The following is a 53,331-nucleotide window of genomic DNA, read 5'->3' on the forward strand; positions in this document are numbered from 1 at the left end:
GAATCGATCGAAGAAGGCTTGCTTTTGAAGCGAGTCTTTTTTCGTATCGCCAGGAAAAAGTTGTTAATTGACAATTAAAAAGCGAATGTTGTATAGTTTTAGGCAGCTTTAGAGGGCGTAAAAATGATGTGTGGGGTGAAAAGATGCACGTTAAAGAAAAAGATTATCAGTTTTTAAAGCCGATTGGTGCTTGGTTTACAATGTTAATACCAATTGTGATTGGTTATTATACAAATAATTTTGATATTCAATCCTTAGGGGTCTTAGGAGCTTTTTCTTTTCATATTTTTCAAATTGATAAAAGTGTTATTTATAATTTAGAAATGGTGGCATTACATGGGATTGCGCTCGTGATAGCTTTTTATGCGGGGATCAATAGTTCCTATAATGTTTGGATTATTCCGTTTGTAATTTTAATCTTTGCGTTTATATTACACTTAGTTACGAGTATTTATGATATACCACGGCCAAAATACTTTTTCGTGATGGTTTTTTATATTATTGGGACGAATTTTAAAACCGATAGTTGGATAGAAGCGCTGAACTTAAGTAAATACCTCTTAGTCGGTATTTTTAGCGCGTTATTGATGGCTTTCTTAGTTTGTTTGGTTCGTGGGTTCCCTAATTATAAAAAGGGTCAGAACCGGTTTAAATTGCGTTTAGCGGAATGTTATCGTTGTACTATTCAAGATGAACCACGGACAATTTTACGGGCGATTCACTTTTCGGAAATTTTATTCATTTCAGCATATTTATCAATTTTATTAAAATCAGAACATGGTTATTGGATTTTGATTTCTTCCGCAGCTGTTTTATCTGGTGAAAATGTTATGCGTATTAAAGAGCGTTCGTTTGATCGGATTCTCGGAAGTGTTGTGGGTGCTATTTTAGGTTCAATTCTTTTACGGGTGCCAATGAGTATCTTAGGTAAGACAATTGTCTTAAGTGTGTTGTTTGCTTTAGTAATTTATTTTTCTAAAAAGAATTATATGATTGCGAACTTTTTTGCGACACCACAAGCTTATATGTTAACGAGTTTAACAGCGAAGTTTCAATATCATGATTTAGGCCGGTATCGTTTAGTTGATACGGTCGTTGGGTCTTTAATTGCTTTAATTTTAGTGGCAATTATGGAATATGGTTTAGCGGTTGCTGAACGGAAAAAGCAGTAAAATTATTTAAAGGGGTATATTATGCAAGTTATACAATCAGTTAGTAATCCAAAAGTTAAAAATTGGAAAAAATTAAATACGAAAAAAGGTCGTAAAACACAAGAAAAATATTTATTAGATGGTTGGCATTTAGTTAAAGAAGCGTTAAAAGCTAATGTTGAAGTTTTGGAAATTATGTTTACACCTGATTATCAAGATTATGAAGAATTATATCAATTACAAAATGTTGAATTATATGAAATTACAGAACAAATTGCTAAAAATTTAAGTGCAACACCAAGTCCACAAGGGATTTTTGCGACTATTAAAACAACGCCTGCAACTACACAAATTCCCACAGAATTAACCGGTGCCTGGTTGTTATTAGATGGTGTACAAGATCCTGGCAATATTGGTACGATGGTACGCACAGCTGATGCGGCTGGTTTTACGGGCGTTGTCTTTGGGACTGGTTCAGCCGATATTTATCAAGCAAAAGTATTACGTTCAATGCAAGGGAGTCACTTTCATTTAGAAGTTCGTTCAGGTGAATTAATGCCTTGGATTGCGCAATTCAAAAAACAAGGTGATCCAGTTTATGGTTCAGAGTTGAATCCAGAAGCTGTTTCATATCAAGCAGTCCCACAAGCAGAACAATTTGCCTTGATTATGGGTAATGAAGGCAATGGAATGCAAGCACAACATTTAGCTGAAACAACGAAGAATTTATATATTCCAATTCAAGGTGAAGCAGAATCATTAAATGTGGCTGTGGCAGCGGGAATTTTAATGTTTACTTTGAAAAAGTAAAGAAAAGTTTAAATTCATTTAAAAAAGACTTTTTTTAAGCCGAAAAGGTTACAAATGCGTTTAAAAGGAGTATGATTAGACCAAGTTAAAAAACGGACGGTCAAAAAAAGCGAGGGAACTAAATCAATGAGAAGAAACCAATGGTCAAATGATTCAGAATATATGAGTTATGTTGGTGAATTACTTGCAACACAAGAAGTACAAAAATTAGATAATTATATTCAACATCATTATGCAACACGTTTAGAACATTGCATCACAGTTTCTTATGTTAGTTATCGAATTGCGAAAAGATTTCATTTAAACGCACGTTCTGTAGCACGTGCTGGTCTTTTACATGATTTATTTTATTATGATTGGCGAACAACGAAATTCGACCGCGGTACACACGCTTGGATTCATCCACGAATTTCAGTTCGAAATGCTGAAAAAATTACTAAATTAAGTAAATTAGAAAAAGATATTATTATCAAACATATGTGGGGTGCAACATTATGCCCACCAAAATATGCAGAAGGTTATATTGTAACTTTAGTTGATAAATATGCAGCCGTAACAGAATATTGTGGCCACTTAAAAGAAAAATTTACTACATTTTGGAATAAAACATTTAAAACAGCACGTTAAAGACTTAAAGATCAGGATAATAACTGATCTTTTTTCTTTTGGATGGAAAAGTTAGTAATGGTTTGAAAAAAAGATAATTAGTGTAAAATTAAAGTGTTACATTTGAAATTATATTTAAACTAATTTCAAATCGATGTAAGGGGAAATTGAGATATTCGAGGTGAAGAAAAATGCCAGATAGTCGTTCATTTTGTATGTGTCCTAAGTTTGAAAAAACATTTAGTATCTTAGGTAAAAAATGGAATGGTCTTATTATTGATGTATTATTAACTGAAGGCCAACAACGCTTCAAAGAGTTAGCTGCTAAAGTTGACAAATGTAGTGATCGTGTTTTAGTTGAACGTTTAAAAGAACTTGAAGTTGAAGGTCTTGTTCAAAAAGTGGCCGTACCTGATAGTTGTCGTGTTGAATATGCTTTAACAGAACAAGGTGCTGATTTAGCAGATATTATGACAGCCATTCATGATTGGTCTGAAAAATGGTACGCTGAGTGCCATAACTAAGAATTTTTAAACAGCAATTATTCAATTATATATTTCATTAAGTTTTGTAAAAAGGCATTTAACGAGGTTTGTTGAGTGTCTTTTTTGCTGGGAACCACTTTTGCACTCTGGGTCAAAATATGTTAAAATATGAAATAATAATTAAAAACGCAGACGGAAAAAAGTAGATTATTAAAAGTTACAGGGAGGAACGACGAGATTGAGAACGTTCTAACTAGAGATAATTGAAATTCACTTCTTGAGTTGTCGCTGGGATTTATGATTATCATAATGAATAGTGGACCGGTCAGTATGATCGTTAACAAACTTAGAGTGTTATTTAGTGTACATCACTAAATAAAATTAGGGTGGTACCGCGATGCCTCGTCCCTTTTTAAGGGATGGGGCATTTTTTGCGTTTTAATAAAGAAAGGAAGGATTCTATGAGTCTTAAAGAACAACTTACAGAATTAAAAGAACAAGGTTTAACTCAAATTGCCGAAGTTCAAGATCTGAAAGCACTTAATGATATCCGTGTTAACTTTTTAGGTAAGAAAGGTCCAATTACCGAAGTTTTACGTGGTATGCGTAACGTAGAACCAGCAGAACGTCCAATTATTGGGAGTTTCGCTAATGTTATTCGTGATGAATTAACAGCTGCGATTGCCGCAAAGAAAGAAGAATTAGAAAAAGCAGCTTTAGCACAACAATTAGCTGCGGAAACAATTGATATTACATTACCGGGGGTACCAGTTAAATCTGGACAACCACATATCATTGCGCAAGTTATTGATCAAATTGAAAAATTATTCTTAAGCATGGGATTCCAAGTTGTTGATGGACCTGAAGTTGAAGAAGATCACTATAACTTTGAAATGTTAAACTTGCCAAAAGATCACCCAGCTCGTGATATGCAAGATACATTTTACATTACAAAACAATTATTAATGAGAACACAAACATCTCCAGTTCAAGCACGGACAATGGAAAAACATGATTTTTCAAAAGGTCCTTTGAAGATGATTTCTCCAGGGAAAGTTTATCGTCGTGATAGCGATGATGCAACTCACTCCCACCAATTCCACCAAGTTGAAGGTTTAGTTATTGATAAACATATTACAATGGCTGACTTGAAAGGTACTTTGGAATTAGTAGCGAAGACGGTCTTTGGTGAAGAACGTGAAATTCGTTTACGCCCAAGTTACTTCCCATTTACAGAACCATCATGTGAAGTTGATGTTTCTTGTTTCAAATGTAGTGGGAAAGGTTGTTCCGTATGTAAACAAACAGGTTGGATTGAAGTTTTAGGTGCTGGTATGGTGCATCCAAACGTCTTACGTCTTGTAGGCGTAGATCCAGAAGTTTACGGAGGATTTGCCTTTGGTTTAGGACCTGATCGTTTTGCGATGTTGAAATATGGTGTCGATGATATCCGTAATTTCTACTTGAACGATTTACGTGTCTTACAACAATTTTCTCAGAAAGGATAATTAAAATATGAAAGTTTCAACAAAATGGTTAAATGAATATGTTTCAGTAAATGACATTGAACCACAAGTCCTTGCTGAAAAAATCGAAAGAACAGCTGTCGAAATCGATGCAGCTGGCCGTCGTGAAGATGGCATGAAAAAAATCGTTGTTGGTCATACTTTAAGTGTAGTGGATCATCCTGATTCAGATCACTTGCATATTTGCCAAGTTGATGTTGGTGAAGCAGAACCATTCCAAATTGTGTGTGGTGCTCCTAACGTGGCGGCAGATCAAAAAGTTATTGTGGCGTTACCTAACTCCCGCATTGCTGACAACATTAAAATTAAAAAAGGTAAAATGCGTGGTGTCGTATCACAAGGTATGATCTGCGGTTTACAAGAAATCGGATTCCCAGATAGCGTAGTTCCAAAAGAATTCGCTGATGGTATTTATGTTTTACCGGAAGATGCAGTTGCTGGCGAACCAGTCTTTGGCTACTTAGGAATGGATGAATTAGTTTTAGAATTAGATTTAACTCCAAATCGTGCTGATTTAATGAGTATGCGTGGCGTTGCTCATGAAATTGCTGCCATCTATGGTCGTGAAGTTAAATTAACACATCCTGAATTAAAAGATATGAGTGATGAAAAAATTGCTGATTTCGTTGATGTTACAGCTGACGAAACATTAGCACCAACATATTTAATGCGTGCTATTAAAGATGTTAAAATTGCCCCAAGTCCAATGTGGTTACAAAACCGCTTATGGAATGCAGGTATTCGTCCAGTAAACAATGTGGTTGACGTTACAAACTATATCTTATTAGATTATGGTCAACCATTACATGCCTTTGACTACGCAAAATTAGCAGGTAAAGAAATTTTCGTTCGTTTAGCTCAAGAAGGTGAAAAATTAATTACACTTGATGGTGAAGAACGTGAATTAGAACCAACAGATATGGTTATTGCAGACGCTAATGGTCCAATCGCTTTAGCTGGTGTGATGGGCGGACAAAGTACAGAAGTTGATGATCAAACAACAACTATCTTATTAGAAGCTGCTGTTTTCAATTCCAGTTTAGTTCGTAAAACTGCTCGCCGTGAAGTCTTACACAGTGAATCTTCAGCTCGTTTTGAAAGAGGTATTAATATTGCAACTGTTAAAGAAGCAATCGATGCCGCTGCTGCTTTAATTGCTGAATTAAGTGGTGGTCAAGTTGTGGCTGAAATGGCACAAGCTACTTTCAAAGAACCAGAAGATACAATTGTTAAAGTAACTTTAAAACGCATTAATGATGTTTTAGGAACAGATTTTGATGCAGCTACTGTTGAAAAAATCTTTATTGACTTAGGCTTTGGTGTGGTACAAACAGATGGTGAATTCACTGTGACAGTTCCACCTCGTCGTTGGGATATCAAGATTGCCGCTGATTTATTAGAAGAAGTGGCTCGTCTCTATGGTTATGATAATTTACCAACAACATTACCAGTTGCTGAAATGACACCAGGACACTATACAGACTTACAAATGATGGTACGTTCTGCCCGTGAATTATTAGAAGCTGCTGGTTTATCACAAGCTATTTCATATTCTTTAGTTAGTGCAGAAAAAGCACAACGTTTCTTGATGGAACCAACCGAAACAACTGAATTAGTCTTCCCAATGACTTCTGAAAGAACAACATTACGTTCAAACTTAATCAGTGGTTTATTAGATGATTTAGCTTATAATACAGCGCGCAAAGTTGAAAACATTGCGATGTATGAACAAGGTAAAGTCTTTTACAAAAAAGCTGGCGAAGATCGTCCACGTGAAGTAGAACATGTGGCTGGTGCGATGACTGGTTTATTTAAAGCTGAAAACTGGCATGATGCAAAACAACCAGTTGATTTCTATATTGCTAAAGGTGTTGTAGAACATTTATTAAGCAAATTAGGTTTAGAAAAGGGCATTTCATTTAAAGCTAGTCAAGCTTATCCAGAAATGCACCCGGGTCGTACAGCTGATATCTTCTTAGGTGAAGAATATATTGGTTTCATTGGTGAAATTCATCCAAACATTGCGCAAGAATATCGTTTACAAAGAACATATGTCTTTGAACTTGATTTAGAAAAGATGGTTGCAGTTAAACCTAAACAAGAACAATATGTTCCTGTTTCTAAATTCCCAGAAGTTAAACGTGATATTGCGTTATTAGTTGCTGAAGATGTAACTAATGCTGATCTTGTTGATTGTATTAAAGCTAATGGTGGTGCTTACTTAGCTGACGTTGAAATCTTTGACGTTTATGCTGGTGATAAGATTGCTGATGGCTTCAAATCATTAGCTTACAAGTTAGTCTTTAGAAATGCGCAAGCAACACTTGTTGATGAAGATATCAATAAAGCAGTTGAAAAAGTTATTAAAAACTTACAAGAAAAATTTGCCGCAGAAGTTCGTTAAGAATTAAAAAGCATAAAAACCTCAGAAATTAATGTTTCTGAGGTTTTTTTATTGGAGTTAAATAAATTATTAAACTACAATCAGATGCAAGCTTTTAGTTTTTTTAGTATAATGACATGAGGTATTGAATAAATAAGAGGAGGACTCATTTTTTGGAAAAAGAAAATAAGTCAGGGCAAAAGAAAATTCTTACAATTATTATCGGAATTATTGTTTTAGCTGGTGTAATTTTAGGAGTTGGGTATGGCTTTTTAAAAGTACAACAAAAACCATTGAATCCTAATTCAAAAAAAGAAATTGAAATTAATGTTCCATATAATAGTTCAAGTCAAGAAATTGGCAATTTACTCGTTGATAAAAAAATTATTAAAAATGAATTTGCTTTTAAAGTATATTTAAAAACACATCATATTAATGAGTTAAAAGCAGGTTATTATATGTTTTCACCAGCGATGGATTTAGTTACAATTACACAAAAACTAACTAAAGGTGGCTCACCACATTCTTTAATTGGTAAGAAGATTGTTGTGTATGAAGGATCGTCTATTCTTCAGGTTGCGAAAGAAATTGAAGTTAAAACGAAATATACATCACAAGAATTCTTAAATGCTGTGCAAGATGAACATTTAATTAATGAATTAGCACAAAAATATCCGCAATTATTAGGTTCTGCGATGCAAGCGACAAATGTGCGTTATCGTTTAGAAGGGTATTTATTCCCGGCAACATATCATTTCTATCGTAAAGAAACATTACAAGAATTGATTAAAGAAATGGTTGCGAAAACTAATACTGAATTAAAACCTTATTATGCTGAAATTGCTAAACAAGGCTGGAAAGTGCAAGATTTAATGGCGTTAGCTTCTATTGTGCAATATGAAGGTGGATCTCATAAAGATGATGCACGTAAAATTGCCGGCGTTTTCTTAAATAGAGTGGAAATTGGGATGCCATTACAATCAGATGTTACTGTCCATTATGCGCTTAATAAACCGCAAGATCAGTTAAGTTATGCCGATTTAAAAGTCGATTCACCATATAACTTATATATTCATCGTGGATATGGTCCAGGACCAATTGATAATCCAGGCTTAAAAGCAATTAAAGCGGTGTTGAACCCAATGGATCGTGATAAGAAATATATTTATTTCATCGCTAATATTAAGACGGGTAAAGTATATTACTCAAAAACATTTGCTCAACATCAAGAATTAACTCAAAAATTATCAAAATATAACGATTAATTAAACAAAAACAAGCAATTTTTTAAAAGAGTTGCTTGTTTTTTTAGGTTAAATAAATTTAAAAAAGGTGTAAGGCTATTGATATTAAGGGCTATTGTTGCTAGAATAAATTAGATATCATATTGTGAAAAATTCAGAATATATAAGGAGCAATTTTTAATGTCAGAAAATAACGCAAAACGTCGTCCAATTATTATTGGAGTTACAGGTGGATCTGGTAGTGGTAAAACAACAGTTAGCCGCGCAATGTTTGAAGCTTTAGATGGCCATTCATTATTAATGGTAGAAGAGGATTCCTACTACAAGAACCAAGATCATTTACCAATGGAAGAACGAGTTAAAGCTAACTACGATCATCCAGATGCTTTTGATACAGATTTATTAATTGAACAATTACAAGATTTATTAGAATGGAAAACAATCGAAAAACCAGTTTATGATTATGTAGAACATACACGTAGTCAACAAGTTGTTTTAGAAGAACCAAGAGAAGTTATCATTGTTGAAGGGATCTTAGTTTTAAATGACCCACGTGTGCGTGATTTAATGGATATTAAGATTTTCGTTGATACAGATGATGATATTCGTTTGCTTCGTCGTATCCAACGTGATATGGAAGAACGTGGTCGCTCATTGGAATCTGTTATTACACAATACACATCAACAGTTAAACCAATGTATCACCAATTTATCGAACCAACAAAACGCTATGCTGATATTATTGTTCCAGAAGGCGGCGAAAACCAAGTTGCGATTGATATTTTAGTAACTAAAGTTCGTGACATTATCCGTAATAACCAAGAATTTACAAACGAAGATTAATCTGATAAAAACAGTCTTGAGTTAAGAGCTCAGGCTGTTTTTAAACATTTAAATTATGCTATAATTACTTTTGTGATTATATATATAAGGAGACTTAAACATGGATCAAGAACAAACATTTCCAATGACATTAGAAGGTAAAGCTAACCTTGAAGCTGAATTAGAAGAATTACGTACAACGAAGAGAACAGAAGTTATTGAACGTATCAAAATTGCGCGTTCTTTTGGTGATTTATCTGAAAACTCTGAATATGAATCAGCTAAAAATGAACAAGCTTTCGTTGAAGGTCGAATTAAAGAAATCGAAAACATTTTACACCACGTAGAAATTATTGATAGTGATAGTGTTGCTAGTGATGAAATCGCTGTTGGTCGGACAGTAACATTTGTTGAATTACCTGACGAAGAACCAGAAACATATACAATCGTTGGTGCAACAGAAGCTGATCCATTCTCTGGTAAAATTTCTAACGATTCTCCAATTGCAGTTGGTTTATTAGGCCACAAATTAGGTGAAGAAGTTACAATTGATACACCAGGTGGATCAATGCAAGTTAAAATTACAGAAGTTAAATAATTAATTTTGAACTAGTCTGATACAGGCTAGTTTTTTTATTGCATATAAAAAACCGCTACACAAAAGCTGTGTAGCGGTTTTTGTTTGCTTTTACATTTTAAAAAGAAGATAAGCACTTCCGATACTCGTTAATAAACTAACCACACAAATGATTAGGCTGACACCAGGGAGTCCGATTTTAAAGCGGAAATTCCGGATGCTGAGATAGAGAAGTAATAATGTTGTGATGAGTAAAAGTAAGTAAAACGTTTTTAAATTAGCGAAAAAAAGTAGGGTAAAACTTGCGATAATTAATAAAATATTCCGTAAGTTTTTATACCATAATAAATCGCCGAATAAAGTTGTTTTATACGAGAAATTGCGATTTTTAGGCATTTTATTATATTTTAAGATGATCAATAATAACCAGATGCCATAAAGGGCAATTCCGATAATACTCAACATAGACTAATCCTCACTTTTTAGTTTTTAGCAAATAATGATGTTAATTTTTCCATAAAGTCAGCAACAAAGCGATCTTTATCAACTTGAACAGCTGCTTTTGTATGCAAGGCAGGGACATTGACACGTGTTTCGTCACCGATTGTCCGACCAGCAAATGGAGCTTGTGTATCAACTTTCATGTTAAGTTCAATTGTTTCTACTAAACGAGGTTGAACTGCAGCTGCAACAGCTAATGGATCGTGTAAAGCACAACCACCAAGGTGAGGGCTTGTTACTTTGTAAGCGTCGATATAGTAATCTGTTAAATCAGCATATGCTTTACCAGCAACTGTATCTAAGTTACGCCATTGTTGTGTTTCTGTAGTTGTTAATAAAGTTCTTGTTGTAACATCTAAACCGATCATTGTTAAGTTAAGGTTGCTACGGAAAACTTCATTAGCAGCTTCTGGATCTTGGCTAATATTAGCTTCTGTGACAGGTGAAACGTTACCAGGAACTGTTAAAGCACCACCCATAAGTGTTACATTACCGATTAATTCAACGATTTCTGGGTCTTTTTTAATCGCAGCAGCTAAGTTTGTTAACGGACCTGTTGGCACGATAATTAAATCTTGACCATATTCGTGAGCAGCTTCAATGAAGAAATCAACACCAGATGTTGCTTCTGCTTTACGGTTAGCTTTTTTAATTTCAACTTCACCGACACCATTTTGACCGTGGATTTGTGCACTAATTGGAAGTACAGCAAAACTATCAGTTGTAGATGAATGAGGTAAACCTGGGAAAACAGGAACTTCAGGATGTCCTAACATTTCTAAAAGGTTTAAACTATTTTGGACACCGTCTTCCATTAAAACGTTCCCGTAAGAACCAACGATACCAATTAAATCACATTCAGGTGTTGCAAGTGCGTAAGCGATTGCTAAAGCGTCATCAATACCTGTGTCAAGGTCCAAGATCATTTTGTACTTGGCCATGAAATCAACTCCTTAATAATTAAATATTTTAATGTATAAGATTTACAACCCTATTCTACCACCATTTTCTAAAAAATGTAACGGCTTTCTTGAAAATAACTAGTGATTTCCATTGCTTAGCTTGACCTGCATCATGTAAAATTGTTTTTAAATAGAAGATTATCGGAGTGAACGAAATGGAATGGACAGAATTAGTCGTTGTAACAACGAATGAAGCAGTAGAAGCTGTTTCTAATATTTTAATGGAACATGGGGCACAAGGTGTTCAGATTAAAGATGAAACAGCAGATGTTGAAATTTTAACTTATTTCCCTGCTGATTTTGCCGTACAAGCTGAAGTCCCAGCAATGCAACAAGAAATTCAAAATTTAACCCAATTTGGTTTAGCTATTGGAAAAGGGCAAATTTTATTAAAAGAAAATCAAGCAGATACATGGACGGATGTTTGGGAAAAATATTATCAACCAATTCGGATTAGTCGTTATTTGACGATTGTCCCAAGTTGGGAAGAATATCAACCAGCACAACCTGATGAAAAAGTGCTTTATTTAAATCCGCAACGTTCTTTTGGAACGGGGCAGCATTTAACAACACAATTAAGTTTACACGCTTTAGAAATGACTTTACGTGGTGGAGAAAGCATGCTTGATGTCGGAACTGGTTCAGGAGTGTTAAGTATTGCAGCTGCTAAATTAGGTGCAAAGACGATTGCAGCTTATGATATTGATGCAAAAGCAATTCAAGCAGCCCAAGAAAATGTTGTTTTAAACCAAGTTCAAGATCAAATCACTTTAGGGGTTAACGATTTATTAAATGGTATTACTGCCCAAGTAGATGTGATTGTGGCTAATATTTTACCGGAATTTTTAGTGCCATTAATTCCCCAAACAACTACTCGTTTAAATCAAGGTGGGAAATTGATTTTATCAGGTATTATTAATGAGAAAAAAGATCAAATTGTTTCCGTATTAAATGAAAATAATTATCAAGTTTTAGAATTATTACGTGCAGGTGACTGGTATGGGATTGTCGCTGAATTAGCACAGGAGGATTAAACAATGCAACGATATTTTAGTGATGAGCAGACTTTGCAATTAAAGCAAACAATTACTTTACCAGCTGATTTATATAAACACGCGATTACGGTGATGCGCATGCGGGAAGGTTCAGAATTTGAATTAGTGACGCAAGATCAACAAGTTAATATTATGACTTTAACAGCTGTAACGAAAAAATCTGCCCAAGCCCAAGTAACAGAAATTTTCACGCATCAAGTCGAACTACCAGTCGAAGTGACAATTGCTTGTGGTTTACCTAAAAGCGATAAAAAAACAGATTTGATTGTTGAAAAAGGTACGGAATTAGGTGCCACTCATTTTATCTTTTTTACAAGTGATTATTCGCAAGGTAAATGGGATGAGAAAAAACAAATTAAAAAATTAGAACGACTCAATAAAAAAGCTTTAAGTGCAGCGGAACAATCGCATCGCGTAGTTGTTCCCGATGTTAAATATGTAAAAAAATTAGCGGATTTAGATGTATCAGCGTATCAAGCCCGTGTGGTAGCTTATGAAGAATCAGCCAAAGCCGGTGAAGTTAGCAATTTAGTGCAAGTGTTAAGTCATTTACAAGGAAAACAAACGCCACCACAACAAATGATTGCTTTGTTTGGTCCAGAAGGTGGGATTTCACCACAAGAAATCAGTACCTTAGAAGCGAATGATTTTACTTTATGTGGTTTAGGACCAAGAATTATGCGGGCTGAAACAGCACCATTAGCTTTCTTAGCGACAACGATGTATGCTTTAGAATTAGCACAACAAACACCAAAAGATTAAATTCAAGAAGTTTAAAAAACTGATAAATAACGTGTAACTACTAGGGTAAAAGGGTTATTATTTATTGACTAAATCCCAGAAAATGCGTTAAAATAAGGATATTAAACTTAAAGAGTGAGGGAATTCATGCAAAGTAGTAAATCAATTATTATCTTAAGAACATTATGGTATATCGCCTTTGCCGCAACATTTTCTTTTATCCTACCAATTGTTTGTACAATGATTGGTTTAGATGAAATCAAGACAATGGCAATCGTTTTAGTATCCGCTAATGCTATTTATGCGGTTGTATCAGGATTAGTCGCTGGAAAATTAGATCATTCAGGTTTATATCTATTAATTTTCCCAATTTTGTATGCACTTGGGGCGCATTTCTTCTTTGAAAAATATGCCTTATTCTTAGTAGTAGCATATCTTATTTTCACATACTTAGCTTACGGAATAGCGAAAAAATAACAATTTAAAGATAATACTTTTATAGAACAAAAAGATTGAAGCACGTTTGCATATGATAATTTACATCAGCATACGTGCTTTTATTATATACATATTACAACTAGTCGAGGAGAATTGCTTATGAATAAAAAAACAATCTGGAGTGCCGAAGATGTCATTAATATGGTAAGTGAATATATGAACGAAGAACATGTGGCACTTGTTCAAAAAGCTTACGATTTTGCTTATTACGTTCATAAAGAACAATTCCGTCAATCTGGTGAAGCTTATATTATTCATCCGATTCAAGTTGCCGGAATTTTAGCTGATTTAAAAATGGATCCTGCTACCGTCTGTGCTGGATTTTTACATGATGTAGTGGAAGATACCCCCGTGACATTAGGTGATATCGGCGAATTATTCGGCGAAGATGTTATGGTAATCGTGGATGGTGTAACTAAATTAAGTAAAATCCGTTATAAATCACATCAAGAACAATTAGCTGAAAACCACCGTAAATTATTATTAGCCATGTCCCAAGATTTACGCGTTATTATTGTTAAATTAGCCGATCGGGTGCACAATATGCGTACTTTAGGACATTTACGTCCGGATAAACAACGCCGGATTGCGAATGAAACTTTAGAAATTTATGCTCCTTTAGCTGATCGTTTAGGGATTAGTACGATTAAATGGGAATTAGAAGATACTTCTTTACGCTATTTAAACCCACAACAATATTACCGGATTGTTCATTTAATGAATTCAAAACGGACAGAACGGGTGCAATATATCGAAGAAGCTATTTCTGAAATTCAAAAATCAATTTCTGTTTTAAATTTAAAATGTGAAATTTATGGTCGACCTAAACATATTTATTCCATTTATCGGAAAATGCATGATCAACATAAACAATTCAATCAAATTTATGATTTGTTAGCGGTCCGGGTGATTGTTGATTCCATTAAAGATTGTTATGCCGTTTTAGGTGCGATTCATACGCGTTGGACACCAATGCCAGGTCGATTTAAAGATTATATTGCCATGCCAAAAGCTAACATGTATCAATCACTGCATACTACAGTGGTCGGTCCACAAGGGCAACCTTTCGAAGTTCAAATTCGAACTGAAGAAATGCATCGTGTTGCTGAATTCGGGATTGCCGCACACTGGGCTTATAAAGAAGGTGTGACAACTGGAGTAACGATTTCTGATACTGGTGAAAAATTAAACTTATTCAAAGAAATTATTGAATTACAAGATGAATCAACTGATGCCTCTGACTTTATGGATAGTGTTAAAGGTGATTTGTTTAGTGATCGTGTGTATGTCTTTACACCAAAAGGCGATGTTTTTGAATTGCCACAAGGCTCAGGTCCGTTAGATATGGCTTATTCTATTCATACGAAAATTGGTCATCATACAACAGGCGCAAAAGTTAATGGCAAAATTGTACCTTTAAACTATGAAATTGAAAATGGTGATATTGTTGAAATTTTAACAGCACCAAATTCTACCGGTCCAAGTCGTGATTGGTTAAAATTAGTCCGCACGAAAAAAGCGCGTAACAAGATTAAACGTTTCTTCAAACAACAAGATCGCGTGGAAAATATCGCTAAAGGGCATGATATGTTGTATAAAGCTTTAGTTGAAGGTGGTTATCCTGCTAAAGACTTGATGAAGCCCGATAAAATGGCGCCAATTTTTGAAAAATATAGTTTCAATGATAATGACGATTTATATGCGGCGCTTGGTTTTGGTGAAGTAACACCATTGAATATTATGAATATTTTAACGCAAGATATTCGAATTCAAGAACAAAAAGATCGTAATCTGCAAGTTGAAAAAGAACTCCTTGAAAGCGAAACAGGTTATGTGAAAGAAGTCGACAAAGAAAAGAAAGCCAAACAAAATGAAGGTGTCTTAATCGAAGGCATTGACAATATGTTAGTTCGTCTCAGTCATTGTTGTAATCCAATTCCGGGCGATGAAATTGTCGGTTATATTACAAAAGGACGTGGTGTTTCGATTCACCGTGTTGATTGTCCGAATGTGAAAAATGATACCGATCAACGTCTAGTGAAAGTTTCTTGGAACTTAATTCCAGATGAAAGAGTCTTTTATGATGCTGATTTACAAATTGAAGGTTACAATCGACCAGGTTTATTAAATGATGTTTTACAAGCAATTAATAATGCAACAAAACATTTGAATTACGTGAATGGTCGTATCGGTCATGAAAAAGTGGCTGTTTTCGATACTAAAGTCGGGATTCGTGATACACAACATTTACAATATGTAATTGATAGTATTAAACGTGTGCCTGATGTTTATGTAGTTAAACGAATGATCCATTAGGGAGGAGTTGTTAAGATGCGCGTTGTCTTACAAAAAGTTAAACAAGCAAGTGTCACAATTGAAGAAAAAGTTGTTGGAGAAATTCAAAAAGGATATCTGTTATTAGTTGGATTTACAGAAGGCGATACAAGTGAAGATATTGATTATCTCGTGCGAAAAATTAGCGGCTTACGTGTTTTTGAAGATCAAGCTGGTAAGATGAATTTAAGTTTAGCTCAAGTTGAGGGAGAAATTTTATCAATTTCTCAATTTACTTTGTATGCTGATACGCGAAAAGGGAATCGTCCAAGTTTCGTGAAAGCTCAAAATCCAGCACAAGCAACTTTAAATTACGATGAATTTAATCAAAAACTCGCAGCTCAAGGTTTTACGGTTGAAACGGGTGAATTCGGTGCGCATATGGAAGTAGCGTTAGTGAATGATGGTCCGGTGACAATTGTTTTTGATACTAACGATAAATAAGAAATGAGGAACGGCAGATGGAACTCATTTCTTTAGAACCAGCAGCACGACAATTTTGTCAAAGTCGCTTGCGAACTTTTATTCCGACGACGATTGGGATCCAAGCCGCACGGGAAAGTCTTGCTTTAGCGCAACGAGAACCAGTCTTTCGCCATTCTGTGCAAATTATGACGGAAACATTATTCGATGAAATTAATCAAGTTGAAATTCCGGTAAAAATCTTATATCCAAGTGATTGTAAAGAGGGTGAAAAATTACCCGTGTTATTTTATATTCATGGTGGTCAGTTTTTAACTGGTGATTTTCAAATTTATGATAAATTCATCCGTGAATTGTGTGAAAGATCACGTGTGGCGTTAGTTTTTCCTGAGTATAGTTTAGCACCGGAATATCAAGCACCGGTGCAGCAACAACAAATCAAACAAGTTTTTGATCAGTTACCCAATTTAGCGAACAAATATCAATTTGATTTAAAAAGAATTGTTTTGTCAGCTGATGATGTTGGGGGTGCTTTTGCTTTAACTTTAGTTCAGCAATTAACATCAAAACAACAAACCTCAATTTATAAGATGGTTTTATTTTGTCCCGTAGTGAATGCGAATTTTGATACGGATTCGTATTATATGTTTGCAGGAGGATACGGCTTAACGCGCGAACAAATGAAGTTCGCTTGGAGTCAATATCAAGGCAGCTTGCACGCACGTAACAACCCAGAACTTTCACCGTTATTAATGTCAGCAGACCATTTTAAACAATTACCGGAAACGTTAATTATTACGGCTGAAGCTGATGTGGTGCGCAATGAAGGTGAAGCGTTAGCACGGAAAATGCGTGATAATGGTGTTGATGTGGCGCAAATTCGTTTTCAAGGAACCGTTCATGATTTTGTCATCTTAAATAGTTTAGATAAAACGAACGCTTGTCGTTTAGCGATGAATGTGGCGGTTGATTGGATTAAAATTAATCTACAACCTAAAAAATCAATTTAAAATATGAATTAACTCGTATAAAAAAGATGAAAAACTATCTTTTTATACGAGTTTTTTGTTTGCGGCAAGTTATGAAAAAGTCTAGCATCAAACTGCGAAAAACTATATAATATTAATCAACGAAAGAAGATTTTTTTAGAAGAATTTCTTTATAATAAGATAAAAATGAGTTATTGAACTCATTTAGGAGGATTGTTTGTTGAAAAAAGAAAAAGTACGAATTCTAGATTTAATAATGATTACATTGAGTTGTGCCTTATTTGGATTTGGGATTGTAAAGTTTAATATGGCGAATAATTTAGCATCAAGTGGTGTTGCTGGTTTAGCCTTAATTGTTCGTTATTGGTTACATATTGATCCAGCGTACACAACAATGGTTTTGAATGTACCTTTATTAATTATCGGATATCGCTATTTAGGTAAAAAATCATTATTTTATACTATCTGGGGAACTGTGATGGTCTCAGTTTGGATTTGGCTTTGGCAACGAATTCCTATTAATATCGAAATTCATCATGATCTCTTTATTGCCGGACTTTCAACAGGTTTAGTTGGTGGTTTAGGTGCCGGAATGTTATATCGTTTTGATGGAACATCTGGTGGGACTGATATTATTGCGCGGATTCTCGAAAAGAAAAAAGGAATTCCGATGGGTAAATCATTATTGATGATGGATGTTGTGGTTTTAGCTTTATCATTATCATATATGGATTTACGTCAAATGTTATATACATTATTAGCTTCATATGTGTTCGCAAATATGGTTAACATTATTCAAGATGCCGGTTATTCAGCGAAAGGTGTCATTATTATTAGTGATGAACATGAAGCGATTGCTGATGCGATTATGCATGATTTAGTCCGTGGTGTGAGTTATTTACATGCTGAAGGGGCTTTCTCACACAAGGATAAGAAAGTTATTTACTGTATTATGGATCCAAGCGAAATTACAACTTTAAAACGTTTAATTGATCAATATGATAAAAATGCTTTTGTTTCCATTTCGGATGTGAATGAAGTACTCGGTTCAGGTTTCACATATGATACGAAAAAGAAAAAGAAAAAAATATTCAAAAAAGCTTAACCTGCTCAAAGGAGTTTTGAAAAGTTATGCATGATTTTCCGTATAAAAAACGTTTTGTGAAAGATTTGGAAGATAAATATTTAGAAAGTATTACTATTCGTGATACTTGTCATGATGTGGCTGACTTATTTAATTATTTACGTCATTTTAATTATCAATATCAAATTTCACCGGAATTATCACAATTACAAGAAACAGATATTAAAGCTTATTTAAATATGTTGCAAGTTGAACGCAAAATAAAAAATACAACGTATAATAAAGTGTTAACACATTTAAATACGTATTTTAATTTTTTATTTATTAATAATTTATCGACTAGTTTACCAACTTTAAAACTAAAAGGTCTGAAAAGAACGACCAGTTCACAAATTCCGTTTGATTGGACGGAGAATTGTCAGCAATATTTAGCTGATGAACAATTATCTTATTATACGCGGATGGTTTTATTGTTAACGAGTCATTTTTATACGATATCTGAATTTTTACAACCAGATTTTTATCGTGTGTTAGAACGAGAAACATGGACTGAACAGGAAGCTCAGTTTTTAAAAGAATATCAAAAGGCCTTAGCACCTTTGCAAAATTTACAAGCCAGTTCTGATTTATTTTTGAAGAAAAGAATTAATTTAGCAGAACCTAATTTAACATTAGCCGGCTTGCATAAATTTTTAAAGAAAGATCAAGCACAGTGTGACTTAAAATTAATTCCACGTGACTTGTATCAAAATAGTGTCCGTTATTATTTACAGACACATCAAACGTTAACTGATCAAGCTTTAATGCAAAAGTTACGTTTAGATGAAAAGTCTTTAAATTATTATCGGCAAAGTAACAACAGTTATAGTAAGTAGTTACTATAACTGTTGTGTTATGATTAGTTAAAAGGAGATAAGTGTATGAAATTAGAACAACTCCCAACCGAATTCGAAGCGGCAGCACCGATTTTAGAACGGATTAATGCTGCGGGCTATGAAGCATATTTTGTCGGAGGTAGTGTTCGTGATACGATTTTAGGATTACCGATTCATGATGTTGATATTGCGACTAGTGCTTACCCGGCAGAAATTAAAGCCATTTTCAAAAAAACTGTCGATACAGGGATTGAACATGGGACAGTGATGGTCATTGAACATGGTGAAGGTTATGAAATTACGACATTTCGGACTGAATCAACTTACCAAGATTTCCGGCGACCAGATCATGTCGAATTTGTCCGTTCTTTAAAAGAAGATCTCAAACGACGTGATTTAACAATTAATGCCTTGGCCATGGATACAAGTGGTCAAATCGTTGATCTCTTTGATGGATTAGCTGATTTAGAGCAACAAATCATTCGTGCTGTTGGTGATCCGAATGAACGTTATTATGAAGATGCTTTACGTATGATGCGGACAGTTCGTTTTGCGAGTCAATTAGATTTTGAAATTGAAGAAAAAACGCAACAAGCTATCCAAGAAAATGCGTATTTATTAGAAAAGATTTCTGTCGAAAGAATTCATGTCGAATGGATTAAATTATTACTTGGAAAAGCGGTTAAAAAAGGGCTGGCTAGCTTTTTAGCAACTGATTTAGCTAATTATTGTCCGGGATTTCAAGATCAACAAACTAAATTACAACAATTATTAGCCGTAGAAGATTTACATTTATCAAACGAAGTTGCTGCGTGGTCCGTGTTGGTTTATCTTTTTGAATTAGATCAAACACAAACGCGTAAATTCTTGAAGAGTTGGAAAGTATCCAATGAAATTATTAATCAAACATTACAAGTGCAAAAGGCCTTACAAGCGCTTTTAGCTGGCACTTTAGATGCGAAAATCTGTTATCAAACGGGTGAAAACTTATTAGTGATTGCGAACGAAATTGCTAACTTATGGCAACAAGGGCAAGCTGAAACAGAAATTAAAGCACAATACCAAGCTTTACCAATTAAGAATATGAAAGAACTTCAAATTAATGGTGGGCTTTTAATGAAAGAATTAAATGTGAAACCAAGTGCGAAAATGGGTGAAGTCTTACATCGTTTAGAAGAAGAAGTTATCTATGGTCAAATCGCTAATGAACAAGCGCTTTTGTTACAAAAAGCAGCAGAATATTATATGAATTAGATTTTCAACTGGAAATTTGATTTGAGAAAGTAAGGTAAGTTAATGGAAACTTTACGTATTGAAAATTTAACGAAAACCTATGGTGAAAAAACTTTATTTAAGAACTTGAATTTCTTAATTAATGAACGTGATCGCATTGGGTTAATTGGAACGAATGGTTCAGGTAAAACAACACTTTTAAATGCTTTAAGTGGCTTAGATCCAGCTGATTCCGGCGAATTAATTAGTTCCAATGATTATCGAATTAGTTATTTGCAGCAACATCCCCAATTAGATGATGAAAAAACAATTATGGAAGCCGTTTTTGAAGGGGCAGGTCCCGTTTTTCAAACAATTCGTAATTATGAAGAAGCAGTCGCAGCTTATAGCGCTAATCCAGCCGATCCTAAGCTCGAAAAAAGATATATCGCTGCTGAAAATCAAATGAATCAAGAGGATGCTTGGACAGCTGATAGTGATGTTAAAACAATTTTAACGCAATTAAAAATTCAAGATTTATCGCAAAAAATTAAAAATTTATCTGGTGGACAGAAAAAACGTGTTGGTTTAGCACAAGTTTTAGTCCAAGAACCCGATTTATTGATTTTAGATGAACCTACGAACCATTTAGATTATGATTCAATCGCTTGGTTAGAAGATTATTTAAAACAATATCGTGGGGCCTTATTAGTTGTAACTCATGATCGTTATTTCTTAGATCAAATTGCAACTCGGATTATGGAATTGTCATTTGGTGATTTATATACTTATCAAGGAAATTATCAAGATTTTGTCCAACAAAAAGCTGAACGTGTCGAACGCGAATTAGTCGCAGAACATAAGCAACAACAGCTATATAAAAAAGAATTAGCCTGGATGAGAACGGGTGCTAAAGCCCGCACAACGAAACAACAAGCACGGATTAATAAATTTAACGATTTAGAAAGTAATTTAAATAAGGTGCAAGTTGATGAAGACGTTGATATTAATTTAGGTCAACAACGTTTAGGGAAAAAAGTTTTAGAAGTCCGAGACGGTTCATTAGCATTAGAACAACATCAAATTATTCGTGATTTTAATTTATTAGTTCAAGCTCATGATCGTATTGGGATTACTGGTGTGAATGGTGCTGGTAAGTCGAGCTTTTTGAATATGTTAGCGGATGAATTGCCTCTTGATCAAGGTGAATTAATTACTGGTGAAACGGTTAAAATTGCTTATTATCGGCAACAAATGGAAGAAATTCCGGATGATAAACGTTTAATTAACTACTTAAATGAAGTGGGCGAAAATGTTGTTAATCGTGATGGTGAAAGAATTAGTACGACACAATTATTAGAACAATTCTTGTTCCCAAGATTTATGCATGGAACTTTAATTCGTAAGTTATCAGGTGGCGAAAAACGGCGATTATACTTATTGAAATTATTAATGGAACGTCCTAATGTTTTATTATTAGATGAACCAACAAATGATTTAGATATTAGTACGTTAACTGTTTTAGAAGATTATCTTGAAACTTTTAACGGGACAGTTATTACGGTCTCACACGATCGCTATTTCTTAGATAAAGTCGCTGATAAATTATTGATTTTCCAAGGTGATGCCAAAATCGAAAATTATCACGGAGTCTTTACTGAGTATTTACAAAAAGCACAAAATAAACAACATTCCCAAAAAACTAAAGTGAAAGCTGTCGAAAAGCAAACTGCAGCTGAACCAAAAGCAAAAACTAAATTAACTTATGCTGAAAAAATGGAATTTGCTGATTTAGAAGCTAAAATTGAAAAATGGGAAACTAAAAAAGATGATTTACAAGCTCAAATGAATCAAGTGGCAGGTGAAGATTATTTACAACTTGCTTCCTTGCAACAAGAAATCGATGATTTGAATGAAGTTATCGAAGAAAATATGTTGCGTTGGATGGAATTAAGTCAGTATGAACAATAAACAATAAATACTAGGAGATGATCACATGGCAGTAATGGATGGACCGTATTTAGAATTGTTACAACATATTTTAGAAAATGGACAAACTAAAGAAGATCGGACAGGAACTGGGACAAAGAGTGTTTTTGGTTATCAAATGCGCTTTGATTTAAGTCAAGGTTTCCCTCTTTTAACAACTAAACGAGTACCTTTAGGGTTGATTAAAAGTGAGTTACTCTGGTTTTTAAATGGAGATACTAATATCCAATATTTATTACAAAATAATAATCATATTTGGGATGAATGGGCTTTTAAAAACTGGGTAGCTAGTGCTGAATATCAAGGTCCTGATATGACTGATTTTGGTTTACGAGCTGATGCTGATCCTGAATTTAAAAAAGTTTATTTAGCTGAGAAAAAAGCTTTTTGTGAACGAATTGTCAATGATGATGACTTTGCAGCTCGTTACGGGAATCTTGGTGATGTTTACGGTGCACAATGGCGTCATTGGCAAACACGCCAAGGGGAAGCAATCGATCAAATTGCCAATGTGATTTCCGAAATTAAAAATAATCCTGATTCACGGCGTTTAATCGTTTCTGCTTGGAATCCGGAAGATGTTCCTAATAGTGCTTTACCACCATGTCATACATTATTCCAATTTTATGTCAATGATGGTAAATTAAGTTGTCAACTTTACCAAAGAAGTGCGGATGTCTTTTTAGGTGTACCTTTCAATATTGCATCTTATGCTTTATTGACACATTTAATCGCTCAAGAAACCGGCTTAGAAGTTGGTGAATTTGTGCATACATTAGGTGATGCGCATATTTACAGCAATCATATGGAACAAGTTAAAGAACAACTTAGTCGCACACCATATGAAGCACCAAGTTTATGGTTAAATCCAGATAAAAAATCTGTTTTTGATTTTGATATGGATGATATTAAAGCTGTTGATTATCAATCACATCCAGCAATTAAAGCACCAGTCGCAGTCTAATTTAAAAGGAGTGGAATGGCATGTTAGCATATATGTGGGCAGAAGATCAATTAGGACAAATCGGGTATCAAGGTAAGTTGCCGTGGCATTTACCAGCTGATTTAGCGCATTTTAAAGAAACAACAATGAATCATCCGATGATTATGGGTAGAAAAACATTCGCGAGTTTTCCAAAATTATTACCCGGTCGGAAACATTTAGTTTTAACACGACAAGCAGAACTAGTTGAAAAATACGCAGATAACGATCAAGTTATGATTTTTACTGATTTACCATCTTTACGTAAATGGTTAAAAGAAAACGATGAATTAGATCCCATTATTATTGGGGGAGCTTCCTTATTTGAAATTTTCAAAAAAGAAGTTCAAACACTATATCAAACACAAATTCAAGCGACTTTTAAAGGTGATACAGTTATGCCGCAATTAGCTTACGAAGATTTCACTTTAGTCCAAGAAGATGCTTTTTCACGTGATGAAAAGAATGCTTATGATTATGTGTTTAAAGAATATCGTCGTAAAAAATAATTTTTAAAGTAGTAGTGTAACTAGCTACTACTTTTCCTATTTAAATTGCTAGAAGTGAAAGAGGATTTAAGTAATGAAAATAATGAAACGTTGGCTAATCTATTTGCTGAGTTTAGGGATTTTAATCGGTTTATTTTTTGGAATTTTTTGGACATATGATCAGCTGCATACGAAAGTCGTTATGCAAACAGCGGCTCCGGTGCACCAACCAACTAAACAAAAAATTAAATTAGTTGCGGTGGGCGATTCGTTAACGTATGGTGTGGGTGATCCCAAAGAACAAGGTGGTTATGTTACACTAATAAAAGACGAATTAGCTAAAAAATATCCCGTACGCGTAACTAGTCAAAATTATGGTGTTCCTGGTGAGCGAAGTGAACAAATTACGGATCGGATTTTAAAAGATCGAAAACTACAAACTAGTTTAAAAAAGGCTAATATTATCACGTTAACAGTTGGTGGTAATGATTTAATGAAGATTTTACGTCAAAATATGGCGCAGCTCTCAGATGACTATTTAGCCAAGATTATGCCCGCACAAGAACAAGCCTATAAAAAACGCTTAACAACTTTATTAACGACTATTCGTCAATATAATCAACAGGCACCAATCTTTTTATATGGGATTTATAATCCATTTTATGTATATTTTCCAGAAATGGATGCCTTAGAAAAATATACGAATCAATGGTGTCAAATGGCACGCCAAATTAGTCTCCACCAATACAAAGTCTATTATGTGAATGTTAATCAACAATTATCACAAGGACAGTATTATCACAAATCACAAACAAAATTAAAACAACATAGTAAAATTGATTTTACCCAAATGAATCAACCGGAAATTCAACAAGCTTTTAAAAATGCACCTCATCAAAATGAATATATCTCACAAGCCGATCATTTCCATCCGAATTTAAAAGGGTATCAATATATGACACAACAATTAGAAAAAAGTTTAGAAAAACATCAAAGCGCTTGGTTAGATGAGGAGTGATTTTAAGATGACAAGTGAAAATTTGAGTCGAACCAAACAACTCAAGTCACCAAAACAACCACGTAATTATTGGAAATGGGCCTTTACTATTTTAGTAGCCTTAATTATTGCTAGTGGTGTTTATGTGAGTTGGAAAGTGAAACAACCCAATCCAGCAATCTCACAAACTACTACCAGCAAAAAAGTTACTGGGAAACAAGCTTATGTGCATGTTGATTTGACGAAAGAAGATTTAAATGATTTAATCAATCAGTATTTAGACAAGAAGAAAACCGGACAATTAAAATATCGCGTTTTAATTGATAAGTCGATTATTTTACAAGGAGCAACGACCTTTTTCGGGCAAAAAGTCGCTTTTACAGTTGATGCTCAACCAGAAGTTGCACCGGATGGTAATTTGATCTTGCATACGAAAAAAATGGCAGTCGGATCACTGGGCTTGCCACAAAAGTATATTTTGAATTATGTGAAAAATAATTATGATTTGAAAAAACGGGTCCAAATTAAACCCGATCAAAAAGAAATTATTTTGAATTTAAATCAAATTGCTGCAGAAAAGAATTTAAGTGTAAAGTGTGAAAAATTTGATTTGAAAACAAATCAATTTAAGTTTAAAGTGGGGCTTCCACTTGGAAAGTAGGGATTAAGAAGAATGTATCGTCAAAGTTTTTTTCATTATTTAATGACTGAAAGAAATCCTGATAGCTATGAAGATCTTGCCCAGTTTGCGAATAATGCTTTTTATGATCAAAGCTTTCCCAAACAATCACAAGATTATGATGAATTATCACAATATTTAGAATTAAATGGCAATTATTTACCAAGTATGACAATTTTTGATGCAGCTTGGGAAATTTATTTAGCCAAAATGGTATAAAAGACAAAGTTCACGAAAAAGGAGTGGAAAAAATGGCAGTTATTCAATGGTATCCTGGACATATGGCCAAAGCTTTACGTCAGGTTAAAGAGAATTTAAACATGGTTGATGTTGTTTTAGAATTAGTTGATGCACGTTTACCAGAATCATCACGTAATCCGCAAATTTTAGAAGTTATTGGCAATAAAATGCATATTATGGTTTTAACGAAAAAAGATTTAGCTGATGCCAATGCGACGAGAAACTGGGTTAAATATTATGAAGAAAATGGTTTACCCGCAGTTGCGATTAACAGTAATGATAATAACAATATTAAAGTTATTGAAAAGAAAATTAATGAAGTTATGGCCGATAAGATTGCACGCCAAGAATCACGGGGGATTTTTAATCAAAGAATCAAAGTGATGTGTACCGGAATCCCTAATGTTGGGAAATCAACTTTATTAAATCGTTTAGTGAAGAAAAATGTTGCTCAAGTTGGGAATAAACCAGGTGTTACTAAGTCACAACAATGGCTTAAAGCTGGTAAAGAATTACAATTATTAGATACACCCGGGATTTTATGGCCTAAATTCGAAGATCCTTTGGTTGGTAAAAAATTAGCCCTGACAGGTGCGATTAAAGATACGTTGTATGCTAAAGATGATGTTGCATTATATGCGTTAGAACATTTTATGCAATATAATATCACAGCGTTACAAGAACGTTATCGTTTATCCGATGAAGATTTAAATCAACCAATCGTAGAAATTTTATTATTAATTACACAACGAATGGGCTTTAAAGATGATTATGATCGGGCGAGCGAACGTTTAATTTTTGATGTGCGAAAAGGTAAATTAGGTCGTTATACACTTGATCAAGTTCCTGTTGCAGCAACAGAAATTTAAGAGAAAGTGTGGTCAAAACGTGTCAGAAGAGAAAAAATTAACGATTAGTGCGATTAAAGCAGCTTTAAAAAACGATCCGACACCGGAGTTTTTAGAACGTTTAGCCCAAGATGAACGCAAAGGCGCTCAACAAGCACTAACTACTTATCAAAAACAAGTCGCTAAAAAAGAAGCCGCGCAAGCTGATTTTTTAGAACGTTTAAGTTATGAAAAAGAACTCTGGGAACAAGGGTTTGACTATGTGGCCGGAATCGATGAAGTTGGCCGCGGACCACTAGCAGGACCAGTTGTGACGGCTGCGGTTATTTTGCCGCATGATTTCTCATTAGTAGAAGTTAATGACTCAAAAAAACTCAATGAAAAAAAACGAGAAGAGCTTTATCGTAAAATTTTAGAAGAAGCTGTCGCTGTTGCGGTGGGGGTCGCTGATAATGAAGTCATTGATGAGATTAATATTTATCAAGCAACACGCCAAGCCATGAATGCTGCCGTGAATGATTTAGCTATTCAACCACAACATTTATTAATTGATGCGATGGAATTAGATTTAGAAATTCCGCAAACTAAGTTAATTAAAGGTGATGCTCGCTCGGTTTCGATTGCAGCAGCTAGTATTGTTGCCAAAGTTAATCGGGATCATTTGATGACATTTTATGATGATATCTATCCTGGTTATAACTTTAAGAAAAATGATGGTTACGGAACAAAAGAACATCTCGCTGGTTTAGCGCAATTAGGTGCCACACCAATTCACCGTAAATCATTTGAACCAATTAAATCTCATTATTCATAAGATTATTGAACCGCTTTTGCGTATTTCAACATGAAAGGCAAAGGTGGTTTTTTTATGCGAAAAAGAATTTTAAAATTACATCTCGCAACAGCATTTACAATGAAAGAAAAACATTATATTGCACAATTTATTTTAGAACAACAACGGATGCCAACTGTGCAAGAATACCAACAAGTTTTACATTTAAAAAAAGAAAAAATTTATCGTTATTTACATGAAGTTCTCTCGCCGACATTTCGAGATAAGTTGCGCAAAAATCAAAAAGTTCCTTATATTACATTGGTCGATGCAGCATATCCTTTAAAATTACGGGAAATCTATCAACCACCGTTAGTTTTGTTTTATCAAGGTGAGATTGCTTTGTTGCAGCAACCCGTTTTAGCAGTTGTTGGTGCACGAAAATGCAGTGCCTATGCACAAACTTGCTTGAAAATCTTATTACCAGAAGTGATTCAAAAACAAATTGTCACGGTGAGCGGCTTAGCGCGGGGGATCGATAGTTTAGTTCATCGAATTACGATTGGTCAAAAACAAAGAACCATTGGTGTAATCGGGACGGGTTTAGATTTATTTTATCCTAGAGAACATCAAAGTTTACAACGAAAAATGATGCAAGAAGAGTTGGTTGTGAGTGAATATCCGTTAGGGAGTGGCCCTTTAAAATTCCACTTCCCGCAAAGAAATCGCATTATTGCTGGGTTATGTGATACGATATTATTGATAGAAGCGAAAAAAGTCAGTGGGAGTTTAATTACAGCTAGTATCGCCTTACAAGAAAATCGGAATGTTTTAGCTGTTCCGGGTAATATTACGGCAGAATTATCACAAGGTTGTAATGAATTAATCGCAGCCGGTGCCAAACCTGTCTTAAGACCGCAGGATATCTTAGAAGAATTTGGGAAATAAATGATAAATTAAGCTTAAATTTTCACAATACTTGACAAACACCGCGTATATCACATAACATAAATAGCGATTTTAGATTATAAATAGAAGAAATATTGATAAGGAGTTGGGATAATTGCCAAAAACCCCAGCAACAAAGAAAACAACAACCAAAAAAACAACAACGAAGAAAAAAACAACTAAAAGAAAAGCGCCTAAAAAGAATTTAGTAATTGTCGAATCACCATCTAAGGCGAAAACAATTGGTAAATATTTAGGTTCACGCTATAAAGTCGTAGCGAGTGTTGGTCATATTCGTGACTTACCTAAGAGTAAAATGGGGATCGATGTTGAAAATAATTATGATCCGCATTATATTTCAATTCGAGGGAAAGGTCCGATTATTAAAGAACTTAAAAAAGAAGCGAAAAAAGCAGCTAATGTTTATCTCGCATCAGATCCCGATCGCGAAGGGGAAGCTATTGCTTGGCACCTTTCGCATTTGTTAGGGTTAAATCCTGAAGACAAAAACCGGGTTATTTTTAACGAAATTACAAAAGATGCCGTTAAAAATGCTTTTAAAACACCACGTAAAATTGATATGGACTTAGTTGATGCACAACAAGCACGGCGGATTTTAGACCGTTTAGTCGGTTATTCAATCTCACCATTATTATGGTCCAAGATTAAAAAAGGTTTATCAGCTGGTCGCGTTCAATCAATCGCATTGAACTTAATTATTAAACGTGAAAATGAAATCAAGAAATTCCAACCCGAAGAATACTGGACAATTACTGGTAGTTTCAAAAAAGGCCGTTCAAAATTTGAAGCCGATTTTTGGGGTGTGAATAATAAGAAATTAGCCTTAGAAAATAACGAAGCTGTCCAAAAGGTTATGCAAAAAATCGATCCGCAAAAACCTTTTAATATTACTAAAGTAACGCGTAAAGAACGTAAATCACAACCTGGTTTACCATTTACAACATCAACGTTACAACAAGTTGCCAGCAACGTTTTGAAATTTAGAACACAAAAAACAATGATGGTTGCGCAACAATTATATGAAGGGATTAATATCGGACGTGGTGGAACAGTCGGTTTAATCACCTATATGCGTACGGACTCAACCCGTGTTTCGAATGTCGCACAAGCTGAAGCTCATCAATTCATTGTTGATCAATATGGTGAAAACTATGCGGCAGCGTCTGTTCGTCAAGGTAAATTAGCTGAAAGTGCGCAAGATGCCCACGAAGCAATTCGTCCTACATCAACATTACGGACACCCGAATCATTAGAAAAATATTTAACGAAAGATCAATTACGTCTTTATTCTTTGATTTGGTCTCGTTTTGTGGCAGCGCAAATGAAACCAGCGCTTTACGATACAATGTCTGTTGATTTAGAACAAAATAATGTTCAATATCGTGCCACAGGGTCGAAATTGAAATTCTTAGGTTTTACGAAAGTCTATAAAGTTCAAACTAAAGCCAAAGATAATATGTTACCTGATTTAAATGAAGGTGATGAAGTCGTCTTGAAAGAAAGTGCACCACGCCAACATTTCACAGCGCCACCTGCTCGTTATACTGAAGCAACACTGATCAAAACTTTAGAAGGTAATGGTGTTGGTCGTCCTTCAACATATGCGCCAACGTTAAGTACAATTCAAAAACGTTACTATGTAAAATTAACTGCGCGGAAATTTGAACCAACTGAACTTGGTGAAATCGTTAATAATATTATGGAAGATTGTTTCCCAGATATTTTAAATGTTGATTTTACAGCACATTTAGAAGGTGAATTAGATAATATTGAAGCTGGTAAATTAGAATGGGTCGAAGTCGTTGATCGCTTCTATCAACCATTCGCGAAAGAAGTTATTTCAGCCGAAAATAAATTAGCTAAGATTAAAATTAAAGATGAACCAGCCGGAATTGACTGTGAAGTTTGTGGTGCGCCAATGGTAATCAAACTTGGTCGTTACGGTAAATTCTATGCATGTAGTCGTTTCCCAGATTGCCGTCATACAAAAGCAATCATCAAAGAAATTGGTGTTACATGTCCACTTTGTCATAAAGGAAATGTTGTCGAACGTAAATCGAAGAAAAATAGAATTTTCTACGGATGTTCGAACTATCCTGAATGTGAATTCGTTTCTTGGGATCGTCCAGTTGGTCGTAATTGTCCAAAATGTGATCATTACTTAGTTTATAAGAAAACGAAAAAAGGACAAGAAGTTGTCTGTCCAAATGGTGATTATCAAGAAGTCGTTGAAAATAGTTAATAAAAGCGAATGGAGATTTGAGATGGAAAAATTTGTAAATGTGATTGGTGCCGGTTTGGCAGGGAGTGAAGCTGCTTGGCAAATTGCGCAACGTGGCGTAGATGTTAAATTATATGAAATGCGTCCTACGAAAAAAACACCAGCACACCATACAGGCGGATTTGCCGAATTAGTTTGTACAAACTCTTTAAGAGCTAATCAACTAACGAATGCAGCCGGTTTGTTAAAAGAAGAAATGCGGACTTTAGATTCAATTATTATGCAGGCAGCTGATCAACATTCTGTACCAGCAGGGGGAGCTTTAGCTGTTGACCGTGAAGCTTTCTCACAAGCTATTACAGAACAATTGAAAAATCATCCTCATATTGAAATTATTGAAGAAGAATTAACGGAAATTCCCGAAGGTTTAACAATTATTGCAACTGGACCTTTAACATCCGAAGCATTGTCTGAAGATATTAAGAAATTTGTCGATGATCAAGGCTTACACTTCTATGATGCGGCGGCACCAATTTTAGAAAAATCATCCTTGGATATGGATAAAGTATATTTGAAATCACGTTATGATAAAGGTGAAGCAGCTTATCTGAACTGTCCAATGGATAAAGATGAATTTTATGCCTTTTATAATGAATTGATTAATGCTGAAACAGCCGAATTACATGATTTTGAAGATTCTAAATTCTTCGAAGGTTGTATGCCAATTGAAGAAATGGCTTCCCGTGGTGCGAAAACAATGTTATTTGGACCTTTGAAACCAGTTGGCTTAGAAGATCCTAAGACGGGTACAGAACCATTTGCTGTTATCCAATTACGTCAAGATAATGCGGCGGGTGATTTGTATAATATCGTTGGTTTCCAAACTCACTTGAAATGGGGCGAACAAAAACGCGTCTTTTCAATGATTCCTGGTTTAGAAAATGTAAACTTTGTCCGTTATGGTGTTATGCACCGTAACACATATTTACGCTCACCAGAAGTGATGCAACCAACATACCAAACAAAGAAACGTGCTGATTTATTCTTTGCTGGTCAAATGACTGGTGTGGAAGGTTATGTTGAAAGTACAGCTAGTGGTTTATATGCGGGGATTAATGCCGCACGGATGATTAATGGTCAAGAACCACTCGTCTTTCCAAAACGCACAATGATGGGTGCAATGGCTTATTATATTACACATGCTGCTAAAGATAATTTCCAACCAATGAATGCTAACTTTGGGATTGTGCCACAATTAGAACAACGAATTCGGAATAAACGGGAACGTAATATGGCGATTTCTGAACGTGCCTTAGCCGAATTAAAAGAATTCAAAGCTGAAAAAATTGATTAAAAATAAACACAAATAAAAAACGCTTCTCAAAGACCAACTAGGTTTTTTGAGAGGCGTTTTTTGTCGTTATAATTATTCTAAAATTAAAAGTTCTTTTGGTGCAACATATTTAACTAAGTCATTTAATTCAGCTTGTGTGATAGGAGCTGAATGAACTGGAGCACTAACGTTTAAAATTTCTCGGGCGGGTTGCTGGAGTAATTCAGCTTGGAAAAAGTAACGATCGGGTTGTTGTAAGTAAGTAGTTAAGTTGTCATCATCAGGTGCGCTCGCGATAAAATCTTCATCATAGGGATAAAAATGGCGTAAGAGACCAGCATAAGCCGGTGTTAAAACTAATTTACGCTCGGTTTGCGTGCTGATGACTTTGATTTGGGATAACAACGCTAAATTAGCAAAAGGAACGCTAAAAGTGAGTATCTCGTCTGTTTGAGCGTTGCTTAATTCATTTTTAACTTGTTTTAAAATTTGATTGGGATTAAAAATAGTGTTTTCTTCATTTTGAAAAAACGTATCGGCTAAAACAAGTTGATCTAATTGAGCTTGTTTGAAATGTTTTTTCCATTTTTTAATCCGACTTTTATGCAGACCGTTTTTAGAAAAAGTCGCCGCATAACCAATAGTTTGTGTCGCTGTTTGCACTAACAAAACAATCGCATCAGAATTTAAGTCATCAGTGCGTTCAGCAGTAATTTTTAAATGAGCAATCTTTTGCGCATAACCATAAGGTAAAATTTTGATTTGTTGATTTAAAGGCGCTTTTAAAGCAAATTTCGCCGCTTTTTGTAAAATTGTATAGAGCTCTTGCGGTAAATAAAGCGGATTAGTAATAGTTGGATCAGTTACTAATGCGCTCGTTTCTGGTTGTAAAAAGGTGATTACAACTGGGATATGTTGGAATGTTTTTGGTAAAGTTTTCGGATCACAAATTAAGCAAATTTCATTTTCTTCATTATAAAATGCGTTGCCTTGTGTTTGTGGATGTTTTTTGATTGTTAATGTCATACAAATCTCCTTAATCGACGTTCTATGCTTTTATTATAAGCAACTTTTGAAATTGACGCTATTAAAAAAAGACTTGAAACAAAATTGTTTCAAGCCTTCGTTTTTAATTAGAGATTTTCATCATGACTGAAGTTAAGTGGTGAAAAATCAGTTGATTTAGTAATCAATTCACCGCTTAATTTGCGCATTTTATCTAAACCGTGTTGTTGCATCGCAATACTGCTTGTTGTTAAAAATTCTGTTAAAGCTGTACCAGATAATGCTTGTGCTTCTTTAGTATATTTAGCAACCATGCCAGCGAATTCACTATTTAATTCTTTTTGAACACCTTTTAAATCATCGCCTAATTTACGATAATGTGGATCGACTAAAACTCCGACTAATTTGTAAACCCAGTAAGCTGAATCAGGAGAGTAAGTTTGTTGACCAACTTTATAAGCAGGGTGAACATCTGTTGCACCAGAGAAGAATGGTACAAAGACACTTTGAGCTGTAACACCTAAAGCCATCCAGTGAACGCCACCGATTTCAATTGGTAAGTTTGGTTTGATTTGTAAAATATGTGATTCTTGGGTTTTAGCTAAACTAATTGGGCGGAATTTATTCTTTTCTGCACCATTACCCAATGGATCATAAGGTGTGTTTTGGTAGTGAGAGCCTAAGATATAAGCCACATCATCTAAATGAATTAAACGTTCTGCTTTGCGTAAGAATGGTAATTCTTCACTCATTGGATCTTGTTCGATTGATGGATTCAAGAAGCGTTGACCATACCAAACACGAGGTGTGCTGTAAATTTCATCAGATAATTCATGTGTACCGAAAATATTGCGGAAATTAAAACCACTTTCAGCGACTTGTAAATGATTTTCTGTTACAAAATCAACGATTCCTGGTGAAAACATAAAGTTCGCATCATCAGCAAAATCGATTTCTTGGATGGCCATTTGGTTAGCGACTACTGCGTAAGCATCATCCGGGATTCTTTGTGCTACCCAGTGATGACCACAACCGATTTCTAAATACCAAACTTCTTCTTCATCAGAGAAAAGGACACCGTTTGTTTCCGCTGCACCATGTTCTTCGACAATTTTACCAAGCATGGCAACACCTTCACGCGCTGATTTGATGTAAGGAAGGACGACTGTAATCATTGCACCTTCATTCAAACCATTTTCTACTAAAGGATCATAAGCTAATACACGTTGATTAGCGTAAGTACTTTCAGTAGCACTCATAGCGACACCATATTCATTGATACCAGCTTCTTCGATTAAACCGTATTTAGGTGTCCATTCGGGAGTTGCGGTATATTTACCTTTAACTTTTGGTAACATCATAGTGAATTTATTATCAACGGCTACGAATTCTTGTTCTGTAGCGAATTCTTCATGCGGATGAACTACCATATGTTTAGGCCATGCTGCACGATAATCTTCATTTCGGGCAATCATAGTTGAACCATCAGCAGTTGCTTTTTTACCAACTAAAACACTTGTACATTGTGAAAAATCAAAATTATTTGAAGACATTTTAAAAATAACCTCCTGGCAAATTTATTTGTATTTATTTTAACACGAAATTTCTAAAAAATAGCACATAGCTGCTGAATTTAAAGAAAAAACAAAAAGATTGTTAACAACTTAAATGTTTAATGTGCTAAAATAAGTGTGGCAAAAGTTGAGAGGAGTTTTAAAAATGCGCAATCAATGGTTAGATCAACAAATTACTCAAATTACTACAACTGAAAATAAAGCAGTGATGGCTGCTATTAGACAATATATTACAGAATTAGAAGATGATAATGAAAGTTTACAAGTGGCTTTGGAAGGTAGTGTCTGGAGTCCGAAACGATGGAACGAAAAGATTAACTAATGAAAGCTAATCAAATAACATTTACGCACTGGAAAATCTATGCTTTAATAAAATTGTAATTATTAATCATGAGGAGGAATTACCATGCCATTTGTCCATATTGAATTAGTTGAAGGTCGTTCACCAGAACAATTGAAAAAGATGGTGGAAGATGTCACAGCAGCAGTTGTTAACAATACAGGTGCTCCAGCTGAACATGTTCATGTTATCTTAAATGAAATGAAAAAAGATAACTATGCAGTTGCAGGTACATTAGTTAGCGATCAAAAATAATAAATAACAAAGAAACGTCCAGCTACTATTTTTAGTAACCGGACGTTTTTTGTTTATTTATATAAAATGGTCACACCATTACCGTTTAAACCAACGTGTGACATAATAACGGAACTCGTGAGTTCTGTGCTACAAGGTGTGTTAGGATCTTGGTTGCTTAGTAAATATTCTTTTAAAGTTGTTAAATATTTTTCGTCACAACCAACATGCGAAAGGGCGATTTCGGCAATTTCTCGACCTTTTGATTCTTCAGCAATTGCCTGACAACGTTTATAAAATGTTTTGTTGCTGCGACCTTTGGCAATCATACTTAATTTACCATCAGTTAAATGAGTAACTAATTTAATGTTGAGTAATTTAGAAATATGGCCTGCAAAATTACTAATCCGACCACTAGCGACTAGCGATCCCATTTGTGCAACGAAGACATCAGTTAAGGTGCGTTCGTGGACATCTTGAAGATGAGCTTTGATTTCAGCTAAAGATTTGCCGGCTTGTGCATCTTGTGCCGCTGCTAAAACTTGAAACGCTAAACCGCGATCGGCATTCATACTATTAATAATGGTAATATCACCAGCGACCATTTCTGCCGCCATTTGAGCTGAAGCGTAAGTTCCGCTGAGATGATCTGAAAGAACAATCGCAATGACTGGACTACCATCTGCTGTTAATTCGGTAAAAGTATCGACAAAACTTCCGAGAGCCGGTTGACTTGTTTTTGGTTGTTGATCATTTTGTAAAGCAGCTAATAGATCAGCTCGAGAAATATTTTCACCATCACGGTATGTTTGGCCATTTAGTTCGACTGTTAAAGGTACAATTTTAATATCATATTGCGTAATTTCTTCCGGTGTTAAAAGTACTGAGGAATCAGTTACAATTTTAAATTTTTTAGTCATAATAAAAGCTCCTTTTGAGCAAATCTGTTTAGATTGTTATTTTTCTTTTGCTTCGATAATTGAATATGCAAGTAGTTCTTTTTAAAAACTGTTCTCAATATACTATACTTTTTCAGACTAAGCGACATATTTTTTAAAATGTTGCTTGTTTTTTTATTTAAAATATGGCCAAGTGAACAAGACGTTTTTTCAAAATAGATGGCGAAACAATTAATTTAGCAAGTTTTTTGAAAGTTTATAATTAAAACCTGCGCAGCAATTTTTTTGATTTTTGTTATAATAAAAGAGAAAGATTTTAAATTTGGAAGTGATTTTATGAAGAAAATTTTGATGATTTGTCATGGTAATATTTGTCGAAGTCCAATGGCTGAATTTGTTATGAAAGATGCCGTGGAAAAACGAGGTTTAAGCGCAGAATATCAAATTGATTCTGCTGCTACTAGCACGGAAGAGATTGGCAATGATATTTATCCCCCGGCTCAAAGTAAGCTACGTGAAAAGGGCATCGCTTTTGAACACCGGGGTGCTCGTCAAATTACACGTCAAGATTATGCAGATTATGATTTATTGATTGGAATGGATGAAGCTAATCGGCGGAATATCACACGTATGATGGGCGGCGATCCTGATCATAAAGTTTATTTATTACTTGATTTTACAGCTGATCCTCATCCGATTAGTGACCCTTGGTATAATGGCGATTTTGAAACGACTTACCAAGAAGTGCAAGCTGGTGTCGCTGGTTTAATTAAAATGTTAGAAAAATAAAGCTAATAGGGCTTGATAGTTAAAACTATTAAGCCTTTTTTATTGCCGTTTTTACACTTATTAATTGTAAGCAATGTAAAAATGTGCTAAGATACCTTCTCGTAAAAATCAATTGAGATAAGAGGGTTAATCTAATGAATAATAATTTTAAAGATATTATGCAAAACAGAAGTTCAATCAAGTCATTTGATCCAACGGTGAAAATCCCACGTGCTGAAATGTTAGCGATGATTGATGAAGCTGTTACCGCACCATCATCCGTTAATTTACAACCATGGCGTTTTGTTGTGGTGGATACACCAGCAGGCAAAGAAAAATTACGTCCCGTAGTTAAATTTAACTTAAATCAAAACGAAACTTCGGCCGCGATGGTAGTTTTGTTTGGTGATTTAGAATGTTATCGCGAAGCTGAAACAATCTATGGACGGGCGGTGCAAGCCGGTTATATGCCAGCAGATATCAAGGAACAACTAATGGGAATGTTTATGCCAAGTTATCAAAATGAATCTTTTGCCAAAATGAATGATATCGTCAAAGTCGATTCCAGTTTAGCTGCCATGCAATTTATGTTAGTGGCCCGGGCTCATGGTTATGAAACGAATCCGATTGGTGGTTTTGATGCCGAAAAGATTGCGCGTGTTTTAGATTTAGATGAAAAAAGATATGTCCCCGTCTTGATTATGGCTATTGGTAAACAAGGTGATTATCAACCATTCCAAACTATTCGACTCGCAGCTGACGAAGTTACAACTTTTAAATAATTTTAATACTTACTTCTTGTAAGTTTATCAAAAGGATGTTATTATACATTGTGAACAATTTAATTGTTAAAAACATAAAAAATAAACTAGCTTTTTGATAAGCGATTAGTTATACTATAATCTCAAAACAAAAAGTAAGTAAATTTAAAAGGGGTGATATTAGTGCATAAAACTTTACGAATCGGAGTTTTAAACTTAATGCATGACAAAGAAGCAACACAAGAACATTTTACGAAAAGGTTGCAAGAAGCCTGTCAAAATGTTGAAGTCACTTATTTTTATCCAACGATGCATTATGCTAATCGACCTGTGCCTGCTGCAGTCCAAGCGATTGCGCAACCATTAGATTTAGATCTTGTTGCCGAAATGGATGGTTTTATTGTAACTGGTGCGCCATTAGAACAAAAAGATTTTACCGAAATCACTTATTGGGATGAATTAGTGGAGTTATTCGACTTTTTAAGCGCGCGTCATATTGAACAGCTTTATGTTTGTTGGGGAGCAATGGCGGCCGCTAATTATTTCTATAATATTGAAAAAGATCGGTTACCACAAAAAGTCTTTGGTGTTTATCAAAATAAAATTTTACAATCAACAGCTCTAACAGAAGGTTTGTCATTTGGCTTTAAAGCACCACACGCACGCTACGCTGATTTAAACGTGGCACAAATTATGGAAGAACCAGATTTAACTTTAACTGGTATTTCGCAAAATGGACATGTTTTTTCATTTGAAGCTTTAGAACAACAAACATTCTTATTAGCTCATTTAGAATATCAAGCGGGTGCTTTAGAAGCTGAATATCAACGAGAAAAAGCAGCTTTTCCTAATCGCGATATTGCGCAACCAGAAAATGTGCAAACGAGTTGGGAAGAAACGAGTCGCATCTTTTATCGGAATTGGTTAGAAAAAGTGGCTCATCAAGTTGCTGAAAAAGAATTGTGCTATGAATAGGAGAGAATGCAATGATTTATAATTCAATACGTGATTTAATCGGAAAAACACCAATTGTCAAATTACAAAATATTGTGCCTGCAGATGCAGCTGATGTTTATGTAAAATTAGAATTCTTCAATCCAGGTGGTTCAGTGAAAGATCGGATTGCTTTGGAAATGATTGAAACGGCGGAAAAAGAAGGTCTTTTAAAACCGGGAATGACGATTGTGGAACCCACTTCTGGAAATACAGGAATTGGTTTAGCTATGGTAGGTGCCAGCAAAGGTTATCCTGTCGTGATTGTAATGCCAGAAACAATGAGTGTTGAACGTCAAAAATTAATGAAAGCTTATGGCGCAAAATTGATTTTAACACCGGGTGCTAAAGGAACTTTAGGTGCGATTGAAAAAGCTACACAATTAGCTCAAGCTGACGATTACTTTATGCCAATGCAATTTGAAAATAAAGCGAACCCAGCAGCACATATTAAAACAACTGCACCAGAAATTATCGCTGATTTTGGGATTAAACAATTACCGGATGCTTTTGTAGCTGGTGTGGGGACCGGGGGAACTTTAACAGGTGTCGGTAGTGCCCTCAAAGAAGTTAAACCTGAAACACAAGTTTATGCCGTTGAACCAGCTGGCTCACCTGTTTTAACAACTGGTCAAGGGGGCAAACACGCTATTCAAGGAATTGGTGCTGGTTTTGTACCAGAAATCTTGGATACAACTCTTTATGATGATGTTGTCTTAGTGACTGATGAACAAGCTTTAACGATGATGGCTGAAATTGGGAAAGAAGAAGGTTTCTTACCCGGTATTTCGGCGGCGGCTAATGTTTTCGCTGCGATTGAAGTAGCTAAAAAACTTGGTCCTGATCACAAAGTCTTAACAGTCGCTCCTGATGGAATTGATCGTTATTTAACTGTTATTAATTAATTAATTAACCTTGCATTAAAAAAGCAAGAAAGAATGCACTTTGTTTGTTGTTTTTAAAATTTTTTTAAAAGCCGCAAATAGAGTGCATTTTTTTAGAATTTTCAAGAAGATTGTGCTATTTTAAAATTGTTAAGGGACTATAATTATTTTTCGCTGTAGGAGGCGTTTTAATATGAAAAAACAAGATGTAATTAATATTATTAAAGATTTTAGTTCTGACAATACAATGCCAGTAGCAACAATTTATTTCACAACTGAACCAAATATTAGCTATAACCATAGCGAATTGAAAAGTTTAGTTAAAGCACTTAAAACAGATCATGAAGCAATTTATCACAATTTACGTGAACATTTAGCAGAATATGATTTAGAAACTAAGTTCAATACAAGTTTCGTAATTATAGCAAATGCGGAACAATTTTTAATTGCAACGATTGATGTTGCGGTTGAAAATTTTGTGCATGTAGGTCCAGCTCCAATTATTTTACCTCTAATGGAAATGGTGGCACGTCCTAATGAATTCATTGTCTTAGGTTTAAATACTGATAACATTGAATTTTTGAAATATAAGGGTGGCCGTTTAGAACCAATAACTGACTTACCAAATCATGCGCCACTTCGGATGAACGAAGGAATTGGTGAAGAAGTTAACGGTGGGCAACTTAATGATCACGTTGCTCAAACAGGTAAAGATATCTTCCATGATCATAATATGTTAGAACAAGAACGGAAAATTGATCAAACTGATTACTATCGAGTAGTTGATTTGTATCTTGGTGAAAATTTCCGTGATATGCCAATCGTTTTAAAAGGTGTAGCTAAGAATATTAGCTTGTTCCATAAAGTATGTAAACATAGCGAAAAAGAACTTGTGAAAGATGTTGTGATTGATAAAAATATTGATGATTTAACATTAATTCAACAAGATGTTTTAGCTCAATTTAAAGAAAAATATATTTTTGAAATTGCTGAAAAATTGGATCGTGCTCGCTCTGAAAAGAAAGTGGCTCCAGTTGATGATCAATTCGCCGGTTTAATTGCTGAAGGTCGGGTCGAAGCTCTTATCTATCCAAAACAACATGACCAATGGAAATTAGCTGATATTGTGGCTAAAGACCAAAGTTATGCAGAAGTGTTAGTTAAAGGAATCGATGTTTATCCAGTACCAGCAAAAAATTGTGCCAATGTCGTAGCGATTTTACGTTATTAAAAACTAATCATAACCCAAAAAAAGCACCTCCTGAGTAATTCGGGAGGTGTTTTTTGATAGCCTTAAAAATTTTTACTAAAAATTCTAGGTTATTATTGGAAAAAAATTAAAAAACTTGCTAAAATTTAATTGTAGTTCAAGTACTTAGATTTGGGATTTTATTTTAATAGGAGTGATGATTTATGTCTAAAAACACAAAGAAATTGCTTACTACAACAGTTGTTGCCAGCGCGCTTTTAGTTGGTGGAAGTAACGGTGTGATTCATGCCGACCAAACAAATGATCAACCAACTGACAATGAACAAAAACCAAAAGTTTTACAAGTGCCAAAACAAACTAACAAGGTAACATTAAAAAGTAGTCCGCAAAAACAAGCACAAGAAATACCAGCAACACCCGCACCAAAACCAGCAGTGGCAGCTCCTGTAGCGAAAGTACCTGCTGTGAAAGTTACACCAAAGAAAGTGCAACCAGTTGTTAAAAATCAGGAAGCACAACCAAAAACACAATTTACAGCTTATGCAGCTGATCAAGCAAGTATTATGGTATCACCATATATTAAAACAACTTTAGCTCCAAATGGTAAAACCGGAACATGGAAGATGCAGCTTCAATTAGCAAAAGCGATGCAAGGTTTTTCTGAACAAATGAAAAAACTAGCTAAAACAGGTGCATATCCTCATGGACGTGACGGTAAAAATAAAATTGCTTATGTACGTTACACCATTACATTACCAAAAGGTGTTACTTTAACACCAGGCTCCATGATCATTAATAATAACTGTTCCTTTATTAATGGTGGGGGAATTACTTGGAAACAAGATGGACAAAAGATTAACTTTAGAATTCCTTTAATTGATGTTAACTGGCTACAAATTTATGATGGTTATGAAAATGATATCAAAGATCCCGCAGCTCATGCGATTGATACTGATTTCGCCTATGAAATTACTGATCCAGCAGCTTTAAAACAAAGTATTGAATCTCAAGGTGATTTTGCCTTTTATCCAAGTGGATTTGGTGCTATGTTTGGATTTGGGTTGCAAGAATTCTATACTGATAAGAGTTTTGCGCCAATTCTGGGTGGACCAGCTACAACAACATCCAAAGAAGTTAAATGGCCAAATAAATTTGATTTAGGTAATGTTGATCTTCCAGGTCAAGGGATTATTGCCGATCATCCGCAAGTAACAATTGATGGTAAAGATGGTTATATTATTAAAGACCATAACGATCTCACTGTCAGAGCTATTTTAAATGTTAAAAAAGTTAAAGAACAATTAGCTCAAATCAAAACATTTACATCATTTTCTGATAAAGAAATTGCTTTGAAAAATGTCAAAAGTGATTTTACCGCAGAATTCAAATTACCAGCTGGCGTAGATTTCGTGGCTAGCCAACCAGTGTTAAAAGGCTCCAATGGTTTCTATAAAATTACGAGCTACAATTATGATCCTGTCACACGGATTTTAAAAGTGGTTATGCAATTAAAAGATGATGCTAAAATTAAGACTTTAGCTGATTTAAGTGCCGCTGTAAATGGTATGAATGATGAATTAGTACTTGATTGGAAGATTAATGTTCCAGCAGGTCAAGTTAATGGCTATGCTTATCCAGCAGTAACATTATTTGATACAAATAATAATGCTCAAAATGGTAAAGTAACCAAAACATATCAAGTTACAGGTACTTTCCAAGGACAATTACAAGCTGATGCAACCTTAGTGCAAGCACCTGTTTTAGGTGTCGTTCCATTTAACTTTGGTTGGAAGAGTCAAGATCAACTTAACTTGTTTACACCAGTCGAAATTACTTTCGTCAGCGCTGATAAAAAACAAGGGACAGTTAATAATCCAGGTAAAGTGGTGACAATTGCGGATAAAGATGCTGTTGTTTCAGTTGCAAAAGCTGAACCAGGCTTTAAATTCGTTAACTGGACAGATGAACAAGGAAATGTTGTTAGTGAAGATGCAACACTTACAATTAAAGCTGATCAAAATGGTAACTGGCATGAAGGGCATTTTACAGCACACTTCAAAAAAGAAATTAAACCAGCTCCAAAACCTGATCCAAAGCCAACACCTAAACCAACGCCTAAACCAGAACAACCAAAACCAGAAAAAACATTGCCAACAACAGGGGAAACAAGTAATCATGCTGCTTTCTTAGGTTTAATGGCATTAGCAACAGCTGGCATTGGTGCTGCAATTAATGGCTTAAAACGTAAAGTAAAATAGAAATTTTGAAGCGATTAAGATGAAAGTCTTAGTCGCTTTTTTAGTTGATGTAAAATATTAATTTAAAAACATTCTAAAAATTTATGTTTAATAGTAGAATTAACAAGCATATTACTAGCGTTATTTTTTAATAAGTTCTACAATATGGTTGTATTCCTAACATATATTCATTTATCTTTTAATCAATTACATCTCAATTGTTTAACTCCCTTTAAATAATTGAGGTGTTTTTGTAGTTTACAGATAAAATATAAGTTGGAAATCTAAAAAATTTGTGATAAGTTATATTTACAGACTTTTGAAAGCGCTTTTATAATTTTAAATATATTATTAAACGTTTAAAAGATATACATAAGATAAAAATTTACGAAGGGATTATATTAGAGGTGAGGTTATAAATGTTCAAAAAAGCTAAAACCTGGTTAATGTTAGCGAGTATGTTAGCGTCATTTGCCGTGACGCCCGTAACGAGTGTTATTCAGGCTAATAATGTAACGCAAGAAAAGGTGGTTAACCCACAAGCTATGCAGTCGGAACCAGTACCGTCTCCGCAAGCAAATGTCAATAATGCTAAATGGGATGCAAAAATTAGTTGGCCACAAGCAAGTGATAATCATCCTTATAGTGGAGGAAGTGTTATTTCACTTTATAATCATATTCAAGTTTCCGGAACACAAAATGTGATGCAATCCGGGAGTATGGTTGTAAACACTTTGCCCAAAGCACAATTTGAAAAACCAGTGGCAACTGATTTTAAAAAGATTACTAATAAAAAAATTAAAGATATTAAAGTGATTGATGATCCAAATGATACTAATTATAAAATCGTAATTACTTTAAATAAAATGTTAGGCGGCGAAAAAGCGGCGATTCCGATTAAAATCCGTTTGAAAGCTTACGATAAACAAACGAATCAAGGGACACAAAATTTATCTAAAAACACTGTGAAAATTGATTTTATGACACAAACTGGTCAAATTGTAAGTAGTTCTGATTTTACAATTATTGGTCAAGCGGTCATTCATGGTTTGTCTAATAATTACGCTAATGTGCATGAATTAAGTCATTATGTAATCGATGGTGAGGCGCATAATTATAAATTTAAACCAAATACAATTTTGAATAAGAGTGGTTATATTTCAGATTTAAATTTATTATATTTGTCTAATTCTGATCCGAGAATGAGACGGTTATATGCGAAAATTCCTCAAGAATTCAAAGTTGATACTAAAAATACGGCCTGGAAATATGATGCCAAACTCAAGCAATATTATAAAGATATTCCGGTCAATGAATATAATATGAAAACAGCAACTGTGCCAATCGATGTCAGCGGCTTTGATATGGCTCCTTATACTTCAATTAATAAAGTGAAGGAGTTTAAGATTCATTTCACGCTGAGAGCTTTAAATCCAGATGGTTCCATTGCGACTGATCTAGAACCTGTTCGCTATTTTAATGATACAAAAATATTTATTGATATCACAAAATGGGGCGGGAAATTCAGATTCCAACCACAAAATTGGATCAAAGCGATTAATCAAGACTATCAACCTTTAATGAAGGAATATCATAAAAGTCTTTATGGAAATACCTATTTAACAAAAGGTTTAGCGGTAGCGGATGTTTTAAAGAATTATTTAATTCGTTATACAAATCAAAATGTTTTAGAGTATAAATATGACGAAGTTACGGGTGGAATGCAAAAAGATGCTACGGTGAAAATTGTTTCGGGTAGTATAAATATTCCTATGATTAGAACGATTAAAAAAGTTCGTTTAATGTATCTTGGTGATTTAACAGCACAAGAGAAAGCTGATTTAACTAAAGCTTTAAAAGGGACTAAAGTATATGGCTATAGTTATCCTGGTCATAAAACATTATTAACAGACAATGTGCCGATTTATTTTGGATCAGATTATAAATCATCATTTAATAAAGAGAAATATCGCGCTGTGAACCCGGATAATAAATACTATAATAAGATCGAATTTGTTTACCCAAATGGTGGTCTAACTTTTAAAACGAAAGCAGTCATTAAAAAGATGATTACTAATATGTATGACGATGTGATTTTAGGGTTTAATCCAGCTCAGATAAACTCATTATTAAAATCATCTGGTGGTAATAATAATGCACAAGGAGCAGCGGAATTAACAGCGGTTGATTCCAACGGTCAAAATTTGCATATTATTCATGGTAATTCATATGGTTTCGATAAAGTGGATTTTAATTATAATTATTTTACTACGTTGAAAAATCGTTATGAGAAAAAACCGGATACGGATATCCAACGGACTGATAAAAATAAACATGAAAAAGTTCCTATCTTTAATACTTGGGATGAAACAATCATTATTAAAAGTGAATTCCAGCATCAGTTAACCGGGTTAAATAATTTAAAGATTAATAATCCAGTGACTCCTCAGAATGAAACAATTTATTATTTGGTGCCTAAAGATACATTTCCTGCCAAACAACAACCGGATTTGAAAATTAAGGCCACATATTATGGTTATACGAAAACACAAAATTTAATTGTCGCTCAAGTACTAAACCATAAAATCGATCCCAAAACGATTATCGAACCATGGGGAACAATTGAAGAAATTAAATTACATTTACGCATTTCACCATCCATGCGCATTGGTAAATATGATGTGAAAGTAGCCCTCGCGATTGATAACAATAAACCCGGTTTTAAAAATGGTAAAAATGTCGGAATTAAAGAAGAGAATTATTTACCTGATTTAAAATGGAATGGTATCCCGATTACGACAAAATATAATCATAGTGAGATTCCGGGAGAATATACTGATTTGGGATCCACTGAATTCAAGTATCATCCACCGGGACTATTGATTGCTTATAAACATGTCAAAGCTCACGGGGAGATTGACCAACATTATGGTTTGTCTACTGGGAAGTCTGTGACTTTTAATGATGAGATTGATTATCGAATTGCTTTACGTAATGATCAAGAAAATAATTCAATTGAACGTTTAACAGCGATTGATATCTTACCTTATAAAGGTGATTACAATATTACGCCTAATAAAAAAGGTGAATATACGAAACGGAATTCTCAATTTAAAACACCATTAATTGGTGTCGACAAGTCGGATAAATTCGATATTTATTACTCTACTGATAAACCAGTTAAAGAGCTAAACAATAATTTAAAAGCTACTTGGATGAAGACCTTACCAAAAGATCCAGCTCAAGTTACCATGATTAAATTTGTTTTAAAACAAGGGCAAGAATTGAAAGAAAATGAAGAAGCTGTCATCACATTACATGCTAAAATGCCAAGCGATAATCGTTTGGCTGACCAAGCAAAAGCTTATAATAGTTTTGCGTTTACAGATGCAAGTACATTGGATGCTGATGGTTTTATTGAAAGTTTAGAATCTGAAACGGTGCTGAGCTATCGAAGAACGAACGTTAAATTAATCAAGAAAGATCGTAAAACAAAACAACCACTTGCTGGAGCGGAATTTAGTTTATATTCTGATAAAGAAAAGAAAGTTATTAAAGAACATCTAAAAACTAATGATCAAGGTGAAGTTGAATTACCGGATTTAGTCGTTGGTTTTCCATATACTTTAACTGAAACGAAAGCTCCCAAAGGTTACTATATTAATGATCAAAAATTGAAATTTGTTGCGAAAGAAAAACAAACTTTAGAATTCTTAGATCAATTTGATCGTAAAATTGATATTAGCGTGCATAAAAATTGGATTGATGCACCAGCTGACAAACCAGCGATCAAACTCCAATTAATGCGTGATGGTCAAGCCTTCCAAAAACCAGTTACATTAGATCATAACCAACTCGACTATAAGTGGAACGTCTCACAATATAGTCCTGCTGGTAAACTTTATAACTATACTGTCCAAGAAGTGGGCGGTAAAAATAATCAAGTTGTTTTAGCTGGTCAAACTTACGCCGTAAGTACAACTAAGACAAGCAACCATACGATTATTACTAATACTAATGTCGGTCAAACAATTTCCGTTGTTAAAAAATGGGCTGATGATCAAAACCGTGACAAGCAACGACCAGATAAAATTCATATTCATTTATTAGCGAATGGTCAAGCAGTAAAAGAGGCTGACTTAGATGAAAATCATCAATGGCAAGTTGATTTTACTCAATTACCAGTTTATGAAAATGGTCAAAAGATTAAATATACAGTTACAGAAGATCAAGTTCATGGTTATCAAGCAACAATTGAACAAAAAGATAATAACTTTATTATTACTAATAAGCACGAAGTGGCTTTAACAACGATTGCCGGAAAAGTTGTCTGGGATGATCAAAATGATGTCGATCATATCCGACCAACAGCCGTTAACGTAACGTTATACGCCAATGGAAAAGAAGTAACAACGATTCCTGTGACAGCTGATTGGAAATTTACTTTCAAAGATTTACCAATGAACGAAAACGGAAAACCAATTGTCTATACAATCGGTCAAAACGTAATCAAAGATTACACAACAAAAATTGATCAAAACACATATACAATTGTGAACCGTCATCGTCGTCCAGCAAAACCAGTTCCAACACCAAAAGAACCAACTAAACCAGTGAAACCTGTTTTACCAAAAACCGGGATGAACGCCAATGATTTAATGTCATTTATCGGTTGGATTTTCTTAATTACAGCTGGTGGATTTATGTTGTTAAAGCGTAAATTAACTAACTAGAATCGAACTAAAACACCTCACATTTTGTGGGGTGTTTTTTTATGAAAAAACAAGCTTACTTATTGTAAGTCTTCCTGAAACATGTTAATATACATTGTGAACAACTTAATTATATTTAGGAGTGATTAACATGACATACCAATTACCAGAATTACCTTATGCTTATGATGCTTTAGAACCTGCAATCGATGAATTAACAATGCATTTACATCATGATAAACATCATGCTGCTTACGTTAATAATTTGAATGCAGCTTTAGTTGATTCACCAGAATTAGCTGATAAATCAATTGAAGAGCTCTTAGCTAATTTAGATTTAGTTCCTGAAAATGTGCGGACAGCTGTCAGAAATAATGGTGGTGGCCATGCTAATCACTCTTTATTCTGGAAAGTGATGACACCAGATGCACCAACAGAACCAACTGTTGAATTATTGCAAGCAATTGAAGCTAAGTTTGGTTCATTTGATGAATTCAAAGTTCAATTCACGAAAGCTGCAAGTACACGTTTTGGTTCAGGTTGGGCTTGGTTAGTTGTTAACGAAAATCGCGAATTGGAAATTATGTCCACACCAAACCAAGATTCGCCAATTATGATTGGTAAAACACCAATTTTAGGCTTAGATGTTTGGGAACATGCTTACTATAAAAAATATAGCAACGTGCGCCCAGATTATATTAAAGCTTTTTGGTCAGTAATTAATTGGTATTATGTGGGCGAATTATATGCCGCAGCGATTAAATAATTTTGTGAACCACCTTTAATAAACTTTTGACAAGCATACATTCTTTAATTGCCATTAATTTTAGAATGTATGTTTGTTTTTGAAAGGAAGATGTTTTATGCAAGAAAAGCAATCAGAATTAGAACAACGGATTGGATCATTAGCTTATCAAGTTACGCAAAATGCGCAGACCGAACATGCCTTTACTGGCGAATATGATAATTTTTTTGATAAAGGGATTTATGTCGATATTGTCAGTGGTGAACCTTTATTTTCATCACAAGATAAATATAATGCGGGGTGTGGTTGGCCTTCATTTACACGACCTATTGAAAATCGCATGGTGACTAATCATGAAGATACCTCTTATGGAATGCATCGCGTTGAAGTGAAGAGCCGGCAAGCACAATCACATTTAGGTCATGTTTTTAATGATGGACCAAGTGATCAAGGTGGACTCCGTTATTGTATTAACTCAGCAGCGTTGAAATTTATACCTTATGATCAATTAGAAGAAGCAGGGTATGCCGAGTATCGCAAACTTTTTAAGGAGGGATAAAGATGGCTTTAGAAAAAGCAATTTTTGCTGGTGGTTGTTTTTGGTGTATGGTACAACCATTTGATCAACATCCGGGAGTGGAGAGTGTCATATCTGGTTATACAGGCGGAACAACAGAGAATCCGACTTATGAAGAAGTTTGTAGTCATCTGACGGGTCATACAGAAGCAGTTGAAATTACGTTTGATCCGGAAATTATTTCTTATCCTGAATTATTACAAATCTATTGGCAACAAACAGATCCAACTGATGCTCAAGATCGGGGAGATTCTTATCGCCCCGTTATATTTGTGAATAGTCCTCAACAACGGCAAATGGCAGAAGAATCGAAACAAGCCTTAGCTGCTAGCGGGCGCTTTGATCAGAAGATTGTCACTTCGATTGAAGATGCACAACCATTTTATCCTGCTGAAGAATATCATCAATATTTTTATCAAAAGAATCCTTTGCGAGCTTATTTAGCAGAATTAGGACGCGAAAAATTTATTCAAGAACATTGGAAATAACCGACAAAACACCTCACAAAATGTGGGGTGTTTTTTTATTCGAGCGGTCTGAGCAGATAGTTTGGCACTGGAGTGAATCAATGATAGAGTTTATAATAAGAGATTTTGTAAACGTTTTTATATTTTAAAATAAATCAATATAAAAAATATACAAAAATAAAACTATGAAGGGATTATATTTAGGGGTGAGGTTATAAATGTTCAAAAAAACTAAAACCTGGGTAATGTTAGCAAGTATGTTGGCGTCATTTGCGGTGACACCAGTTAGTAGCGTAATCCAGGCTAATCAGATCAAAGAGGCGAAAGTTACACCGCAAGTAACTCAGCCCGCACCAGCAGCGCAAAAAGGAATGATTGTCGAGACAAATGTCCGTTGGGCAAATGCAGCTTTCAATCATCCATATTATGGTGGGGAAGCCGCAACTTTGTATAATCATATTAAAATATCGGGTGCACAAGCACTGCTTCATGAAGGTGGCTATATCGTTAACCGGTTAGCGAAGCAATATTTTGATAGACCAAATGCAGATGATTTTCGGGTTAAAAACGATCGTTTAATTAAAGATGTTCAAGTGATTGATGATCCAAACAGTCCCGATTATAAAATTATTACGACTTTAGATAAGATGTATGGTGGGGAAACAGCTGATTTACCGATCCAAGTTCGATTAAAATCTTATAGTATGAAAACTAATCTCGGAACAGTTAACCAAGCAAAACGTAAAGTTAAAATTGCACTTTATAATAATAAACATCAATTGTTAAATAGTAATGATGCATTTGTGTTAACTGGTAAAAGTAGAATGTATGGCTTTTATAATGAACGTGAAACGCCAAACGTTAGTAAAGATGTTGTAGATGGTTTCAAAAAAGATTATCATCTTAAGCCCGGAACGAAATATCTTTTCGGACCAGGAGGAACACCATCAGTTACTGGATATCAAGGACCTAAAAACGATCCCCGGATGCGGCGGGTTTATGCGAAAATTCCAGCTGGGATGAAAGTTGCTGCTCAAAGTGGGTGGAAGTTTGATAATCAGAAAAAACAATATTATGTAGATATTCCAGCTAATAAATTACAATCTCCAATACCAAAGATTCCACTTGATTTTAGTGGTATTGATATGGCTAAATACACAAGTGATAAAAAGACCCTCGATGTGAGAGTTGATTTTACAATGTATGCTTTAAATCCAAATGGCCAACTTGGTTTAGATTTAAAACCATTAACTTGGTATAATGAAAAACATTTGTATATTTCCATGAATACTTGGGAATTCACGGCATTAATTACACCAGGGATTTCTGTAAGAGGAATTGATAGTCAATATAAACCATATCCTGTGAAAGATCATTACTATTGGCACCCACATGCAACACAGTATTTGATTCCAGGAGAGCCAGCAGAAGTTATTAAAAAGAATGATTTAGTCAAATATACGATTCGAAATATTTCAACGTATAAACTTAACAATACTAAGTCAGATGAAAATTATGAATTTGTTGTAAAAAATAGTAGTATCCCCGTGCCGAAGTTTAGACGAATTAAACAAGTGCGGATGTTATTGTTAGGTAATCTAACACCTGCCCAACAAAAAGATTTAACACAACGCTTAAAAGGTACGAAAGTTTATGGGGTGAAAAACGGTCACAAAGAACTCCTAACTGATAAGATCAAAACAGTTTATGAACCAAGTTTTAAAAAATCATATAATGCCAATGGATATCTAACAGTTAATTTAAAACATAAACAATATGATAAAATTCTGTTTGAATATCCAAATGGTGGTTTAAGATTTAAAACTACTAAGGAAATGGATACGATTGCGCAAACAATTAATAGTGAAATGATTTTGGATCCCGATGTTCCATCCTTAAAACGTTATGGTAAGTATGTCTACAATTCCAAAGATCTTTATGCGCAAATTCAAGGTTTTGTAGATGTTAAAAATGCAAAAACACAAAAACATCTGAAAGATATTACCTTTAATAACGCCAAAAGTTCACGTGGGAGTGATGTTTTTGGTACTGTAAATAGTAGGATTTTAGGTGATGCGACAATTAAAACTATTTCTACTAACCCTGATAAAGATGGCAGAATATTAGATAAAGACACATATCATGATTTAAAAGATATTATCCGAGTTAAAAATAATTACTATTATGGTATTGGTGGTCCCAATCTTCAAATCTCACCAGCAGTTGTGCCAGAAAATCGGATTGTTTACTATTTAGTACCTAATGCAATTTATCCAGCCGACAAGCAAGCTGATGTGAAAATTTTAGATACGATTTATGGATATAAACCAGGGAAGAATTTAGTTATTGCGAAAGTTACGAAAAAAATGCGTTCACCATGGGTTGGGACACGTGTTTATAGTTCTGTGAATTTTAATACTGATTTCAAAATGACACCTGAGATTAAAGTTGGTAAATACAAAATCGAAGCAGCTATGGCTTTAGATAATAATAAACTTGGTTATAACAAGGGATTTATTAAAGGGATTGAAGAACCAGATACTTTAACAAATCTCAAATGGAATGATTTTCCAATTACGACAAAATATAACCATAGTGAGCTTCCAGAAAAATATACTGATTTAGAAGATACTTCATTCCAAGTCTATCCACCGTTATATTTGAAAGCATATAAAACAGTTAAATTACATGCTGATAGTGATCAACATTACGGACTTTCAACTGGGAAAGCGGCTACTTTTAATGATAAAGTCGATTATCAACTAGCGGTACGTAATGATAAAAATGATCCCGTGGAACATTTAACAGCGATTGATATCTTGCCATATAAAGGTGACTGGAACATTACACCAAATGAAAAAGGTGTCTATGAACCACGTAATTCTAAATTTAGTACACAGTTACTTAGTGTAGAAAAATCGAATTTCTTTAACATTTTTTATTCAACTGATAAACCAGTGAAAGATTTAACCAAGAACTTAAATGCAACTTGGTCAAGTACTTTACCAAAAGATCTTTCCAAAGTTACAATGATTAAATGGGTGATGAAGCCAGGTAAGAAGATTTATAAAGATCAGGTCGAAGGGATTGTCGTTCATGCTCAGATGCCAAGCGATGAAAATATTCCTGATAAAGCAACATCCTTTAATACATTCGCAATTTCACAAGATCCTAATTTAGCAGTTGACAGTTTTATTGAAAGTTTAGCAGTTAAAACAATCTTATCTTACCGGAGAACAAACATTAAATTGATCAAGAAAGATCGTCAAACAAAACAACCGTTGTCCGGAGCGGAATTTAGTTTATATTCTGATAAAGAAAAGAAAGTTATTAAAGAACATCTAAAAACTAATGATCAAGGTGAAGTTGAATTACCTGATTTAGTTGTGGGATATCCATATACATTAACCGAAACAAAAGCTCCAAAAGGTTATTATGTTAATGATCAAAAACTTAAATTTGTTGCGAAAGAAAAACAAACTTTAGAATTCTTGGATCAACTTGATCGTAAAATTGATGTTAGCGTGCATAAAAATTGGATTGATGCACCAGCTGACAAACCAGTGATCAAACTCCAATTAATGCGTGATGGTCAAGCCTATCAAAAACCAGTTACATTAGATCATAACCAACTCGACTACAAGTGGAATGTTTCACAATATAGTCCTGCTGGCAAACTTTATAACTATACCGTCCAAGAAGTTGGCGTTAAAAATAATCAAGTTGTTTTAGCTGGTCAAACTTACGCCGTAAGTTCAACTAATACAAGCAACCATACGATTATTACTAATACTAATGTCGGTCAAACAATTTCCGTTGTGAAAAAATGGTCTGATGATCAAAATCGTGACAAGCAACGACCAGATAAAATTCATATTCATTTATTAGCGAATGGTCAAGCGGTAAAAGAGGCTGACTTAGATGAAAATCATCAATGGCAAGTTGATTTTACTCAATTACCAGTTTATGAAAATGGTCAAAAGATTAAATATACAGTCACAGAAGATCAAGTTAATGGTTATCAACCAACAATCGAACAAAAAGATAATAACTTTATTATTACTAATAAGCACGAAGTGGCTTTAACAACGATTGCCGGAAAAGTTGTCTGGGATGATCAAAATGATGT

At 34.5% G+C, this 53,331-nt stretch carries 46 protein-coding genes and 1 other annotated feature; of the genes, 42 read left to right on the forward strand and 4 right to left on the reverse strand.

From position 1 onward, the window contains the following. The first annotated feature begins 143 nt into the window (after window positions 1-143). The 9 genes from G540_RS0104890 to greA all read left to right on the forward strand — a co-directional run bounded on the left by G540_RS0104890 (window position 144) and on the right by greA (window position 9,625). Window positions 144-1,172 carry an FUSC family protein gene (locus G540_RS0104890; RefSeq protein ID WP_152973848.1) on the forward strand — a complete coding sequence of 343 codons (1,029 nt, stop codon included), beginning with the start codon at window positions 144-146 and terminating at the stop codon, window positions 1,170-1,172. Between the two features lie 21 nt (window positions 1,173-1,193). After that, the gene (locus G540_RS0104895) at window positions 1,194-1,961 is read left to right on the forward strand and encodes a TrmH family RNA methyltransferase (protein WP_027107159.1); all 768 of its coding nucleotides are present in this window, start codon (window positions 1,194-1,196) and stop codon (window positions 1,959-1,961) included. Window positions 1,962-2,087: 126 nt separating this feature from the next. Next, the gene (locus tag G540_RS0104900) at window positions 2,088-2,588 is read left to right on the forward strand and encodes an HD domain-containing protein (RefSeq protein WP_027107160.1); all 501 of its coding nucleotides are present in this window, start codon (window positions 2,088-2,090) and stop codon (window positions 2,586-2,588) included. 170 nt (window positions 2,589-2,758) lie between these two features. Continuing rightward, window positions 2,759-3,091: a winged helix-turn-helix transcriptional regulator gene (locus G540_RS0104905; protein ID WP_027107161.1), complete on the forward strand. Its 333-nt coding sequence runs from the start codon at window positions 2,759-2,761 to the stop codon at window positions 3,089-3,091. Between the two features lie 141 nt (window positions 3,092-3,232). Beyond that, window positions 3,233-3,465, forward strand: a binding site (T-box leader). A 48-nt stretch (window positions 3,466-3,513) separates the two neighbouring features. Further along, window positions 3,514-4,560 (forward strand): phenylalanine--tRNA ligase subunit alpha, encoded by a 1,047-nt coding sequence (gene pheS / locus G540_RS0104910; RefSeq protein WP_027107162.1) that lies wholly within the window; start codon window positions 3,514-3,516, stop codon window positions 4,558-4,560. Window positions 4,561-4,567: 7 nt separating this feature from the next. Next, window positions 4,568-6,982, forward strand: a complete 2,415-nt coding sequence (pheT, locus tag G540_RS0104915; RefSeq protein WP_027107163.1) for a phenylalanine--tRNA ligase subunit beta — start codon at window positions 4,568-4,570, stop codon at window positions 6,980-6,982. A 152-nt stretch (window positions 6,983-7,134) separates the two neighbouring features. After that, a complete protein-coding gene (gene mltG / locus G540_RS0104920; protein ID WP_027107164.1) occupies window positions 7,135-8,226 on the forward strand; it encodes an endolytic transglycosylase MltG in 1,092 nt (363 codons plus the stop codon). 159 nt (window positions 8,227-8,385) lie between these two features. After that, a complete protein-coding gene (gene udk, locus G540_RS0104925; protein ID WP_027107165.1) occupies window positions 8,386-9,048 on the forward strand; it encodes a uridine kinase in 663 nt (220 codons plus the stop codon). Window positions 9,049-9,148: 100 nt separating this feature from the next. Further along, entirely contained in the window at window positions 9,149-9,625 is a 477-nt protein-coding gene (gene greA / locus G540_RS0104930; protein WP_027107166.1) for a transcription elongation factor GreA, read from the forward strand. A gap of 461 nt (window positions 9,626-10,086) precedes the next feature. Here the strand turns inward: greA and G540_RS0104935 are convergent, their stop codons facing one another. Continuing rightward, window positions 10,087-11,046, reverse strand: coding sequence for a nucleoside hydrolase (locus G540_RS0104935; RefSeq protein ID WP_027107167.1), 960 nt, complete (start codon window positions 11,044-11,046; stop codon window positions 10,087-10,089). A 176-nt stretch (window positions 11,047-11,222) separates the two neighbouring features. Between G540_RS0104935 and prmA the strand changes: the two genes are divergently transcribed. The 20 genes from prmA (at window position 11,223) to trmFO (ending at window position 31,817) form a co-directional block, all read left to right on the forward strand. Beyond that, window positions 11,223-12,101: a 50S ribosomal protein L11 methyltransferase gene (gene prmA, locus G540_RS0104940; RefSeq protein WP_027107168.1), complete on the forward strand. Its 879-nt coding sequence runs from the start codon at window positions 11,223-11,225 to the stop codon at window positions 12,099-12,101. Between the two features lie 3 nt (window positions 12,102-12,104). Continuing rightward, window positions 12,105-12,884, forward strand: a complete 780-nt coding sequence (locus tag G540_RS0104945; RefSeq protein ID WP_027107169.1) for an RsmE family RNA methyltransferase — start codon at window positions 12,105-12,107, stop codon at window positions 12,882-12,884. A 126-nt stretch (window positions 12,885-13,010) separates the two neighbouring features. Continuing rightward, entirely contained in the window at window positions 13,011-13,340 is a 330-nt protein-coding gene (locus G540_RS0104950; protein WP_035463615.1) for a hypothetical protein, read from the forward strand. Window positions 13,341-13,460: 120 nt separating this feature from the next. After that, the gene (locus G540_RS0104955) at window positions 13,461-15,677 is read left to right on the forward strand and encodes a RelA/SpoT family protein (RefSeq protein ID WP_027107171.1); all 2,217 of its coding nucleotides are present in this window, start codon (window positions 13,461-13,463) and stop codon (window positions 15,675-15,677) included. 15 nt (window positions 15,678-15,692) lie between these two features. Further along, window positions 15,693-16,139, forward strand: a complete 447-nt coding sequence (gene dtd, locus G540_RS0104960) for a D-aminoacyl-tRNA deacylase (protein ID WP_027107172.1) — start codon at window positions 15,693-15,695, stop codon at window positions 16,137-16,139. A gap of 17 nt (window positions 16,140-16,156) precedes the next feature. Then, window positions 16,157-17,128, forward strand: a complete 972-nt coding sequence (locus tag G540_RS0104965) for an alpha/beta hydrolase (protein ID WP_027107173.1) — start codon at window positions 16,157-16,159, stop codon at window positions 17,126-17,128. Window positions 17,129-17,363: 235 nt separating this feature from the next. Beyond that, complete coding sequence (locus G540_RS0104970; protein WP_051188990.1) at window positions 17,364-18,212, forward strand: YitT family protein; 849 nt, start codon at window positions 17,364-17,366, stop codon at window positions 18,210-18,212. A gap of 26 nt (window positions 18,213-18,238) precedes the next feature. Next, entirely contained in the window at window positions 18,239-19,066 is an 828-nt protein-coding gene (locus tag G540_RS0104975; protein WP_027107175.1) for a hypothetical protein, read from the forward strand. 45 nt (window positions 19,067-19,111) lie between these two features. Beyond that, on the forward strand, window positions 19,112-20,320 hold the full coding sequence (locus G540_RS0104980; protein WP_027107176.1) for a CCA tRNA nucleotidyltransferase: 1,209 nt from the start codon (window positions 19,112-19,114) through the stop codon (window positions 20,318-20,320). Window positions 20,321-20,362: 42 nt separating this feature from the next. Next, on the forward strand, window positions 20,363-22,249 hold the full coding sequence (locus tag G540_RS0104985; RefSeq protein WP_027107177.1) for an ABC-F family ATP-binding cassette domain-containing protein: 1,887 nt from the start codon (window positions 20,363-20,365) through the stop codon (window positions 22,247-22,249). A 25-nt stretch (window positions 22,250-22,274) separates the two neighbouring features. Then, window positions 22,275-23,231: a thymidylate synthase gene (locus G540_RS0104990; RefSeq protein ID WP_027107178.1), complete on the forward strand. Its 957-nt coding sequence runs from the start codon at window positions 22,275-22,277 to the stop codon at window positions 23,229-23,231. A gap of 20 nt (window positions 23,232-23,251) precedes the next feature. Then, entirely contained in the window at window positions 23,252-23,758 is a 507-nt protein-coding gene (locus G540_RS0104995) for a dihydrofolate reductase (RefSeq protein WP_027107179.1), read from the forward strand. A gap of 73 nt (window positions 23,759-23,831) precedes the next feature. After that, the gene (locus G540_RS0105000) at window positions 23,832-24,755 is read left to right on the forward strand and encodes an SGNH/GDSL hydrolase family protein (RefSeq protein ID WP_051188969.1); all 924 of its coding nucleotides are present in this window, start codon (window positions 23,832-23,834) and stop codon (window positions 24,753-24,755) included. A 7-nt stretch (window positions 24,756-24,762) separates the two neighbouring features. After that, window positions 24,763-25,395 (forward strand): YpmS family protein, encoded by a 633-nt coding sequence (locus G540_RS0105005; RefSeq protein WP_051188970.1) that lies wholly within the window; start codon window positions 24,763-24,765, stop codon window positions 25,393-25,395. 12 nt (window positions 25,396-25,407) lie between these two features. Further along, window positions 25,408-25,632 (forward strand): YozE family protein, encoded by a 225-nt coding sequence (locus tag G540_RS0105010; RefSeq protein ID WP_027107182.1) that lies wholly within the window; start codon window positions 25,408-25,410, stop codon window positions 25,630-25,632. A 32-nt stretch (window positions 25,633-25,664) separates the two neighbouring features. Continuing rightward, complete coding sequence (gene ylqF / locus G540_RS0105015) at window positions 25,665-26,522, forward strand: ribosome biogenesis GTPase YlqF (protein WP_027107183.1); 858 nt, start codon at window positions 25,665-25,667, stop codon at window positions 26,520-26,522. Between the two features lie 19 nt (window positions 26,523-26,541). Then, window positions 26,542-27,315 carry a ribonuclease HII gene (locus tag G540_RS0105020; protein ID WP_027107184.1) on the forward strand — a complete coding sequence of 258 codons (774 nt, stop codon included), beginning with the start codon at window positions 26,542-26,544 and terminating at the stop codon, window positions 27,313-27,315. A gap of 54 nt (window positions 27,316-27,369) precedes the next feature. Beyond that, the gene (dprA, locus tag G540_RS0105025) at window positions 27,370-28,221 is read left to right on the forward strand and encodes a DNA-processing protein DprA (protein WP_027107185.1); all 852 of its coding nucleotides are present in this window, start codon (window positions 27,370-27,372) and stop codon (window positions 28,219-28,221) included. 115 nt (window positions 28,222-28,336) lie between these two features. Then, window positions 28,337-30,484 carry a type I DNA topoisomerase gene (gene topA, locus G540_RS0105030; protein ID WP_027107186.1) on the forward strand — a complete coding sequence of 716 codons (2,148 nt, stop codon included), beginning with the start codon at window positions 28,337-28,339 and terminating at the stop codon, window positions 30,482-30,484. Window positions 30,485-30,506: 22 nt separating this feature from the next. Beyond that, window positions 30,507-31,817 (forward strand): methylenetetrahydrofolate--tRNA-(uracil(54)-C(5))-methyltransferase (FADH(2)-oxidizing) TrmFO, encoded by a 1,311-nt coding sequence (gene trmFO, locus G540_RS0105035; RefSeq protein ID WP_027107187.1) that lies wholly within the window; start codon window positions 30,507-30,509, stop codon window positions 31,815-31,817. Window positions 31,818-31,889: 72 nt separating this feature from the next. On the opposite strand, the gene G540_RS0105040 is transcribed toward trmFO, so the two are convergent. Then, on the reverse strand, window positions 31,890-32,822 hold the full coding sequence (locus G540_RS0105040; protein WP_027107188.1) for a hypothetical protein: 933 nt from the start codon (window positions 32,820-32,822) through the stop codon (window positions 31,890-31,892). A gap of 107 nt (window positions 32,823-32,929) precedes the next feature. Then, window positions 32,930-34,354, reverse strand: a complete 1,425-nt coding sequence (locus G540_RS0105045) for a C69 family dipeptidase (RefSeq protein WP_027107189.1) — start codon at window positions 34,352-34,354, stop codon at window positions 32,930-32,932. 166 nt (window positions 34,355-34,520) lie between these two features. On the opposite strand from G540_RS0105045, the gene G540_RS07505 reads away from it, so the two are divergent. Further along, window positions 34,521-34,697, forward strand: a complete 177-nt coding sequence (locus tag G540_RS07505) for a hypothetical protein (RefSeq protein ID WP_169439104.1) — start codon at window positions 34,521-34,523, stop codon at window positions 34,695-34,697. 84 nt (window positions 34,698-34,781) lie between these two features. Continuing rightward, a complete protein-coding gene (locus G540_RS0105055; RefSeq protein ID WP_027107190.1) occupies window positions 34,782-34,970 on the forward strand; it encodes a 2-hydroxymuconate tautomerase in 189 nt (62 codons plus the stop codon). A 53-nt stretch (window positions 34,971-35,023) separates the two neighbouring features. On the opposite strand, the gene G540_RS0105060 is transcribed toward G540_RS0105055, so the two are convergent. Next, complete coding sequence (locus G540_RS0105060; RefSeq protein ID WP_027107191.1) at window positions 35,024-35,869, reverse strand: DegV family protein; 846 nt, start codon at window positions 35,867-35,869, stop codon at window positions 35,024-35,026. A gap of 315 nt (window positions 35,870-36,184) precedes the next feature. Between G540_RS0105060 and G540_RS0105065 the strand changes: the two genes are divergently transcribed. The 11 genes from G540_RS0105065 to G540_RS07290 all read left to right on the forward strand — a co-directional run. Next, window positions 36,185-36,637, forward strand: coding sequence for a low molecular weight protein-tyrosine-phosphatase (locus G540_RS0105065; protein WP_027107192.1), 453 nt, complete (start codon window positions 36,185-36,187; stop codon window positions 36,635-36,637). 134 nt (window positions 36,638-36,771) lie between these two features. Beyond that, window positions 36,772-37,398, forward strand: a complete 627-nt coding sequence (locus G540_RS0105070) for a nitroreductase family protein (protein ID WP_027107193.1) — start codon at window positions 36,772-36,774, stop codon at window positions 37,396-37,398. A gap of 162 nt (window positions 37,399-37,560) precedes the next feature. Beyond that, window positions 37,561-38,352, forward strand: a complete 792-nt coding sequence (locus G540_RS0105075) for a homoserine O-acetyltransferase/O-succinyltransferase family protein (protein ID WP_035463617.1) — start codon at window positions 37,561-37,563, stop codon at window positions 38,350-38,352. A gap of 11 nt (window positions 38,353-38,363) precedes the next feature. Next, window positions 38,364-39,275: a cysteine synthase A gene (cysK, locus tag G540_RS0105080; protein WP_035463618.1), complete on the forward strand. Its 912-nt coding sequence runs from the start codon at window positions 38,364-38,366 to the stop codon at window positions 39,273-39,275. Window positions 39,276-39,447: 172 nt separating this feature from the next. Further along, the gene (locus G540_RS0105085) at window positions 39,448-40,485 is read left to right on the forward strand and encodes a baeRF6 domain-containing protein (protein ID WP_027107196.1); all 1,038 of its coding nucleotides are present in this window, start codon (window positions 39,448-39,450) and stop codon (window positions 40,483-40,485) included. Between the two features lie 182 nt (window positions 40,486-40,667). Continuing rightward, window positions 40,668-42,722 (forward strand): LPXTG cell wall anchor domain-containing protein, encoded by a 2,055-nt coding sequence (locus tag G540_RS07105; RefSeq protein ID WP_035463619.1) that lies wholly within the window; start codon window positions 40,668-40,670, stop codon window positions 42,720-42,722. A 398-nt stretch (window positions 42,723-43,120) separates the two neighbouring features. Then, on the forward strand, window positions 43,121-47,434 hold the full coding sequence (locus tag G540_RS0105095; RefSeq protein WP_027107197.1) for a Cna B-type domain-containing protein: 4,314 nt from the start codon (window positions 43,121-43,123) through the stop codon (window positions 47,432-47,434). A 130-nt stretch (window positions 47,435-47,564) separates the two neighbouring features. Then, window positions 47,565-48,179 (forward strand): superoxide dismutase, encoded by a 615-nt coding sequence (locus G540_RS0105100; RefSeq protein ID WP_027107198.1) that lies wholly within the window; start codon window positions 47,565-47,567, stop codon window positions 48,177-48,179. A gap of 97 nt (window positions 48,180-48,276) precedes the next feature. Next, window positions 48,277-48,717 (forward strand): peptide-methionine (R)-S-oxide reductase MsrB, encoded by a 441-nt coding sequence (gene msrB, locus G540_RS0105105; protein WP_027107199.1) that lies wholly within the window; start codon window positions 48,277-48,279, stop codon window positions 48,715-48,717. A 2-nt stretch (window positions 48,718-48,719) separates the two neighbouring features. Then, entirely contained in the window at window positions 48,720-49,223 is a 504-nt protein-coding gene (gene msrA / locus G540_RS0105110; protein WP_027107200.1) for a peptide-methionine (S)-S-oxide reductase MsrA, read from the forward strand. A 197-nt stretch (window positions 49,224-49,420) separates the two neighbouring features. Further along, on the forward strand, window positions 49,421-53,331 hold a 3,911-nt coding region (locus tag G540_RS07290), incomplete at its 3' end, for a Cna B-type domain-containing protein (RefSeq protein WP_155885137.1).

It is taken from the genome of Ligilactobacillus ceti DSM 22408 (assembly GCF_000423245.1).
Taxonomy (GTDB): domain Bacteria; phylum Bacillota; class Bacilli; order Lactobacillales; family Lactobacillaceae; genus Ligilactobacillus; species Ligilactobacillus ceti.

Excerpts from the sequence above, each read along its gene's own strand:
- udk (WP_027107165.1), top strand. The coding sequence starts at position 8,386 with ATGTCAGAAAATAACGCAAAACGTCGTCCAATTATTATTGGAGTTACA.
- G540_RS0105005 (WP_051188970.1), top strand. The coding sequence starts at position 24,763 with ATGACAAGTGAAAATTTGAGTCGAACCAAACAACTCAAGTCACCAAAA.
- msrA (WP_027107200.1), top strand. The coding sequence starts at position 48,720 with ATGGCTTTAGAAAAAGCAATTTTTGCTGGTGGTTGTTTTTGGTGTATG.
- G540_RS0104970 (WP_051188990.1), top strand. The coding sequence starts at position 17,364 with ATGATTACATTGAGTTGTGCCTTATTTGGATTTGGGATTGTAAAGTTT.
- G540_RS0104980 (WP_027107176.1), top strand. The coding sequence starts at position 19,112 with ATGAAATTAGAACAACTCCCAACCGAATTCGAAGCGGCAGCACCGATT.
- pheT (WP_027107163.1), top strand. The coding sequence starts at position 4,568 with ATGAAAGTTTCAACAAAATGGTTAAATGAATATGTTTCAGTAAATGAC.
- G540_RS0105085 (WP_027107196.1), top strand. The coding sequence starts at position 39,448 with ATGAAAAAACAAGATGTAATTAATATTATTAAAGATTTTAGTTCTGAC.
- G540_RS0104900 (WP_027107160.1), top strand. The coding sequence starts at position 2,088 with ATGAGAAGAAACCAATGGTCAAATGATTCAGAATATATGAGTTATGTT.
- G540_RS0104985 (WP_027107177.1), top strand. The coding sequence starts at position 20,363 with ATGGAAACTTTACGTATTGAAAATTTAACGAAAACCTATGGTGAAAAA.
- G540_RS0105100 (WP_027107198.1), top strand. The coding sequence starts at position 47,565 with ATGACATACCAATTACCAGAATTACCTTATGCTTATGATGCTTTAGAA.
- G540_RS0105060 (WP_027107191.1), bottom strand. The coding sequence starts at position 35,869 with ATGACTAAAAAATTTAAAATTGTAACTGATTCCTCAGTACTTTTAACA.
- G540_RS0105040 (WP_027107188.1), bottom strand. The coding sequence starts at position 32,822 with ATGACATTAACAATCAAAAAACATCCACAAACACAAGGCAACGCATTT.
- G540_RS0104905 (WP_027107161.1), top strand. The coding sequence starts at position 2,759 with ATGCCAGATAGTCGTTCATTTTGTATGTGTCCTAAGTTTGAAAAAACA.
- G540_RS0105045 (WP_027107189.1), bottom strand. The coding sequence starts at position 34,354 with ATGTCTTCAAATAATTTTGATTTTTCACAATGTACAAGTGTTTTAGTT.
- dtd (WP_027107172.1), top strand. The coding sequence starts at position 15,693 with ATGCGCGTTGTCTTACAAAAAGTTAAACAAGCAAGTGTCACAATTGAA.
- G540_RS0105010 (WP_027107182.1), top strand. The coding sequence starts at position 25,408 with ATGTATCGTCAAAGTTTTTTTCATTATTTAATGACTGAAAGAAATCCT.
- dprA (WP_027107185.1), top strand. The coding sequence starts at position 27,370 with ATGCGAAAAAGAATTTTAAAATTACATCTCGCAACAGCATTTACAATG.
- G540_RS07105 (WP_035463619.1), top strand. The coding sequence starts at position 40,668 with ATGTCTAAAAACACAAAGAAATTGCTTACTACAACAGTTGTTGCCAGC.
- pheS (WP_027107162.1), top strand. The coding sequence starts at position 3,514 with ATGAGTCTTAAAGAACAACTTACAGAATTAAAAGAACAAGGTTTAACT.
- G540_RS07505 (WP_169439104.1), top strand. The coding sequence starts at position 34,521 with ATGCGCAATCAATGGTTAGATCAACAAATTACTCAAATTACTACAACT.
- cysK (WP_035463618.1), top strand. The coding sequence starts at position 38,364 with ATGATTTATAATTCAATACGTGATTTAATCGGAAAAACACCAATTGTC.
- G540_RS0105000 (WP_051188969.1), top strand. The coding sequence starts at position 23,832 with ATGAAAATAATGAAACGTTGGCTAATCTATTTGCTGAGTTTAGGGATT.
- G540_RS0104950 (WP_035463615.1), top strand. The coding sequence starts at position 13,011 with ATGCAAAGTAGTAAATCAATTATTATCTTAAGAACATTATGGTATATC.
- G540_RS0104975 (WP_027107175.1), top strand. The coding sequence starts at position 18,239 with ATGCATGATTTTCCGTATAAAAAACGTTTTGTGAAAGATTTGGAAGAT.
- G540_RS0104990 (WP_027107178.1), top strand. The coding sequence starts at position 22,275 with ATGGCAGTAATGGATGGACCGTATTTAGAATTGTTACAACATATTTTA.
- G540_RS0105065 (WP_027107192.1), top strand. The coding sequence starts at position 36,185 with ATGAAGAAAATTTTGATGATTTGTCATGGTAATATTTGTCGAAGTCCA.
- G540_RS0104895 (WP_027107159.1), top strand. The coding sequence starts at position 1,194 with ATGCAAGTTATACAATCAGTTAGTAATCCAAAAGTTAAAAATTGGAAA.
- G540_RS0104965 (WP_027107173.1), top strand. The coding sequence starts at position 16,157 with ATGGAACTCATTTCTTTAGAACCAGCAGCACGACAATTTTGTCAAAGT.
- G540_RS0105055 (WP_027107190.1), top strand. The coding sequence starts at position 34,782 with ATGCCATTTGTCCATATTGAATTAGTTGAAGGTCGTTCACCAGAACAA.
- G540_RS0104890 (WP_152973848.1), top strand. The coding sequence starts at position 144 with ATGCACGTTAAAGAAAAAGATTATCAGTTTTTAAAGCCGATTGGTGCT.
- G540_RS0105095 (WP_027107197.1), top strand. The coding sequence starts at position 43,121 with ATGTTCAAAAAAGCTAAAACCTGGTTAATGTTAGCGAGTATGTTAGCG.
- msrB (WP_027107199.1), top strand. The coding sequence starts at position 48,277 with ATGCAAGAAAAGCAATCAGAATTAGAACAACGGATTGGATCATTAGCT.
- G540_RS0105070 (WP_027107193.1), top strand. The coding sequence starts at position 36,772 with ATGAATAATAATTTTAAAGATATTATGCAAAACAGAAGTTCAATCAAG.
- G540_RS0104995 (WP_027107179.1), top strand. The coding sequence starts at position 23,252 with ATGTTAGCATATATGTGGGCAGAAGATCAATTAGGACAAATCGGGTAT.
- G540_RS0104945 (WP_027107169.1), top strand. The coding sequence starts at position 12,105 with ATGCAACGATATTTTAGTGATGAGCAGACTTTGCAATTAAAGCAAACA.
- greA (WP_027107166.1), top strand. The coding sequence starts at position 9,149 with ATGGATCAAGAACAAACATTTCCAATGACATTAGAAGGTAAAGCTAAC.
- prmA (WP_027107168.1), top strand. The coding sequence starts at position 11,223 with ATGGAATGGACAGAATTAGTCGTTGTAACAACGAATGAAGCAGTAGAA.
- G540_RS0104935 (WP_027107167.1), bottom strand. The coding sequence starts at position 11,046 with ATGGCCAAGTACAAAATGATCTTGGACCTTGACACAGGTATTGATGAC.
- G540_RS0104955 (WP_027107171.1), top strand. The coding sequence starts at position 13,461 with ATGAATAAAAAAACAATCTGGAGTGCCGAAGATGTCATTAATATGGTA.
- trmFO (WP_027107187.1), top strand. The coding sequence starts at position 30,507 with ATGGAAAAATTTGTAAATGTGATTGGTGCCGGTTTGGCAGGGAGTGAA.
- ylqF (WP_027107183.1), top strand. The coding sequence starts at position 25,665 with ATGGCAGTTATTCAATGGTATCCTGGACATATGGCCAAAGCTTTACGT.